Consider the following 57,671-nt stretch of genomic DNA (forward strand, 5'->3'; position numbering starts at 1 on the left):
GCCAGTCCGTTTTTAGAACGGCGAATCGGGGAAGTAGTATTCCGCCGCATTGTCCTTGGTGATCAGCGGTGCGTCGAGCTTCACGACGCCCCGGATCGGGGCCTGGCCGATGAGGTTGGCGACCGTCATGTAGATTGCGGTCTTGATCATCGACGGCGGATAGGGGGTCTCGACGGGCGTCATCGCGTCGCCGTCGATCACCTTCTTGATGATTTCCTTCATGCCGTTGCCGCCGAGCGCGTACTTGATCTCGGTACGGCTCGACTGCTTGATGGCCTCGAGGACGCCCAGCAGCATGTCGTCGTCATTGGCCCAGACCGCATCGATCTGCGGATACTTGGCCAGATAGTCCTGCATCAGCTTGAAGGCATCGTCGCTGTTCCAGTTCGCGTACTGGATGTCGAGGATCTTGAGGTCGGATCCGGCGATGCCATCCTTGAAGCCCTGGATGCGCTCGTCGTCGATGACGGTCGGAATGCCGCGCAGCACGACGAGATTGCCCTTGCCGCCCAACTTGTCGACCAGGAACTTGGCCGTGTTCTTGCCGACGGCGATGTTGTCGCCGGCCAGATAGAGATCCTGGATCGCCGGATCGTTCAGGCCGCGATCGACCACGGTGATGAAGGTGCCTCCCTCCTTCACCGCCTTGACCGGCATGGTGAGCTCTTCCGAGGTGTGCGGAAGGATCACGAGCGCGTCGAGCTTGCGCCCGGCCGACAGATCTTCCAGCGCGCTGACCTGCGCGGCGGCCGAGGGCGAGGTCTTGACGACGACTTCCACATTCGGGAAGGCGGCGTTGATTTCCTTGGCCGCGGCCTGGGCATGATAGACGATGCCGGACGTCCAGCCATGGTCGGCTGCGGGGATCGAGACGGCGACGACCTTCTTGTCCGCGGCGATGGCGTTGCCTGCCAGGAGAAGCGCGCCAAGGGTCGCGGCGGTTACTGCCCATTTCGTTTTTGTCATTGATTCCTCCCGTTAAGATGGACCGATCGAGAACGAGACCCGCGTGGTCCGGCGCGGGCTATTTCGAGAACCTCTGGATCAGCATGGCGATGATGATGATGACGCCCTGCACAGCGGCCACGAGGTATTCGGATACGAAGTCCGAGAGCACCATCAGGTTGGCGATCAGCTCGAGGATGACGGCGCCGGCGACGGTGCCCCAGATCCGTCCCTTGCCGCCGCGCAGCGCCGTGCCGCCGATCACGACCGCGGTAATCACCTGAAGTTCCCACAGCACGCCGGTGGTCGGCGTTGCCGCGCCGAGGCGTGGCACGTAGCAGATCGCGGCGATGGCGACGCAGGCGCCCTGGATCACATAGGCGATCGTCCGGGTGCGGATGATCGAGATGCCGGAATAGCGCGCCACATCCTCATTGGCACCGGCGGCGGCGCATTGGCGGCCATATTTCGTCTTGTAGAGGATGAAGGCGCCCAGCGCCGCCACGGCGAGCGAGATGAGGATCGGCAGCGGAATGCCGGCGACCGTGCCGAAATAGACCGGCCGGTAGGCTTCGCGCAGCGTGCGATCGATCGGGATCGTGCCGCCATCCGACATGTAGGTGATCAGGGCGCGGAAGATGCCCATCGTCCCCAGTGTCGCGATGAAGGGCTCGATCTTGCCGACGGTGACGATGACGCCGTTGACGAGGCCGCAGGCGATGCCCGCCAGGATGGCAATCGCCATGCCGGCCGGGATCGACCAGACGCCGACATTCGGCACCATCATGTTCATGCACATGATGGTGATGCCGGTGATGAAGGCGGCCATCGAGCCGACCGAGAGATCGAGTCCGCCCGAGGAGATCACGAAGGTCGCGCCGACGGCGATGATCGCGATGAAGGCGCTGCGCGTTATGACGTTGCTGAGATTGGTCGCGGACAGGAAGTCCGGATTGATCACAAAGCCGATGGCGAGCAGCACCAGCAGCGCCAGGAATGGGCCCGCCGCGGTCCAGTTGAAGTTGAAATCCCTGTCGCGCTCGAGCCTTCCGGGCTCTGTCGTTGCAACGCTCATACTCTTCCTCCCTCGGTCGCGTGGGCGACCCCCGCCTCGGCGGTGGCGAGCCATGCGATATTGCTTTCCGTCATCCGCTCGCCAGCGATCTCGCCATTGATCCGGCCCTGGCGCATGACCAGGATCCGGTCGCAAAGGCCGATCAGTTCCTGCATCTCGGATGAAATGACCACGCAGGCCTTGCCCTCGCTCACCAGCTTGCGGATGAAGGTGTAGATCTGCGCCTTGTTGGCGATGTCGATGCCGCGCGTGGGCTCGTCGATGATCACGACGCTGGGGTTGGTCAGCAGGATCTTGGCGAGCAGCAGCTTCTGCTGGTTGCCGCCCGAGAGCTGACCTGCATGCAGGCGGAGGCTGCGGACACGGATGTCGTACTGGTCGACGGCCTGGTCCAGCGCGACCGCCTCCTGGCGCTTGCGCAGCCACAGGCCTGGATTGAGGCGACGAAGCGCCGACAGGGTCAGGTTGGGTGCCAGCCGCTCCTGCAGCAGCAGGCCCTTGCCCTTCCGGTCCTCGGTCAGATAGCCGATGCCGGCGTCGATGGCCTCGCGCGGCGAGCGGATGGCGATTGGCTGGCCATGCAGCTCGACGCGGGCGTCGACCGGCCGCAGGCCGACGATGCCCTCGAACAATTCGGTTCGCCCGGCGCCGATCATGCCGGCAAATCCCAGGATCTCGCCTCGGTGCAGGGTGAACGAGACGTCGTTGGCGTAGCCAGGAACGGTCGCGTTGTTAACTCGTAGGATGGCCTCGCCGCGCGGGGCCTCGCTCTTGGGCGGGTAGAGCGCCGAAAGCTCGCGCCCGACCATCAGCTCGGCCATGTCCATCTGGCTCAGCGTATGGCCGGCATAGGTGCCGATCATCTTGCCGTCGCGCAGGACGGTGACCTTGTCGGCCAGGCGCTGCACCTCATCGAGCCGATGGCTGATATAGAGGACCCCCATATTGCGGTCCTTCAGGCGCAGCACGATCTCAAGCAATCGCTCGACCTCACTGCCCGTCAGGACCGCGGTCGGCTCGTCGAAGATCACCAGCTTGTGGTCGTCGAGCAGGGCGCGCCCGATCTGGATCAACTGCCGGTCCGCGAGCCCGACGTCGCGCACGAGCGTCCGGGGCGAGACGTGGCAGCCCAGCTCGTCCAGCTTTTCGCGGGCGATCCGATGCATGGTTCGGTCATCGACCAGCCCGTTGCGCGTGAGCTCGCGGCCCAGGAACAGGTTCTCGGCGACCGTCAGCCCTTCGGCCAGGAGAATCTCCTGGTGGACCAGAACGATGCCGGCTTCTTCCGCCTGATGCGGCGTGGCGAAGGCGACCGGTTTTCCCGACACGGCAATCGTGCCCGCGCTCGGCTGCACATAGCCGGAAATCAGGCGCATCAGCGTCGACTTCCCCGCGCCGTTCTCGCCGATGATGGCATGGATCTCGCCGGCATGAATGTCGATGCCGACATTCGACAGCACCGTGACGGGGCCGTACTGCTTGGAGAGGTTCGCCGTGCGCAGCAGGCAGGGTTCAGCCTGCTTAGCGTCGTGGCGGGGCGGCGTCTGTTGCATGTCCGGATCGCGTGCCATGGAGACGGGGTACGGTTCAGTCGAAGGCCGGCAGCAGCCGGTCCCGCGAGTGTTCGATATGCGCGCGCATCGCCTTGGCGGCCGCTTCCGGATCCGCGACCGCGAAGGCGTCCAGCAGCGCCTGGTGCTCGTCCAGCGCTTCTGCCGTAACGCGCCAATGGAACATCAGGCGGAAGATGTGAAAGTGGGTATGCTGGAAGCCCAGCATCTCGCGGATGAGCTGGTTGCCCGCGAACTCCATGATCCGGTCGTGGAAAATCGCGTCGAGCCGGGCGAAGGTCGAGTAATGGACGTGGTCGTCCTTGCCTTCGCGGCCCGCCATCACGCCTGCGGCCTCGCGAAGAATGGCGAGCTTCTCGGCGTCCATCGCTGACGCGGCCTTGGCCGCGGCGTCCGGCTCGAGCAGCAGCCGAAGCTCGTAAAGTTCGTCAAAGCGGCGGCGCGTGATCTGCGGAGCGGCCCTATACCCGACGAGATGGGTCTTCACGACGAGGCCTTCGCCTTCCAGCCGGCCCAGCGCTTCGCGGATCGGCGTCTGCGAGACGCTGAACTCCTTGACGAGGCTGTCGACCGTGATGCGTGAGCCCGGCGCGATCTTGAGGGACATCAGCTGGTTGAAGATCGCCTCATAGACGTCCTCGGCCAGGCTGTTGGCCCGGTGAATGACGGCACTGCCCTGGGTTGTGTCCGTGAAGCGGGTTGAAGTCATCTTCTTCCGTCTTTTGCCTATTGACAGGAGCCAGACCTAGCAGGCTATTTGGGCCAACGCAATACTATATCCTATAGGATCTGATATAGAGTGAGCTCGTGAACATCACCGAACAGGCAGCCATGGCGCTGGCCATGGACCTCCTCGATCAGAGAAAAGTGCCGGAAAGTCATGCGCTTATCCAATCGCGCGTGCTGGTGGAGGCCGAGCTGAAGGGGCACCCGTCGCATGGTCTGCAGCGGCTGCCACGTATCCTGAGCCGTCTCGAAAAAGGTTTGATCGACGGCAAAACCACCGGCGAGGCGCGCTGGCGCTCCGGCGCCGTGCTGGATGTCGACGGCAAGAAAGGGCTCGGCCCGGTTGTAGCCATGGCGGCGCTGGGTCGCCTGGAGGAGCGTATTGCCGAGACCGGGATCGCCTTGGCCGCGATCCGCAATAACAACCATCTCGGCATGCTGGCGCACTATGTCGAGCACATCGCGGCCCGCGGGCGCATCGGCATCGCCATGTCCTCGAGCGAGGCGCTGGTCCACCCCCATGGCGGCACGCGGGCGATGCTCGGCACCAACCCCATCGCGATCGCCATTCCCACGGCGGACCGCCCGATGGTGCTGGATCTCGCGACCAGCACCGTCTCGATGGGCAAGATCCACTACCACGCCGCCAATGGCTGGCCGATTCCGGCCGGCTGGGCGCGCGACGCCGAGGGACGTCCGACGACGGACGCCGCCCGCGCGACCCAAGGCGCGATCGCGCCGTTCGGCGGCGCCAAGGGCTATGGGCTCGGCATGGCCATCGAACTGCTCGTCGCCGCGCTCGCGGGATCGGCGCTCGCGCCCGATATCCAGGGCACGCTGGATGATCGCATCGCCTGCAACAAGGGCGACGTGCTGATCGCGATCGACACGCTTGCCGCGCCCGATTTGGCGCTCCGTCTCTCCGCCTATCTCGACGCCGTCCGGTCATCCGTGCCCGCCGATCCCGAGATCGCCGTCAGCATTCCGGGCGACGGCGCCTCGCGGCGGCGGCAAGCATCGCTGGCCGACGGCTTCCCGATCGAGGTCCCGCTCTGGGACGCGTTGAACAGCCTGAATCTCACCCCCTCCTCGGTTCTTTAAGGAAAACACCAGTGAGCCTGTTTGCAGCCCTGAGGCTTCCGCGCGAAATCCTGTTCGGCAAAGGCCAGCGCCACGCGCTTCCCGATGTGGCGGGCAAGCTCGGCAAGCGTGCGCTGATCTGCACGGATGAGCGATTTGCCGGAACGGAAATGTTCGCCCGGAGCGTCGAGGGATTGCGCGCCGCGTCGATCGAGGTGCTGGTCTATGATCAGATCCTGCCGGACGTCCCGCGCGACAGCGTCGCCGTTTGCGTCGAGGCGGCGCGGGCCTTCGCCCCCGACATGGTCATCGGCATTGGCGGCGGCAGCTGTCTCGACATGGCCAAATGCGCGGCGCTTCTCCTCACCCATGGCGGCGTGCTGCAGGACTATTATGGCGAGTTCCGGATTCCCGGGCCTGTCATGCCTGTCATCGCCGTGCCGACCACGGCTGGCACGGGATCCGAAGTCACGCCGGTTGCCGTGATTTCCGATCCGGAAAAGACGCTCAAGGTCGGTATTTCCAGCCCGTATCTGATCGCCGCCGCCGCGATCTGCGATCCAGAGCTGACCATGACCTGCCCGCGTGGCCTGACGGCCATCGCCGGGGCGGATGCGCTCACCCATGCCATCGAGGCATTCACGGCGGCGCGGCGCGGGAACGGAGCCGAGCTGGCGCAGCAGCATGTCTTCATTGGCAGGAGCGATCTCACCGATCACTTCGCGCTTCTGGCGATCAAGCTGCTGGGGCGCGGGCTCGAACGGGCCTGCACGGATGGCAGCGACGAGGATGCACGCGCCGACGTCATGATGGGCGCGCTGGCCGCGGGCTGTGCCTTCGGCACCGCCGGCACCGCCGCGGCCCACGCCGTGCAATATCCGGTCGGCGCGCTTACCCACACGCCGCATGGCCTCGGGGTCGCGACCATGCTGCCCTACGTGATGACCTATAACCGCGCCGTGGTGGCAGAGCAGATCGCCGAGGTTGGCGCCGCGCTGGGCGTTGATGGCGAAGGCCGGAGCGTCGAGGCGATGGCGGATGCCACGATCGCCGAGATCAGCCGCCTGTTCGCGGCGATCGGCATCACGCCGACGCTCGCCGCGCTTGGATTGCCCGCCGACAAGGTCGACTGGACCGCCGAGCAGGCCCTCGGCATCGGGCGTCTGGTCAAGAACAACCCGCGAAGCCTCGATCTCGACGCCATGCGCCGCCTGGTCCAGGCCGCTTATGACGGCGACCTCGCCGCCTCGGCTCAATGAACCCTTCAGGAGAAACTCCGATGAACGTTCGTCAGCAAATCGATCCGTCGACAACGCATGGACTGGATCTTTCCGAATTTTCGCGCGGTCTCTACATCAACGGCGCCTGGCATGCCTCCCGCAGCGGTCGCGTGATCGCCGTCACCGATCCGTCGACCGGCAAGATCATTGCGTCCGTGCCCGATGCCGCGCTGGAGGATGCCGCAGCCGCGGTTGCGGCGGCTTCCGCTGCTGCCGAGGGCTGGCGGGAGACCGCGCCGCGCAAGCGCTCGGAAATCCTGCGCCGCTGCTTTGATCTGATGGTCGAACGCTCGGAGATGCTGGCCAAGCTGATCTCGCTGGAGAACGGCAAGGCGCTGCGCGATGCGCGCGGCGAGGTCGCCTATGCGGCGGAGTTCTTCCGTTGGAACGCCGAGGAAGCGGTTCGCATCTCCGGCGAGTTCGGCAGGGCGCCGGCCGGCACCAACCGCATCATCGTCGACTACGAGCCGATCGGCGTCTGTGTCCTGATCACGCCGTGGAATTTCCCAGCAGCGATGGCGACCCGCAAGATCGCGCCGGCCCTGGCGGCCGGCTGCACGGTCATCCTGAAGCCCGCGAGCGAAACGCCGCTCACCGCCTATGCGCTGGCGGCGCTCTATGAAGAGGCCGGTGTTCCGCCCGGCGTCGTCAACGTCCTGACCACGTCCACCCCCGGCCCCCTGACGGCCTGGATGCTCGCCGATCCGACGGTGCGCAAGCTCTCCTTCACGGGCTCGACCGGTGTCGGCCGCGCGCTGCTGGCGGAAGCGGCCAAGAACGTCATCTCCTGTTCGATGGAACTGGGCGGCAACGCGCCCTTCGTCGTATTCGACGACGCAGATCTGCAGGCGGCGCTCGATGGCGCGATGGTCGCCAAGATGCGCAATGCCGGCGAAGCCTGCACGGCGGCCAACCGTCTCTATGTGCAGTCCGGCATCTATGACGCCTTCGCCGAGGGGCTGCGCGAGCGCATGGCCAATCTCAAGGTCGGCGCCGGCACGGACGATGCGACCGAGTGCGGCCCGATGATCACCCGCAAGGCCGTGCAGAAGATCGATCGCCTGGTGGAGGATGCGACCAGCCGCGGGGCGCGGGTGCTGTGCGGCGGCACCGTCGGCAAAGGGGAGGGCTTCTTCTATCCGCCGACCGTGCTGGCGGATGTCTCGCCCGAGGCGGAAATGGCGCATGAGGAGATCTTCGGTCCCGTGGCGCCGCTCTATCGCTTCGAGACGGAGAGCGAGGCGATCGCCCGCGCCAACGACACGGAATATGGTCTGGCGGCCTATATCTTCACGCGCGATGTGGCGCGCGGCTTGCGGGTAGCATCGCGAATCGAAGCCGGTATGATCGCGCTCAACCGAGGCCTCGTTTCCGATCCCGCCGCCCCGTTTGGTGGCGTCAAGCAAAGCGGGTTGGGTCGCGAGGGCGGTCAGCATCACGGCATAGCCGAATTCATGGAGGCGAAATACATCGCCACCAGTTTCTGAGGGGGCCATCATGGCGACTGCGCATTCCACGCTCGATCCGTACCGGATCCGCGACCATGTGGCTGATTTCGACGCCATCGTCGCGGACATTCGAGCGCGCAGCGCGCAGACGCGGTCGGCGGTGCCGATGCACGCCAACGTCGCCTATGGAGAGGATCCGACCGAGACGGTGGACCTGTTCTTCCCCGCCAACCCCAGCCCCTTGATGCCCGTCCATGTCTTTATCCATGGCGGATATTGGCGGATGTTCTCGAAGGAGGATTATTCCTGCGTCGCGCAAACCGTGACGCAGGCGGGCGCCATCGCCGTCATCGTCGACTACGCGCTGATGCCGTCCGTTCGGATGGCGACGATCGTCGATCAGGTTCGGCGCGCCAAGGCATGGGTGATTGCGAATATCGCCGACTATGGCGGGGATGCATCCCGGTTGACCGTCAGCGGTCATTCCGCCGGCGCGCATCTCTCGACGTTCCTGTTCGACGATCCCGAGACGTCGTCCGGCATGGGCGCGGCGCTGCTGCTGGGCGGTCTTTACGAGCTGCAGCCGCTGCAATCCTCATTCCTGCATGCGGAAATCGCCATCACGGACGACGAGGTCGCCCGCTTCTCGCCCATGCGCCATCGGCATGACGCGGGTACCCGCGTCGTGGTGGCCGTCGGCGAGTTGGAAACGCCGCCCTTCCACCAGCAGGCGCAAGCCTTTCGCGATGTCCTGGTGGGGCAGGGGCTCTCCGTGACGCTGCATTCGGTTCGGTCCCGAAACCACATGGACAGTGTCCGGGATCTCGCCAGTCCCGGCTCCGATGCAGGTGCCTTGTTGACTGCCTTGATCGAGGGATCGCGGGCGCCAGCGTAGTGCGATCCGCAAGATTAGGCCCGAGTCCAGCGTCGTTGTACGACCGCCGGACTCGGGCCTAATCTTTCGCCGCGTTTTCCGCGACGGGGCACTCTGCCTGCGAGAACGCTAGGACTCGGACCGGACCCACACGCTCACGCTGCCGCCATTGGTCGGGAAGGCGGCTCGGCCCTGATCGTCGAGCACGATCTGGTCGTCCCGGTGACCCAGGAAATCGTGGAAGGTAGCGCCGGCCTGATCGGGGCCTAGCTCGACCGATTTCTCGCCGCCCTCGCCATTGGACAGGACCACCACGCAGCCGGGCTCTTCTCCGGTGCCGTGCCGGATGAACCCGACGCAGTTCGCGTCGTCGAACAGGTCCGTCTGCGGTCCATTCGCGAAACGACTCCGCGCTTCGATCAGCTTGGGCAGGCATTCGATCGCCGGCATGTGGATCTCGTGATCGTTGCCGTCGCCACCCTTGTCGGTGTAGTGCGCGCCGAACAGGTCCGGGTAGAAGACGCAGGGGACACCCTGTTCCCGCAACAGGATCAAGGCATAGGCCAGCGGCTTGAACCAGGGCTCGACCGGAGCCTCCAGCGCTTGCAAGGGCTGGGTGTCGTGGTTGTCGACGAGCGTCACCGCATGTTCCGGCGACGCGGCCACCAGCGAGCCGTCGAAAATCGTGCGCATGTCGAAATCGGCACCCTGGGCGGATGCGTCATGAAAGCGGTGGTGCAGTCCGACATCGAACAGCATCAACTGCTTGTCGACCAGCTCCAGATAGTTCGAGAGCGTCTCCATGTCGGGATGCCAGTATTCGGCAACCACGAAGAGCTCGGGATCTACGGTGTCGCGCATATGGCCGACCCAATCACGGAAGAACCAGGCCGGGATGTGCTTGGCCGCATCCAGCCGGAACCCGTCGACCGGCACCTGCTCCGGCAGCCAGCGGCCCCAATATTTCAGTTCCTCATAGACGGCCGTGTTGCGGAACTCGACGTCGGCACCCATCAGGAAGTCGAAATTGCCGTTTTCGGCGTCGACCTCCTCGTTCCATTCGCCGTCGCCATATTCGTTGACCAGCCGGAAGATCCCGCTTTCATCCGGGTCCTTGATGACATCGACGCCGCTGAAGCACTTCACGTCCCAGATGAACTGCGAATATTGGCCGTTGCGACCCGGAAAGGTGAAGCGGGTGTAGGCCTTGGCCTCGAACGCCTCGTCTTCGATCTGGGTGCGGTCCTCGGGATTGACCCGGCGCACGCGCACGGCCTCTTCTTCGTCTGCACCCATCTTGTGATTGAAGACGACGTCATGAATGACGCGCAGGCCCTTGGCGCGCAGCGCGCCTGTCGCCTGTTCAAGGCCGGCGCGATCGCCATACTTGGTGGCGACGGTGCCTTTCTGGTCGAATTCGCCGAGATCGAACAGGTCGTAACTGTCATAGCCGACCGAATAGCCGCCGGTGGCGCCCTTATAGGCCGGCGGCAGCCAGACATCGGTGATGCCCATGCTCGCGAGCGCATCGGCCCGTTCCCCCACTTCACCCCAGAGACGCCCGCCATCGGGATAGTACCAGTGGAAGAACTGAAGCAGAGTCCGTGGGGCCATGTTTTCCTCGTGTCGCCGCGATGAGCGGGAGAAAACGGCTGGAAACAGAAACGGTTGCTGCGGCAAAACAGCAACCGTTCCGGTAGTTCTTGGCGGATAGAGCTTAGGCGCCGTCGACGCGATCCCAGAAGCGCAGCGCGCCGCAGGTCTGGATGAAGCGATCCGCGTCGCCCGCCTGGGCGAGCTGGACGAATCCTGCGTCGAGTTCTTTCGGCAGTCCTGCCTTGTCGAACAGGCCCGTCGCCGCGGCGGTGAAGCCGCAGAACTTGTAGTGCGCATAGGCATCGGCGACGAAGTCACGCGCCGGCGGCAGCTTCAGCAGGTCGGCGAGACCGGCCTCGCTGGCGAGGATGGCCACCGCGTCGAAGAGCACCGAGGGACCGCCATCGATCTTGCGATGGGCGGGTAGTTGCGTGCCGTCGCTTGCCTTGACGCCGCCGACTGTCGGCGCAATCCGCTCGAAAGTGCCGCCAGCTTTTTCGACCGCCTTCTCGAGGGCGGCCAGCAGAGTGGCGTCGACGCCGTCGGTGATCAGGATGCCCAGCTTGCGTCCCTTGAAATGGCTCGGCCCGTTCTTGAGAATGCTGAGCGCATCCGACGTGGGCAGATCCATCTTGGGCTGCGCCGCCGGGGTCGCGGCCTTCGGAAGGTTGGGCAGGCCGAGGCCGGCAGCCACCGTCTTGGCCAGGTCGCCATCGATGTTGAGAAGGTGCGAAACCACGCGTTCCCGGATGGCGGGCGTCTCGCAATTGCTTAGTTCGAAGACCAGCGCGTCGGAGATGTGCTTCTGCTCGATGGCCGTCTGGCTGCGATAGAACTGCCGGGCCTGGCTATAGTGATCGGCGAAGCTCTCGGCGCGCAACCGGACCTTCGGACCTTCGGGTTCCTGGGCAAGGGTCTGGAAGCCCTGCATGGGCGCCTCGCGCGGTCCGCCGATTTCCGGCCCCCAGGAATTGGGCTCGTAATTGGCCCGTCCCTTTGGATTGTGGAATGCCATGTGGCCGTCCTGCTGGAAATTATGGAACGGGCACTTCGGGGCATTGATGGGCAGATGCGTGAAATTCGGCCCGCCGAGACGCTTCAACTGCGTGTCGAGATAGGAGAAATTCCGCCCCTGCAGCAGGGGATCGTTCGAGAAGTCGATGCCCGGGACGATGTTCTGCGTCATGAAGGCGACCTGCTCGGTCTCGGCGAAGAAATTCTCCGGCATGCGATCGAGCACGAGGCGTCCGACCGGCGTCACGGGAAGAATATCCTCGGGGATCAGCTTGGTCGCATCGAGCACGTCGAAATCGAAACTGTCGGCAAAGTCCTGGTCAAAGGTCTGCAGGCCGAGTTCCCACTCGGGATAGTCACCGCTCTGGATTGCGTTCCAAAGATCGCGGCGGTGGAAATCCGGATCGGCGCCGTTGATCTTGACCGCCTCGTTCCAGACGACCGACTGCATGCCGAGCTTGGGCTTCCAGTGGAACTTGACGAAGGTCGACTTGCCCTCGGCATTGACGAGCCGGAACGTGTGGACGCCGAAGCCCTCCATGAAGCGGAACGAGCGCGGGATGGCCCGGTCGGACATGATCCACATGATCATGTGCATCGCTTCCGGCATCAGCGACACAAAATCCCAGAAATTGTCGTGCGCGCTCTGGGCCTGCGGGAAGTCGCGGTCCGGTTCCTGCTTCACGGAGTGAACCAGGTCGGGGAACTTGATCGCGTCCTGGATGAAGAAGACCGGGATGTTGTTGCCAACCAGGTCCCAGTTGCCTTCCTTGGTGTAGAACTTGACGGCGAAACCGCGCACGTCGCGCGCCAGATCGGCCGAGCCCTTGTTGCCGGCGACCGTCGAAAACCGCACGAAAACCGGGGTCTTCTCGCCGGCGCGCTGAAAGATGTCGGCGCGCGTCAGATCGGTAAGTGGTTGATAGGTCTCAAAAAAGCCATGCGCGCCGTAGCCTCTCGCATGGACGACGCGCTCGGGAATGCGCTCGTGATCGAAGTGGAAGATCTTCTCGCGGAAATGCCCATCTTCGATCAGCGCGGGGCCGCGCGCGCCTTGGCGAAGCGTGTTCTGATCGTCTGCGACCGGCATGCCCTGCTGCGTCGTGAGGGTCTTGTACCCTCCCTCGGTGGTCTGGTGCGTCTCGCCTCCGGCGCCCCGAGTAATGACTTCATCGCCCAATTTGGCGGGCGAGTTCACGCGACTTTTCGGGTCCATGAGGTTCCTCCCAGTTGTGGTGCTTGGATGGAATGCGCTGCGCGTGGTTCACGCGACGGCTGCGCATCAACGGGGGCAAGCCATGATCCGTTCCCCGAAATGCGCGGGAGATCGGCGGAATCGTGGTGCCGGCTATGCATTTCAGGAAGGAACGCTGGGCGTGCGCGGGATAGCCTGAACAAGCTTCCCGGTTGGGCAACCGTTCATCTTGGCGAGACGGCGGCGCATCTGGGGCCGCGTCCTGACAGTGCAGGTAGTCGCTCTCGAGCGACACCCCAAAATGGAGCGGGGCCCGAAGGCCCCGCACTTTCTTTAGATACGGTCGCTGTACGTGCCGACGCGATCCCTCGGGGGCATCGGCGCATCCGGGTCGAAGCTGGTCCAGCCGGCCGTCTCGTAATCGCTACGACGGCGCTCCAGGTCGACAGCGCGGGCGTCATGCAGCACGCCGCGAGCCAGTTCAGCCTTCTCGTCAGCAACGCGGGCGGTGACCAGCGTGCCGCCGCGGCGAACGCCTTCGGCATAAACATGCGCATCGCGCTCCGGCACGCCGGATTCCGTCAGGGCGCCGACGATACCGCCAGCTGCGCCACCGACGACCGCGCCAGCCGCAGCGCCGGCTGCGGTTGCGATCAGCCAGCCGGCCGCCACGACCGGGCCAACGCCCGGAATGGCTACGATGCCAAGGCCGGCGAGAAGGCCGCCGAGGCCGCCAAAGGCCGCGCCAATGCCCGCGCCGGCGCTGGCGTCAACGGCAACGTCCGAAGCATCGACGTCGCCGTCGACATTGGAAGCAACCACGCTGATATCATCGCGGGCAATGCCAAGAGCCTGAAGATCGCGAACGGCGGCAGTGGCATCTGCGTGCGTGTCAAACAGTCCAGAAACGGTCGTAGTCATGATATGTCCTTTCAACTCCGAAACTTACTTGCTGGTGACGTTGCCCTGGAAGTCGACGGCAACGTCCATCATGGCTCCGCCCTTCGATGCCTTGCCGCGCCAGATGCCCTCAGCGTCCTTAACCAGCGCCGAAACGTCGGTGTAGCCGGCGTCGGTGACGCGAGCACGGGCCTGGTCTTCGGTGAAGCTGTTCGCGCCGGCGACCGGAGCAGCCGGGTTCGTCTGCTCACCAGCGACGGCCGGGGTCTTGGCCTCTTCCGCAAAGGCGGGCGCGGCGGAGGCAGCGATCAGAAGGCCGGCGAATACGAGGTTCTTCATGGTGGATCTCCAGGTTTAGACAAAGCTCTCCCGGCCACGGCAAACCGTGTTGCAAACGGCCGGGAGAAGAATGAGTGAGGGGGGTTAGGCGCGAGCGGCCTTGCGGCCTTCCTCGGCGCTGGCATTGACGCCAGCTTCGGCGATCTGCGTGAGCAACGCGTCCGCCTTGTGCTCTTCCTGGAGCGTCTCATCGAGAAGCTTGGCGGCGTCTTTCATGCCAAGCTGCATCGCCCAGGTCTTGAGCATGCCGTAACGGGCAATTTCGTAATGCTCGATGGCCTGACCGCAGCCGATCAGAACGGCGTCAGCGGCGGCCGTTCCGCCGAAATCTTCCAGGTCTTCTTCCATCTCGGACGTGATGCCCACCATGGCATCGCAGGTCTTGCCGCGTGCCGGCTTACCGAGAATTTCGAAAACCTGCACCAGACGCTCGACATGTCCCTGGCTTTCCTCGCCATGGTCCGTGAAAGCCTTCTTCAGCTCAGGCGACTGTGCAGCCTTCGCCGACTTCTTGCACGCCTTTACAGACTGCTTCTCGGCAAAGTAGACATCCTTGAGCGTCTCGTAAAACGCATCCGACAAATTCTTCTCAGCGGCCATGATCTTCCTCCGGACTACTCGGAAACTTATTCCGAGTGCGTGATTGTGCGGTATCAACCATCTCGATCGCTTATCGTTCCCTGAAATCGGCGACGAAATCTCATCGAATCCGTTCGCTGGTCTGAGGGTCGGACGGAAACCATGCAGGCTCTCGCCTCACTCATAAGTGGTCGGGATTGTATGGGGCTCATCGAAACCGAGGGGGACAGGCGGGATCCATGGAGACCGCATTTGTGACGCTCTCTGGCGGAGAGGGCTTGTTCGACCCGTGGGAGGAGGCCTATCTGGAACTCATGTCGTCTCAGCCAAAAAAGAACGGGGCTCCAGAGCGGGTGCAAGAATGGGTGCTGCCGGCGGCGGTCACCCTGGGATCGTCGGTGCGCGCTCACGGCATCCTTCTGGAGATGCGGGCTAAACTGCCTTCCGCAGCGAAGAAGGCGCTCTCGGTCAAGGGCAGCATTCTCATCCTGACCATGCCCGAGACTTCCGCTGAAGCCTTTGCCGCCACGGCAGCGGTTGTTACCCGTGTGCTGGACGGGATCGAGGCATTGCCCGTGATCCCGCGCGAGATCGAGGACATCCTGACGATCTCCACGACCGAGCGGCATCGTTGGCTCAAGGACGGCCGCCTGCAAAGCGCCGGGACGCGCACGGTGAAACTTCGGGGACGCGCCAAGAAGATTACCTTTCACGTGTTCGATCCGCGTCATGTCGAGGACGTCATGGATCGCGACCTAGTGACCGTATGGCGCGAGGACGACGCGGCGAAGGCGTCGGAGAACCGAAAAAGGGCGGCGGGGAAGGCCGCCTTGACGCGTTCCGGCAAGGGCGCGCCGAAGGCCAAGCCCGTGCCGTCGTCGGCCGCTAGACGGAGCCGGGAGAAGCTTCCGGCGCCAAAGCTTCAGGGTTGGGAAGAGTTCGAGCGCGACGAACTTCTGCGCTGAAGGGTGCGAAATATTTCGGCTCTTAATGCAGTCAAATAAGCCGGCTTAAGATTTTCCCGTTTTCCGGGTCGGCCGAATCCCGATTTTCTCCTTAGCGCTCGAAACCAGCAGGACTTTCGCGTCCGCGGGTCCGGTCTTTATTTCTCAAGTTCCCTCCGAAAACGAACGCCTGCTTGGGTTGCCGTAGCGGCGTCAAGCGTTGCGTGCGCTGCAATAACCTTGGGAACGTAAACCAGAGCGTCGCCATTAGACCCCTTGCGAGGCAGCGACCCAGCCGGGATTTCACCCCTCGTCCGCCAAAATGGGGTGCTTGATTGTTTGTCGACAGCAATTCTCTCGGCGGTTCGATCGTCGTCATCAGCGACCTCGTGGAGCCGCATCCAAGCTTTCCGGCAGAGGCCCTCTTCGACCATCACGTCGCGGAGAGGACGTCAAAGCCCCCCGTTCAGGGGGGGTACCTGGAACGACTTCCTTTGGCGGCTGTGCAAGCCGGATTGGCCGACCATGCCGAGATCTGGCACCACCACCGTGGCACGGGAACGGCCGTCTTCCACGGCGATGACGGCATCATGCGGCGCGCCTTTCCCGTCAGCGATAGTGCCGCCCCGTTTCATTCCGAGACCATGATTGAATTCATCGAGCGACAGGGTGCCCCGCGCATTCTCTGCGTCTGGGGGCTTGGCGTTTCCGAGCCAATTCTCGAAGCCTGTGCCGACAGCATCAAGATTTACAATTCCATCGACGTGCCCGCCCTGCGCGTGCCGCCCGAGGTCAGCCGCCATTTCGACCTCGTGCTGACCGGCGCCGGGTGGCAGGGCGACGAGGTGCGGCAACGGCATCCCGATATGCCCACGCTCATCCTGCCGGTCGGTCCCGACTTCGCTTCGCCGGAGACCTTCTTTCCCATCCCCGATGTCCCGAAGATCTATGACGTCGTCTATGTGGCTGCCGCCCAGCCCTACAAGCGGCATGACGTCCTGCTCGACGCGCTGGCCCGTTCGCCCCGGCCGCTCAAGGCGCTCTGCGTCATGGGATATGGCGAGGATGGCGACCGGCTGCGCCAGGCTGCGGCCGAGCGAGGGCTGGACGTCGATTTCGTCGGCCCGCCGGGGGTGCCGCATGCCGAGGTCAACAGGCTGATCAATCAGGCCCGGGTCGGGGTCGTTTGCGGCGTCGATGACGGCGCGCCTGCGATCCTGACCGAATACATGCTGGCCGGTCTGCCAGTGGTCGCCAACGACGCCTTGCGCTGCGGGCTGCAGTACATCGAGCCCGAGACCGGGATCGCCGCGCCCGCCGACCGCTTCGAGGTCGCCATTCTCGAAGCGCTTGAGCGCACAGACTTCAACCCACGCCAGACCGTTCTCGATCGCTGGGCGTGGCCCCATTCCATTTCCAAGCTTGCCGCCCGGATCCGCTCGCTCGAAGCGATCCGTGCCGAGCGCCATCCCCTTTCCGAGCTTGCGTGAGGCCTCCATGAACCAGCAAATTCTCAAGAGCTTCGCCAACAGCAATATCCAGGCGCCGCTGATCTGCTTTTCGCATCTGCGCTGGGACTTCGTCCTGCAGCGGCCGCAGCATCTGATGAACCGGTTCGGCCGGAGCCGGCAGGTCTATTTCTTCGAGGAATACATCCCGACCGAGCATCACTCGCCCTATCTCGAAACCCATCCCTATGAAGGCACCAACATAGTGTCGATCCGACCGCGCCTGCCGCGCGACTGGGACGAGCCCCGGCGCGAGGCGGGACTGCGGCAGCTGCTGGACCTGATGCTGCGGCTCAATGGCATCATCAAACCGATCCTCTGGTTTTACAGCCCGTCCATGTTCAGCTTTGCCCGGCATGTGGACGCGTCGGCGGTTGTCTATGACTGCATGGACGAGCTTGCCAATTTCCGCTTTGCGCCGCCCCGGCTCAAGGAACTGGAAGCGGAGCTCATGGAGAATTCCGACCTGGTCCTGACGGGCGGCTCCAGCCTGTTTTCAACCCGGCGGAACCGGCACGACAACATCCATCTGTTTCCCTCGGGCGTCGAGATCGAGCACTTCGCCACGGCGCGCAGCGACGTCCAACCCGCCGCGGACATGGCGGCGCTTCCGGGCAAAAAGCTTGGCTTCTACGGCGTCATCGACGAGCGTATCGACTTGCCCTTGCTGGCAGAACTCGCCCGATCGCATCCGGAATGGTCGATCGTCATGGTCGGACCGCTCGCCAAGATCGGCCACCACGAACTGCCGAGCGCGCCCAACCTGCATTTCATGGGCCCGCGCGCCTATGGCGACCTGCCGGCCTGCCTCGCGGCCTGGGACGTGGCGCTGATGCCGTTCGCCATCAACGAGGCGACGCGGTTCATCAGCCCGACCAAGACGCCGGAATATCTGGCGGCCGGACTTCCGGTCGTCTCCACGCCGATCGTCGATGTCGTCGCCACCTATGGCGATAATCCGGAAGCCGTGCGCATCGCCGACACGCCTGCCGCCTTCATCGCGGCGTGCGAGGCCGCGCTGGCGGCAGATCCCGCGACGTTCCTGCCGGAAATCGACCCCAAGCTCGCGACCATGAGTTGGGACGGCACGTTCCGCCGCATATCGGCGCTGGTCGACCAGGCGATCAGCGCCAGGCTGATGCCGCCTCCCGCCCCGGCCGTACGCCGCTACGCGCAGGGTGGCGCGTATGACTACCTCATCGTCGGCGCAGGCTTTGCCGGCAGCGTCCTGGCCGAACGGCTGGCTGCGGACTCTGGCAAGCGGGTGTTGGTCTGCGATCGCCGCCCGCATGTCGGCGGCAACGCCTATGACCACCATGACGCCGCCGGCATCTTGGTCCACAAATACGGCCCGCACATCTTCCATACCAACAGCGACGACATCGTCGCGTACCTATCGCGCTTCACGGCGTGGCGGCCTTACCAGCATCGCGTGCTGGCCTCGGTCGGCGAGCGCCTGATGCCCATGCCGATCAACCGGACGACGCTTAACGCGCTCTATCAGCTGAACCTGCGCACCGACGCGGAAACCGAGGAATTCCTCCGCTCCCGGGCGGAGCCACAGGAAATGATCCGCAGCGCCCGCGACGTCGTCATCAATCAGGTTGGCAGCGAACTATACCGGACATTTTTCGAGGGCTATACCCGCAAGCAATGGGGCGTCGATCCGAGCGAGCTGGACAAGTCCGTCACCGCCCGCGTGCCGACGCGCTCCAATGCCGACGACCGGTATTTCCTCGATCAGTTCCAGGCCATGCCGCTTCATGGCTACACCGCGATGTTCGAGAACATGCTCGATCACGACAATATCGAGCTGGCTCTGGGCGTGGACTACCGGGATCTGCGCGCCGACGGACTGGCGAAACGGATCATCTATACCGGCCCGATCGACGAATATTTCGATCATCGCTTCGGCGCCTTGCCCTACCGCAGTCTGCGCTTCCAGCACGAAACCTTGGCGCAGCGGCGCTTCCAGCCTGTCGCCGTGGTCAACTATCCCGATCCCGAAATCCCCTATACCCGCATCACGGAATACAAGCATCTGACCGGCCAGACCCACCGGCAGACCAGCATAACCTACGAATTCCCGCAGGATGCAGGCGACCCCTACTATCCAATCCCCCGGCCGGAAAATGCCGCGCTCTACAAGCAATACGAGGCGCTCTCGCGGGAGCACCCGAACGTGACCTTTGTGGGCCGCCTTGGAACCTACCGTTACTACAACATGGATCAGGTCGTGGGCCAGGCATTGGCCACCTATCGCCGGATGGGGGCCGATCTTGCCCAGACCCAGGAGGTGCCGGTTTGAAGCCGAAAATCATTCTGGCGACGGATAGCCAAGAGCCCTCCGGGGTCGGCGAACACATGCTGACCCTCGGCGCTGCCCTGGCAACCGACCATGACGTCATCCTGGCCGCCCCGGACCATGTGGCCGGTCGCCTGTTGCTCCACCGGGGCGCCGCTCTCGGATTGGGCGTCAAGGCGCTCGATCTGCAGAATCCTCCCCAAGTCCGTACCTGGCTTGCCGGATTGGGTAACGCGCTCCTGCATGTGCATGCGGGGATCGGCTGGGAAGGGCACGACCTGGCGCGGTTCGGCAAGGCGGCCGGTCTTGCCGTGCTCCGGACCGAGCATCTTCCCTATCTCTTGACCGACCCCGTCCAGCAGGCTGCCTATCGCGCCATGCTGCTCAGCACCGACGGGCGCATCGCGGTGTCGGAGGCCGTGCATGCCTCCTTCCGGGACAAAGGCGGATCGCGGCTGACGATCATCCGCAACGGCGTCGCGCCTCGTCCCGCAAGCGGCGCGCGGGAGGACACGTGCCATGCGCTGGGGCTAGGCGACGGCGACAAGATGCTGCTGAGCGTGGCGCGCCTGTCCGAGCAAAAGGGCCATTCCCTGCTGGTCGAGGCCGCGCCTGCCGTACTTGAGCGGTTCCCGCATACAAGATTCGTTCTGGTCGGCACCGGGCCGGAGGAGGCGCGGCTCGCGGAGCAGATCCTTCAGTCCGGCCTGGAGGAAAACTTCCTCTTCCTCGGCCAGCGCGACGACGTTCCCGACCTGCTGGCGGCAGCCGACCTGTTTGTCCTGCCGTCGCTGTTCGAGGGGTTGCCGCTTGCCCTGCTGGAGGCGGTCTCGGCCGGGTTGCCCGCTGTGGTGACTACGGCCGGCGGTTCCGTCGAGGTTCTGGGCAGCGATCACCCGTTCCTGGCCGAAACCGGCAGCGCGCCGGGCCTCGCCGAGGCGATCGTCGCGGCGCTCGGCGATCCCGAACGGGCCAAGGCCTCCGCCGAGGCCGCATTCCGCCGCTTCACGGACCGCTTCTCGGCCGCGCGCATGGCGGCGGAGACGGCTGCTTTTTATCAATCGATCCTGCAAAGGCGGGGCGCATGAGGTTCCAGTCCATGACCAAGACCCGCATCGGCTTCATCGGCGTCGGCGGCATCGCACGCCGCCATCTGGGCGTCCTTGAGCAGTTCGACGACGTGGAGCTGGCAGGCTTCGCCGACACCGACTTTGACCGGGCGGTCGACGCGGCTTCCCGTTACGGCGCCCGCGCCTATGCCGATCATCAGGCGCTGCTGGAGGATCCGGAGCTCGATGCCGTCTACATCTGCATTCCGCCCTTCGCGCATGGCGAGGCGGAGCGGGCGGTGATTGCCCGCGGCCTGCCCTTCTTCGTCGAAAAGCCGCTATCGCTGGATCTCGAAGTCGCCGAGGAACTGGCCGCTGCGGTCGAGCAGGCCGGCCTCGTCACCGCCGTCGGCTATCATTGGCGCTATATCGACACGGTAGAGGAAGCGCGCCGCCGGCTCGCGGACAACCCGGCCCAGCTGATCTCCGGCTATTGGCTCGACCAGACGCCCCCGCCGCCCTGGTGGTGGCGAATGGACCGCTCCGGCGGCCAGATGGTCGAGCAGACGACGCATATCATCGACCTCGCGCGGTATCTGGTGGGGGATGTCGTCCAGGTCTTCGGTCTCGCCGGCCACAGGGATCGCGACGCCTATCCGGGCCTCGACGTGCCAACGGCCAGCACGGCGAGCCTGCGCTTCGCTTCCGGCGCGATCGGCAATCTCGCCTCCACCTGCCTGCTCGAATGGGGCCATCGGGTCGGCCTTCATCTGTTCGCGGAAGGATTGGCGCTGGAGCTTACGGACCATGACATCATGATCGACGTCGGCCAGGGGCGACCCGTCCTGCACGCCGGCAGCGACCCGGTCTGGAAGGAGGATCGGGACTTCATCGACGCGGTCCGTGGCGAGACCAATCGCATCCGCTGTCCCTATGGCGAGGCGCTCAAGACCCATCGCGTTGCCCTGGCCATCAGCCAGTCCGCCCGCGAGGGCAGGGCAATCGACATTCTTCCCGGCCGATAGGGGCACCATGTCCGAACGACAGATCCGCTCCCTCGGCATTGAACGCGAGGGCCAGGCCTACACTTTCCCCTATGGCGAGGGCGACCCGCCGGAGGGGCATGTCCGGCTGCAGACGCTCTACACCGGCTTCTCGGCCGGCACCGAGCTCACCTTCATGAAGCACACAAACCCCTATTTCCATTCCCGTTGGGATGGCGACCGGGGCGTGTTCATCGAGGGCGAACCGGGCCTGCAATATCCGGTGCCCTTCCTGGGCTACATGGAAGTGGCGCGCGTCATCGAAAGCCGCACGCCCGCTTTCCGGCGTGGCCAGGTGCTGGCCACCACCTTCGGCCACAAGACAGGCCACACGGCCGATCCCGCCCGCGACGTGCTGATCCCCTTGCCGCCGGAACTTGATCCGATCCTCGGCATCTTCGTGGCCCAGATGGGCCCGATCGCCGCCAACGGCATCCTGCACGCCGATGCCGAGCAGTTCGGCACCAACGTCAGCCGGCTCGGCCAATCCCTGACTGACAAGCCGGTGCTGGTGATCGGTGGCGGCTCGGTCGGTCTGATGACGGCGATGTTCGCGCGACTGGCGGGCGCCAGCGAGGTGGTGGTTGCCGATCCGTCCGCCTTCCGTCGCGAGCGGCTGATGGCGATGGGCTTTGTGGCCATGGACGAGGAGGAGGCCTGGAAGCATGCGCGCACCCACTGGCACAGCGGGGGCGAGCGCGGCGCCGATTTCGTGTTCCAGACGCGCGCCCACGCGGGCAGCCTTCACACCGCCCTGCGCGCCTTGCGGCCGCAGGGGACCGTTATCGATCTCGCCTTCTACCAAGGCGGCGCCGATGCGCTGAGGCTTGGCGAGGAGTTTCACCACAACGGCCTCACCATCCGCTGCGCGCAGATCAACCGCGTGCCGCGTGGGCTCGCCCATTTATGGGACCGCCGGCGCCTGGCCCTGGAAACGGTGGCGCTACTGCAGGCGGAGGCGCCGGCCATCCTGCGCGAGATCATCACCCATATCGTCCCGTTCGAGGATGGGCCGGCCTTTCTGGCGGAGCTGGTCGAGAACCGTCCCGATTTCATGCAGATCGTCTTTCAGGTGGCCGAGTGAGCAGCGAACCGACCCGCATCCTGTTTGTCTTCGCCTGGCTCGTCGTGGGCGGCGAAGAGACCGAAGCCCGCTTGCTGGCGCAAAATCTGGACCCGGCGCAATACCGCATCGACGTCGTGGCCTGCTTCCACAAGCCCGGCATGCCCGACCAGACCCACGAGCAATTGCGGGAGCTGGGGGTCGATGTCGATACGGTCCCCTATGCCTTGTCCTTCGAGGACACGGTGGCCTATCTCGCCCGCAAGGTCGCCGATTACGATCTGGTCGTCTCATGCCAGAACGTGGCCGACATCTATCCTGCCCTGGAGCGCGCTCATATGCGGCCGCCACTGATCGAGCATGGCGGACTGGTGTCGGAGGCGTTGGCGGGACCGAAGCATTTCACCAATCGCTATGTCGGCGTCTGCCGCTCCATCCGGGATGCGGCGGCAAGCCGGATGCCGGGCCGCGAGCATCACGCGATCGAAATCCCGTCCATGGTTGATCTCGAAGCATTTGAGGCCGGCGACCGCATGCGAATCCGCCTGGAACTCGGGCTGGAGGAGGCGGTGCCGTTGGTCGGTTGGATCGGTCGGCTGGATAGCAAGAAGCGCGTCGAGGATTTCATCGCGGCCGCCGCCATCGTCCATCGACAAAGGCCCGATGCGCAGTTCCTGATCGTCGGCGGGCCGGACGCCTTCATGCCGGAATATGCGGACCGTCTAAAGGCCCTGGCGGTCGAGTATCAGCTGGAGGGCGTCCTTCGCTTTCTGGGAGATCGCAAGGACGTGCCGGCGATCTGCGCCGCACTCGACATCTTCACGTGGCTGTCGCGTGGCGAGGGCATGCCACACGTGATCGCCGAAGCTGGCGCGGCTGGATTGGCGATCATCGCAACGCCGGACAATGGCGCGCAGCAGCAGATTGAAGACGAGGTGTCGGGCCTGTTCGTTTCGCATGAGGACCCATCCGCGGTGGCGTCCGCCATGCTGCGTCTGCTCGACTCGCCCGCGCTGCGCCAGCGGCTCGGTTCGGCCATGCGCCGATCGGTCGAAGCGCGATACAGCGTGCAGGCCGTGCTGCCGCAATGGCGCGCCCTGTTCGATGCCGTGATGGCCGAACGTTCGCCGGCGCCGCGGCCGAGCGTCTTCCAATCCTACTGGCAGGGCGGGTTCGAGTGTTCGACGCACCGCCTTCGGTCGGGCCGCCGGCTCGACATCCTCCAGTCTAGCCAGCACGACAGGCATGCAGAAGCCGATTACCGCCAACTGGCGGCGCGCGGCATCCGCACGGTGCGCGACGGGCTCCGCTGGCACCGCATCGAATCGACGCCGGGGAAATACGACTGGTCGAGCTTCGATCCCATGCTCGCCGCCGCCCAGCGGGCCGGCACCCAGGTGATCTGGGATCTTTTCCATTATGGATGGCCGGACGACATCGACATCTGGCGACCCGAATTCGTCCATCGCTTCGAACGTTTCGCACGCGCCGCGGCGCAGCGCGTCCGGGACTATTCCGACGCCATTCCCTTCTACTGCCCGGTCAACGAGATTTCCTTCTCGGCCTGGGCGGGCGGCGACGCCGGCTATCTCAACCCCTTTGGCCAGGGGCGGGGCCACGAACTGAAAGTCCAGCTGACGCGGGCGGCGATCGTGGCCATGCATGCGATCCGCGACGTCGATCCGCGCGCGCGCTTCGTACATGCCGACCCGGCCATCAACGTGGTGACCGATCCGGGCCGGCGACACGAATTCTGGGCGGCCGAGGGGCATCGGCAGGCCCAGTACCAGGCCTGGGACATGATTGCCGGCGCGAGCTGGCCGCAACTCGGCGGGTCGCCGGACCTGCTCGATATCGTCGGGGTCAACTACTACTTCAACAACCAGTGGATCCATGGCGGCCCGCCGATCGATATCGGCCATCCGCAATATCGCTCGCTCCATCGCCTGCTGATGGAGATCCATGGCCGCTATGGCCGGCCGATCCTGCTTGCCGAGACGGGCATCGAATTCGACCGGCGTCCTGCCTGGCTGGGCTATGTGGCCGCGGAGCTGGAACTTGCCCGTGCCAAGGGCGTCCCGATGGAAGGCCTCTGCCTCTATCCGGTTCTCAACCATTTCGGCTGGGACGACGACCGTCCCTGCCAGAACGGTTTGCTGGAACAGGAATGGACGAATGGGCAACGGGGCGTATTCGAACCCCTGGCGGACGAACTCGCCCGGGTGCAGACGCTGCATGCCACCCATCTCCAGCCTCGGGTCGTCCAGGCGGACGACGAGGTGAAGGTCGCGCAGAAGCATCTGGCAGACGCTTGAGCCGGCGGCTTCGGTCAGAGCGCCCACGGAGAACTCGCGTCGCTCCGTCCTGCGCCCTGCGCTGGTCAATGCGCTTGCGCTTCCGCGCCTTCCTTGGCTATCAGCGGCCATCACCCAAAGGACGGAAAAGCATGAACAGTCTGGTTGGAAAAGTCGCCTGGATCACCGGCGCCGGCAGCGGGATCGGGCAGGCGGTCGCAACCGCCCTGGCGGGCGCGGGCTGCACGGTCGTCCTGACTGGACGACGCCAGGAAGCGCTCGAGCAGACGGCAGCGACGATTGCCGCCAAGGGCGGCACCAGCGTGGCGCGGGCGGGCGACCTCACGGATCCCGAAACGCCGGGCGCGATCGTCGCCGAAATCGAGTCTCGCTTCGGTCGGCTCGACATTCTCGTCAACAATGCCGGCGGCAATATCGTCGAGCGCGCCTGGAAGGACCTGACGCCCGGCAGCATTGACGGCCTGATCCACAGCAACCTGTCGGCCGCCTTTTACTGCGCCGCCGCGGCGATGCATCCCATGCGCAAGGCCCAGCGGGGCCAACTGATCCACATCGCTTCCTGGGCGGGCAAATTCATCCATCCGGTCAGCGGCCCCGTCTATACGGCGGCCAAGCACGCCGTGATCGCGATGAGCCAGAGCATCAACATGGAAGAATATCGCAACGGCATCCGCTCGACGGCCATCCTGCCGGCCGAGGTGGCAACCCCGATCCTGGAAAAGCGGCCGACGCCGCCGACGGCCGAGGAGCGGGCCGCGATGCTGCAGCCGGCCGATCTCGCCGAACTCGCGCTCTTCATCGTGAGCCAGCCGGCTTCGGTCTGCCTCAATGAAGTCGTGGTCAGCCCCAGGCTGAACAAGTTCTACGAGCGATAGGGTTTCGCGCGGCTCCCAAAAGGCCAGTGTCCCGAGGCGGTGAAGTCGGGACACTGGCGCGTGCCGGTCAGGCCTTGGGTGCGGCTGCGCTGCGCTTCGGCGTATCCTCGCGCTGGCCCCATTCATGCCAGGAGCCGTCATAGAGCTTCCAGTCCGGGTTGCCCGCGCGCTCGATCATGAAGCCCAGGATCGCGGCGGTGACGCCGGAACCGCAAGTGGTGATCACAGGACCGCTGACATCGACCTTCGCATCGGCAAAGACCTTGGCGGCGGTCTGCGCGTCGACAAAGGCGAAGTTGTTGGTGGGATCGAAGAATTTGGCCCAGGGCGTATTGACCGCATTGGGCATGTGGCCGCTTGCCACGCCCGGATAGCCTGAGCCTTCCGTTCCTTCGAATTCTCGATACGCTCTTCTGGCTGGAGGGCAAGACAGCGCTGGTTACCGGCGCCGGTGGCGCCATCGGCCGCGTGCTCGCGCGACGCTGCTGCTGGCCTCTTGGGCCTCCTCCTACATCACCGGCCAGGCGATCGTTGTCGACGGTGGTGTCTTGTCGGGCGCGACCTGGGTCAAGCCCTAGCGCCATACGGCGGGGCGGTCCTCCGGTGGGGTCGCCCCGCGCTCACTGCGGCGAACTGACCGCCCCCTGCGGTTTGACAATATTGGTCATCTGGCCGAGACATCGGCTATGCAAACCGTTTCCTTTGCCCCACGCATGATCCGCAAAGGCAGCCTTCAAACAGGCTGACTGCCTGGTGCTGCTACCTGCGAGAGCAAGAGCGGCGCCAGGAAAGCAACCCTCCCAACATCCAAAATCCGTGTGTCCTGGCTGAGCGATTGGCTGCGCTTTTATGCGCGCCGCTCAAAGCCGGAGGCCACTTCCATTTGGGACATGCCCCATGACCTTCAAATATACGTTCACCTTCCCCATCAGCGGCCCGAACAAGTTGCCGCGGTTCAAAGCGTGGGCTGCTGAACACGCCGCGGAGATCCCGGTCAGCCTTCCGCCCCAGGTGCCGGCCAAGAACGAGACGCTGACGGTGCGCCTGAAATCCGTCGAGGACCGGCAGACCCTGACCACCAGGCTGGCAGGCGTCGCGCTCTAGCCAACAAGGCGATGGCGGGTTCGTCCCGCCATCGCCGGCGTCCGGGGGAGGTGCGGGGTCGCGCTTCCCGGCCCGTCACATTCGCTCGACAGCGGCTTGCCGAGCGGGATGTCGGTTTCCAGTTTAGTCGCATGCGCGGCGCTGGGGGTTCGTCAGGCTGCCGATCTCGCTTGTTTGGCCCGCCGGGTACTGCCTCGCTGAATGAAGTGAGAAACAGGCACTCGTCCGTGGAGTTCCACATGGCCGGCTCGCCCTTTCGTTTCATGGATCGTGCAGACGCGGGTCGCCAGTTGGCGACGAGGCTGGCGGCCATGTCGCTCCAAAATCCCGTTGTCTACGCCCTGCCGCGCGGGGGAGTCCCCGTCGCCCTGGAAATCGCCCGAGCTCTGCGCGCGCCGCTCGACCTGATCCTCGCCAAGAAGATATCGGCGCCGATGGCGCCCGAACTGGCGCTGGGCGCGGTGGTGGAGGGGGAGCCGCCACAGATCGTCATCAACGAGAGCGTCAAGCGTGCCTCGAACGTGGACGATGCCTATATCTCGCAGGCCCGCGAACGAGCGATCCTGGAACTCGTGCGGCGCCGCGCCCGCTATCTCGGCGACCATTCGCGGATAGACCCGGAAGGACATACCGCGATTGTCGTCGATGACGGCATTGCGACGGGCGCGACGGCGCGAGCGGCCCTGATTGCTCTCAAGAACCGGGGCGCGATCCAGTCGATCTTGGCCGTTCCAGTGGCCCCCAGGGAAACGCTGGCCGAGATGGCCGAGGATGCCGACACGATCGTGTGCCTGCATCCGGCTAGCCACTTCCAGGGCGTCGGCTTCTTCTACGACGATTTCCATCAGCTCTCGGACGAGGAGACGATCGGCCTGCTGCGCCAGGCCTGGTCGGAGGGGCTGGAGGCGCCGTTGGGGCAGGGGGTTCCAACCGAGCGCCGCGAGGTGGTGATACCGCCGGTGCATCTGACGGGAGATCTTTGCGTGCCGGTCAATCCACGCGGCATCGTCCTGTTTGCGCATGGCAGCGGCTCGAGCCGAATGAGCCCGCGCAACAGGGCTGTTGCCGAGACGCTGAACGGCGCGGGCTTCGCGACCCTGCTTCTGGATCTGCTGACCTCGGCCGAAGCCCAGGACCGGCGGAACGTCTTCAATATTCCCCTGCTTGCCGAGCGATTGATCGAGGCGACACTCTGGATCGGCTCCGAGCCCGACATTGCCGATCTCCCGCTTGGCCTGTTCGGAGCCAGCACAGGGGCCGGCGCGGCGCTGCTCGCAGCAGCCGAACTCGGCGACCGGATCAGCGCGATCGTATCCCGGGGCGGCCGCCCGGATCTGGCAGGCCCGCGAATGTCGGAGGTGACCGCGCCGACGCTTCTCGTCGTTGGTGGTGCCGATCAGCAGGTACTGGATCTGAACCGCCAGGCCCTGGCCAGGCTGACATGCGAAAAGCTCCTTCGCATCGTTCCCAACGCTACTCACCTGTTCGAGGAGCCGGGCGCGCTGGAGGCGGTCACCGGCATGGCGAGCGCCTGGTTCCAGCACTATCTGCTGCCGCTGCCAGGCCCACGCCCGTCACCCGATCTGGAACAAGCGCCCCGGCGGCCCTTGGTCGAATTGCTTCGTGCCGCCGCCGAACCCTTGCCGCCCCTGGATGACCCGCTCTTTGCCGCCGCGTTTGATCGATTTGGCCGGGCGCGGATTGTCCTGCTGGGGGAATCGTCGCACGGAACCTCGGAATTCTACCGCGTCCGCGCGGCGATCACGCGTCGGCTGATCGAGCGTCACAACTTTAAGTTTGTCGCGGTCGAAGCCGATTGGCCCGACGCCGCCGCCATCGACCGTTACGTTCGCCATTACTCGCATCGTCCCACGGGCGCATCGCCCTTCACCCGATTTCCGAGCTGGATGTGGCGCAATCGGGATGTCGATGATTTCGTCGGATTCCTGCGCCAGCACAATCGGGCGCTGCCGGCGGAGGACCGCGTGGCCTTTTACGGCCTCGATCTCTACAGCATGACCGCGTCGATCGCGTCCGTGCTCGCCTATCTGGATCGTGTCGACCCCGAAGCCGCGAAGATCGCCCGAGCCCGATATTCCTGCCTGTCGCCCTGGTCGCGCGAGCCCTCCGCCTATGGCCGAGCCTCCCTGTCGGAAGGCTATGCGCTCTGCGAGGCCCCCGTGACGCGGATCCTGATCGACCTGCTTCAGAAGGAGCTCCGCTATTCGCAGCAGGATGGGCAGAGCTTCTTTGACGCCATGCAGAACGCGAGGCTTGTGGCCAATGCGGAGCGCTACTACCGCGCGATGTATTACGGCGCCCGCGAATCCTGGAATTTGCGCGATCGCTATATGTTCGAGACGCTCCAGAGCATCCTGACCCGGGCGGGGCCGCACAGCAGGGTCGTTGTCTGGGCCCACAATTCGCACATCGGCGACGCCCGCTACACGGACATGGGCACCGAGCGAGGCGAAGTGAATATCGGTCAACTCTGTCGCGAGCAGTACGGGAAGGATGCGGCGCTGATCGGCTTCGGCACCCATTCCGGCACGGTTTCCGCCGCGAGCGAATGGGATGCCCCCATGGAAGTGAAACGAGTCCTCCCCTCGCGGCCGGACAGTTTCGAGGCCATCTGCCATGAAACAGGATACGAACGCTTCCTGATAGATCTGCAGCAGGGCGATCAGGCAGCCCTAAGGGAAGGACTGAGCCAACCGGTCCTGGAACGATATATTGGCGTGATCTACCGGCCGGATACCGAACGTTGGAGCCATTACAGCTATGCCCGCCCCGCCGACCAGTATGATGCTTTCGTCTGGCTGGACGAAACCCACGCCGTGACGCCATTACCGGGCCAAGTGACGTCGGGAGAAGGCGAAACCTATCCGTTTGGATTGTGAGTTTGCAGTTTTAGAGCTCGATTCCGATAGCTCGGACCAATATTTCGTCGTCCGAATTGAATAGCGCAGTAGATGAAGCGCCGCGATATGCCCGGTCAGTCGCGGAAACGAAAAAACCGCTGCAACGTCAACTCGAAGCCGTTTCTTGTAATACGAAACACCTTGGCAGATTTACTTGAGTGGCGCTAAATTTCGTCCTTGCCAAGCTGGCCCGTTTAGACCTCCTTAACCTTATGGGGATCCGCGATTCGCGGGTAGGGGACAGGGTTCAAATATGCCAGTGTTGGATAGTTCGGCGCAGGGTCTCGGCCGCTGCGGTGAGGCTGTGCGTGCGCGCTTTTCCATGCAAGCCTTCCGCCTTCTGCTGATGGTGGGTGGCGCCAGCGCAGCCCTTTTCGCAGGCAGCGGGCCCGCCGAAGCCGAGGGCCGCACCTTCGTGTGGAATGGCAACGAAAATCAGACCTCCTTTGCAAAGTCGGGCAATTGGGACCGGATCTGGGAGGAAGGTGGCCAGCCCGTTCTCGACGGCAATGGAAATCCGATCTACGAGCAGATCCCGGTTGTCGACGCCGAAAACGAACCGGTTTTCGAACTGGTTCCTGTGACGGACGAAGAGGGAAACCCCATCTTCGATGATGGGAATCCACGCTTCGAACAAGCGATGGACGAAGAGGGAGAGCCCATTTTTGACTCAGATGGAGTGCCGGTTCTGAGAAGAGAGCAAGTATATAACCCGGGCGCTCCCCTCCTCGTCGAGCCGCATTGGATGGAGGGGCCGCCGGACGGCCTGGACACCATGGTCGTTACCACCGGAACGCCCAACATCAGTTCCCAAGGCCTACACGTCCTCGACGTCAATCTAAGCGGTGGCGAGTTCATCTTTCGTAACAGCAAGTTCAACATCTCCACCTTCTACATAGACGGCACCCTGGATATTAGCGGCTCGGGCGCGGTGGAGATTGGTGAAGGCGCATTTGGAAAGAGCATTCTCACCGCCGCCAAGGTCAACATGTCGAGCGGCTCGGTGGGAGGCTGGCTCGATCCGGTTACCGGTACGCTGGGAGCCGGCCTGCTCGTCGTCACCGAGTCGATGGAGCAGTCGGGTGGCAAGGTGTCGGATATCGAAATCCAGACGCCGAGCTATGCTCTGTCGGGCGGCACGCTTTCGGCCAAGGTTGATTTCGAGACCGAGTTTACCCTGTCCGGCGACGGAACGGTGGAGGCGGCTGCCGTGCTCACGGGCGGCGAGGGTTCCACCATGTCCCAGTCCGGCGGCAGCATGGACGGCACCGTATCCGGCCTTGCCGGCTATACCCATTCGGGTGGCTCGATCGGCGGTGAAGTGACCACCGCGAGCTACGCCTTGACGGATTCGGCCGCGACCTCGGCGGGCGGTGTCATCACCGCTTCGGAACGCTTCGATCTCGCCCCGACGAGCGGAACGGCGATCGTCGAGGGCCGGCTTACGGGCGCTGGCGATCTCATCAAGTCCGGCGACTCCACCGTCGTGCTCGCCAATGGACAGAATGATTTCAGCGGAACCGTCGCGGTCAACGCCGGCACGCTCGAAGTGCTCGACGATGCGCTGCCCGACTATAGCGCCATCGCCGTCGCGGACGGCGCGACGCTGGTGATGAACACCAGCAACGACACCGTCTTCATGGGAACGATCGAAGGCGCGGCCGGCGAACTGGTCAAGGAGGGCGCGGCAACGCTGACCCTCGGCGGTGATGTTACGCTCGGCGGCCTCAATCTCAATGCGGGCCGGGTCGAGGTCGGAACCGGCACGTCCACCAATACGGTGTCGTTCGACTACGCCGTCGTCGACGAGGGAACCACGCTGCATGTCGCCACCGGCGCGACGCTCACGATCCGCATCCCCAACAACCTGGTCAATAACGGCACCTTCATTAACGATGGCACCGTCCATGACGACCTCGCCAATACCGGGCCCTTCGTCAACAACGGCACCTACAACGCCAAGGTGCTGAGCAACACCGATTCGATCGACAACAATGCCGACGGCGTCTGGACCGGCGATATCCTGAGCAACGCCAATCGCATCAGCAACAATGTCGGTGCAAGCTGGTCGGGTAACGTCCAGGCCAATAGCGGCACCTTGTACAACCATGGCGAATGGTCCGGCGATGTTGTCAAGAATTCCGGCTCGATCAACAATTTCGGCGGCATCTGGACGGGTGACATCCGGACCAATAACGGCCAGATCGCCAACAACGAGAGCGGTAGCTGGGTCGGCGATGTGCTTGGCAACAACAACGCCATCTTCAACATGGCGGGTAGCGAGTGGAACGGCGACGTTGTCGGAAGTGGCAGCAGCAGTAATACAAATGCCCAGATCATCAATCGCGGCGAATGGAACGGGACTGTCAAAGGCAATTCCGGCCTGCTGTTCAATGACGGAGGGGTTTGGGAAGGCGATGTCTCGGCCAATGCCGGCAGCGTCCTGAATCTGGACGGAACGTGGAAGGGCGACGTTCTGACCAATAAGGGCGTCATCGGCAACCGGGACGGCGCTACCTGGACCGGCAACGTCGCCGGCAATACCGGTTCCATCGACAACGATTCCGGCAGCACCTGGACCGGAAGCGTCTCCAATCAGGGCGGGGTCACCAACTACGCCACCGCAACCTGGAACGGCGATGTCGTCGCCAATAGCGGCTCGCTCTCCAACCAGGGCCAATGGGCCGGCGACGTGCTGAGCAGCGAGAGCCAGGTCGCCAACGAGCTTGGCGGCACCTGGACCGGCGACATCCGTGGCAACAACAACGCCATCTTCAACATGGCCGGCAGCGCCTGGAACGGCAATGTCGTCGCCAATGAGGGTGGCAGCAACCAGCATACCCAGATCGTCAATCGCGGCGTCTGGACGGGCGATGTGCAGACCAATGCCAGGGCCATCTACAATGAAGAGGGTGGCATCTGGAACGGCAATGTCCTCGCCAACGCGGGCATTATCGGAACCGACAGCATCTGGAACGGCAACTTCACCAGTGCCGGACGGGTCTACGCGGAAGGCGAGATCCATGGATTCTTCAACAATAGCGGGCGGTTGAACGTCGTCGGTTCGCTTTCCGGCATTACCAGCCTCACCAATACCGGCACGCTCAGCCTGCAAGGCAACGGCGCTTCCCAGATATTGACCGTCGGCGCTGCCAATTTCGGCGACGGTTCGTATTTCGACATTGATGTCGATGCGACAGGCGCCAATGACAAGCTGATCGCGGGCACGGCGTCCGTGGACGGCACGGTCCGCGTATCGGCCGGCACGATGGCCGGTCCGTATGACCCGCTTACGGTCTACACGATCGTGTCCGCCACTTCGGTCACCGGAACGTTCGACGACGTCACGACCGACCTCGCCTTCCTGACCCCGATCCTTCGCTATGACGACACGACGGTGCAACTGGGCCTCGACCGCAACGATGTCCGCTTCGCGCAAGCGGGCCGCACGGCCAACCAGCGCGCCGCCGCGGGCGGGGTCGAATCGCTCGGCATTGGCAATGAAGTCCACGACGCCATGCTGTGGCTGACCCAGGAGCAGGCGGCCAAGGCTTTCGACAGCGTGTCGGGCGAGGCTTATGCCTCCTTCGAGAGCGTCTCGATCCAATCCGCCGCCGTGCTCGCCGACCTGCTGACCGCCCGGCTCGATCGCACCTTCGACGCGCTCGACGAGGACCGGCCGATCCTGGTCAGCGCCTATGCCGAGGCTCCTTCCATGCCTTCCGCCCTCGCTTCCGGCGCGGCGCGCCAGGGCGGCGGCTGGATCGCGGCCTATGGCGCAACGGCCAATCTGCCCGGCGACGGCAATGCGGCCGCCGTCGATTCGACGATGGGCGGCGTTGCCGGCGGCTTCGACGGGTCCGTCGGCGACTGGCGGATGGGCGCGATGCTGCATGTCGGGCGCACCAGCGCCGAGGTTGACGATCGCAGCACCTCGGGCGACAGCACCGATTACGGTGCGGGTCTTTATGGCGGAAGGCAGTGGGGCGCCACCCGCCTGTCGCTCGGCGCGGCCTATACGCGGCATGATTGGGACACCAGCCGCAACGTCGGCTTCCCCGGCTTCTCCGACAGCCTGTCGGCCGATTATTCGACCGGAACGGCGCAGGCCTTCGGCAAGCTCTCGCATGCCTTTGATCTTGGCGTCGCGTCGCTGGTGCCCTATGCGAGCCTCGCCTATGTCAACCAGTCTGCCGATGCCTTCCGGGAGACCGGCGGAGCGGCTGCGCTGGAAAGCAAGGCGGATGCGATCGACGCCACCTTCACCACGCTGGGCCTCGGCGGTCGCCGCGAGTTCCTCCTCGGCGACAGGCTGATGACCGCCAAGGCGGCCGTGGGCTGGAGGCATGCCTATTCTGACACGGCTGGCGTCACCCAGGCGCTGGCCGGCGGCGACAGCTTCTTCCTCGTCGGTGCGTCGGTTCCCCGCGACATGGCGGTGCTGAATGCCGGGTTGAACCTCAACTTCACCCCCGACACGACGATCGGTCTGGCCTATGACGGCCAGGTCGGCAGCGACGGCGCCCAGACCCACGCGCTCAAGGGCGCCTGGGCGACGCAGTTCTGATCACCGCGCCGGACAGGGCGGGTGGTCTTGGTCGACTGATCCTGGCTGCGCGAAGCGTTCCGCGCAGCCAGGATCGGCACGAGCGGTTCCGCGTATTCCGACGCAAAGGATAGCGATCTCCAGCGACCCGGCTTGGCTGCGCTGTCCGCCTGAGGTGGGGCGAGGCCGGATGGCTGCATGGAACCTCAGTCGCCAACCCTTTAAAAAAGACGGGGGCCGAAGCCCCCGTCTCGTTGCTGGTGCGGAGATCAGTTGCCCGTCGGCATCGGAATGTCGATGCCGTCCTTGGCGAGCTGATCCCTGACCCACTGGAACTGCTGATATTTGGATATCTCGATCGGTCCTGAATAGCTGGCGCTCTGCAGCTTGCGTGGCGGGTACTTCACGTAGGTCTGCATCAGATCCTTGATGGCCGCGCTGATCGTGACCATCGTCCAGGTGCGCTCGGTATAGTTATTCATGAAGATGTCGTAGCGCTCCTGCGGGTCCTGCCAGAGGTCGAAGACCTGGGGCACGGTGGCGACATATTTCTCGGCGCCCTTCCAGCCGAGATTGCTGTCGACGGCGAGCCCGCCGGTCTGGGCGCCATCATCGCCGCGCAAGTTGAACACAGCCTTGTAATTGCCGACGCGAGCCGCTCCCGGCGTCAGCTCGTTCTCGGTGAAATAGAACCATTCCGTGCGCTCCGATTTTCCGGTGCCCTTCAGGATCGGGGTCATGTCGTAGCTATCGAAGATGATCGGCTGGTCCTCGCGATCCTTGTCCGGCAGCGGCACGCCGGCGGCGGCGGCGAAGGTGGCCATCAGGTCGAGTCCGCCGACGATGTCGTGGCTCTTGCTGCGCGGCTTGATCTGGCCAGGCCACACGGCAATCGCCGGAACGCGATTGCCGCCTTCGCGAACCGTGCCCTTGGTGCCGCGGAACGGCGTATAGCCGGCGTCGGGATAGACATCCTGCCAGGCGCCATTGTCGGTCGTGTAGAAAACCAGCGTATTCTTGTCCATGCCGGTCTCGTGGAGCTTGTCCATGATGCGGCCGATGCGCGTATCCAGCTCAACGACGCTGTCGGCATATTTCGATTTCGACATCGACTTATGCTCGAACTCCGGCGCCGGCATGTTCGGCTGGTGCACCTTCATGAAGTTGACGCTGATGAAAAATGGCGTGTCCGGCTTGGTCGCCGCGTCGTCGAGGAAACCAAGCGCGGCCTTTTCGACATAGCTGTCGAAGAAGGGAATGCCGACCACGCCTTCCTTGCCGTCGATCGTCGGGGTGTCGACATACTGGCCGTTGATTTTGAACTCCTCGACAACCGGTCCTCCGGCATTACCCGACAGGGCGCCCTTGGTCACCCGCTGGAACATGGCCCGCAGCTTGGGGTCCATGTCGGGGAACCAGGTCGGATCGCCATAGGTGTAGGCATTGAGGTGATAGAGGCCGCAATACTTCATCACGTCGAAGCCCTGGGCGTTCGGCAGGGCATAGTCCGCTTCGCCGAGATGCCACTTGCCGGTGAAGTAGGTGCCGTATCCGCCCCGCTTCAGTACCGAGGCCAGGGTCCACTCGGCCGCCGGCAGTCCGCCGCCCTCGCCCTGGAAGGCGACCGTCGTCATGCCGCTGCGGTTCGGGATGCGCCCCGTCATCATCGCGGCGCGTCCGGGCGTGCAACTGGGCTGGGCATAGAAGGAGTAGAAGGTCATGCCGCTATCGGCGAGCTTGTCGATATTGGGTGTCGGCATGCCGCGGCCTTCGCCGCCGCCATAGGGTCCGAGATCTCCATAACCGGTGTCGTCGGAAACGATCATGAGGATATTCGGTTTGCTGGTCTGGGCGGATGCTTCCCAAGAGGTAAGTGCTGTCACCGCTAATAGGGCGACGCCTATTTTTGACAGTTTCATTCCTATTCTCCCTGATGCAGCAAGAATCCTCCGGGTAATCCGGAAAATCTATTTTATGGGATGCGAAATGGGGAGTGTTATTTTCAACATTACGTAGATGTTCTCCCGTCGACGACAGTAGCGCGGCCTTGGCCAGTCGCCAAGGTGGCGGGCGATGAACAAATCGCGGGCGACGTCGTTGCATCCCGTTCCTGGCGGGGGTCATGGCGCGATCCGCGATAGAGCGGCGGCGGGCCTGAGCTACCAGCCTGCCGCCTCGGCAGGATCGGATGCGATGCGGGTTCCGTCCTATCGGGGCTTGACCTTCCAAAGTATCAAGGACTCCGGTGCCGTGCTCTGGCACGATCTGATGGCCGGCCATTCGGTTGAGGCGCTCGTCGATCTGGCCGGGGAAAATGCCGAGCTGGCTGCCGGGATCGCGCGCTTCGCCGACGAAGTGGTGAACTGCGGCCTGATGCGCCCGACCACCGAGGCGCCGGTTCCCAGCGGCCCCGCCGCGACTGCCGCACAAGCCGCGACCATGACGGCTCCGGCGCTGGAGTCGTTCGGCGACATGCAGGATCTGCTGCTGCTCGATCCTGTGCATGAGGTCGACGAGGAGATGGGCTGGCCGAAGGCGCAGGACTAGCTACGGAGCCTCAGCAGACCTTGGGAGTGTGCGTCGTTGATATCGAGTCAGCGAGCCATTCCCGATGGAGCTTCCAGTACCCGTCCCTCCATTGACCGCGCGGACCTCACCGGAGCGCATTATCGCGGTGACAAAAATCTAGCCGAATGTGAACTGCGGTTGGCAGACACCCAGATTTCAACGCGCCCTAGTCGGATTCCAGGCCCATTTCATAGAGAGCCGCGCTGGGCGTTGCGAGCGGCGAGGAAAGGGTGAGCTTCAAGGCGCTGCCGTAAAACAGCGGCGGGGCCATGGCCTGAGCCAGTTCCACGACCCGTGCCTGCAACTCCCCCACCTTCTCCGGATGGTGGATCGACACGTCCTGGGTCTCGCCGGGATCGGCATCGAGGTCAAACAACTCGATCTTGGGCGGAAGCACTGCCTGCCAGAGCAGCTTCCATTGCCCGTGCCGAACCGCACCCTGCGTCGGCTCGATATTGTAGACCAGCTCGGTGCGGACCGTGCTTCCGGAGGTAAGCGTCGGCCAGACGTCCTGGCCGTCCAGTGTCTTGGAGGCGGACAGGTCGGCGCCAGCCAGTTTCGCGAGCGTCGGCAGCATATCGACGACGTGCAGGGCCGCGTCGACTTCGGCCGGCGGGATCTGGCCTGGCCAGTTCGCCAGCCCCACGACCCGCGTGCCGCCCTCGTACAACGTGCCCTTGCCTTCGCGGTAGGGTGCGTTGCTGGCGGGAAGATCGCCCGACACGGCGCTCTCGCCGGCAAACATCTTCGAACGGGTTCCGCCATTATCGGAATGGAACACGATCAGCGTCTTCTCCCGCATGCCATGCGTTTCGAGCGCTTTCACGACGTCGCCGATCTGCTCGTCCATCGCGGTGATCATCGCGGCGTAGGCGCGGCGCGATGGATCCTCGATCGAGGCATACATATCGAGAAAGCGGTCCGGCGCCTGGAAGGGCGTGTGCGGCGCGGTGAAAGCCAGATAGAGGAAGAGCGGCTGGCTGGGATCATGCCCCGCGATCCGCCGCACGGCTTCGGCGCCGAACAGCTCCGTATCGTAGCCTTCTTCCTCGACCAGCTTGTTGTCGCGGTACCAGTCGGTCACCCCATGCGCTTCATGCTTGAAGTGATCGATCTCGCCCACGAGCGGCCCGTAGAAGCTGTCGAAGCCGCGCTGCCGCGGCCAGTACTTTTGATCCGCATGGCCAAGATGCCACTTGCCGACCAGGGCGGTGGTGTAGCCCGCCTGACGTAGCGCCTGCGGCAGCAGAAACTCGTCCGTCGCGAGGCCGTAGCTGCCGCCCGAGGGGATCACACCGGTCTGCAGGCCGTAGCGTAGGGGATAGCGGCCCGTCATCAGAGCGGCGCGGGTCGGGGTGCACATGCACTGCGTGTAGAGTTGATGCAGCTTCGCCCCCCCGGCGGCGAGCTTGTCGAGATTGGGCGTGCGGATGTCCGAGCCGTGGAAGCCGACATCCGCGAAGCCGAGGTCGTCGGCCAGGATGTAGAGGATGTGGGGGCGCGTCGCCCCGGCTGCGCGGGCCTGGCCGGCGAGCAGCGACAGCCCTGCCATCGCGGCGAGGAAAGCGCCGCCGCCGGCCATCACATCCCGGCGGCTGGGGGACGAGGCGTTGGCGGGCTGCACGCGTTGGGCTGACTTCTGCATCGGCGTTCACCTTCGGGACGAGAGGGTGCGAAAAGGGCGTGGCCAATTGCCGTAGAGAATAGGCTGGCTGTGCTCAATTGCCATTTCGCGCCAAGGCGGCGCGCCGATAGGCGAGCGGGGTGATGCCCTCCCAGCGCCGGAAGGCGCGGACGAAATGGGCGGGATCGCTGTAGCCGAGCGACCTGGAAATCGTGCCGACAGGCAGCGCCGGGTCGCCCAGTTGAGCGCGGGCAAGGCTGCGCCGCCAATCATCCACCAAGGCTTCAAACGATGTGCCGGAGGCGAGCAGCCGTCGCTGAAGGCTGCGCGGGGCAATACCGAGGCTGCGGGACGCGTCCACCAGCGACAGCGTTCCCGCCAGTGCGGCGCTGGAAAAGATGCGCTCCAGCGCTATCGCCAGCGTCGCGTCCTGGTTCCAGTCCGGGCTGTCGATGATGGCCTCGCCAGTCTCCTCGGCCAGCCGCGGACCTGCCAAGAAGGGATTGGGCCGGTCGAGCCACCCGGCATCGAAGCTCACCGAAATGCCGACACCACTGCCGAAGGAGACGCCGGCTCCGAGCTTTTCCTCATACAGTCGGCTCGAGGCTCTCGGTCGATGAGGAAGCGTGATTTGCGCGTCGCTCCCTTCCGCGCCTGCGATGGCGCGGAGCGCAGCCAGCACGAAGGCGGCAATGCCCTCATTCAGTACGCCGGCATGCGCGGCATCGCTGTTGGCCAGCGCATGTCGCCAATGAGCGCGTCCATCGCTTTCGTCGAGCCCCATACGCACGCCCCCCTGCAGGGTCGGCATGTGGCGGGCGTGCAAGATCAGGCACTCGCGCAATGTCCGCCCCCCGAACAGCGCCCGCCCGGACAGCCCAAGCCTTGCCGGGTCAGCCGATGCCGCAAGGTCGAGCCCGATCGTCGCCTCGCCCGACCGGCGCGACAGCTCGTTCAAGAGCGAGCACACTTGGCTTCGGGTCGCGACAAGGCCTGTGTGCGAAAGTGCATCCCGGGCCAGGCCGGCCCTTGCAAGAAGGTCATCGAGCGGCAGCCCCCTGCGCTCCGCCATAGCGGGTAGCATGTGGACCAGCGACAGGCTGACCGAGTTTCGATCCCACATTCACGACGACCCCATCGACTCCGCGCAAGCCTGCGGCGGCAACAGGAGCATAGTACATGCGATGCCGCTACGTCAGGAGGGTCGTGGTTGGGCCTTGGTCGGGGAAGCCGCGAGCATCTCGCGGATCTTGAGCGCCAGCTGCTCTAGATTGAAGGGCTTCGTGATCATGTCCATGCCGTCTGCAAGGAAGGCGTCCTTGTTGACCGCGTTGGCGGCGTAGCCCGTGATGAACAGCACCTTGAGGCCGGGAAGGATGTCACGCGCAACGTCCGCCAGCTGCCGGCCGTTCATGCCGGGCAGGCCGACATCGGAAATCATCAGGTCGATGGCGCCATTCTGGCGGAGCTTGGCGATCGCCATGTCGGCATTGATCGCCTCGACCGCGCTATAGCCGAGATCCTGCAGCACCTCGACCACCAGCAAACGGACGGACGGATCGTCCTCGACGACCAGAACGCGTTCGCCGGCACCGGCCGGAACCAGCGCGCCGTCTGGAATGTCCGGGGTGCTGTCGGCGAGGCTCCGGGGCAGGTAGAGCGTGATCGCCGTGCCTTGCCCCAGCTTGCTTTCGATCTCGACGCCACCGCCGGATTGCTGGGCGAATCCGTAGACCATCGACAGGCCAAGACCCGTTCCCTGTCCGATCGGCTTGGTCGTGAAGAAGGGCTCGAACACCTTTTCGAGAATCTCAGCGGACATGCCGGTCCCGGTATCGCGCACCGTGATCGCAACGAAGTCCTGCGTCTCCTGACCTCGGCGGGAAAGGCTGGGAACGTCGCCCGGCGCCAGGGTGACGTTGCGGGTATCGACGCTCAACTGTCCGCCATCGGGCATGGCGTCCCGGGCATTGATGGCGAGATTCAGCAGGGCGTTTTCCAGCTGGTTCAAATCGGTGGTGGCAGCCCAGCAATCCGGCGCCGGACGGATCAGCAGTTCGATCTGCTCGCTGAGGCTTCGGTCGAACAGGTCGCGCATGTCGGTGATGAGCTGCCGGACATCGACGGGCTTCTGGTCAAGCGGCTGGCGGCGCGAGAAGGCGAGCAGCCGATGGGTCAGCCCGGCGGCGCGTTGCGCCGAACCGGTGGCGGCGTCCATGAACCGGTCGAGACCCTCGAGCCTCCCCGAAGCCAGGCGACGCTTGATGATATCGAGCGCGCCCATGATGCCGGTGAGCATGTTGTTGAAGTCATGGGCGATGCCGCCGGTCAATTGGCCGACAGCCTCCATCTTCTGGCTCTGGCGGAGCTGAGCTTCGGCCTCCCGCAGCGCGCTTTCCTGTTCCTTCTCCACGGTGATGTGCCGTCCGTAGAGATAGATCGTTTCATTCTCCCGCGAAGCTGCCCAGGAAACCCAGCGCGGCGTGCCGTCCGCATGCGTCACCCGACTTTCGAAGGACGCGCTGCCCCGGCCGAGCGTCTCGGCGATACTGCTTTCGACGAGGACCGCGTCCTCGGGCGCGGAAAGCTGCGAAATGAGCTTGCCGACGATGTTGGAATTCTCGGTGCCGAGGATCGCCGACCAGGCCGGGTTGGCGTCGAGAAGCCGGCCGCGCCGGTCGGCAACCGCGAGCATGTCGCGGGAGTTCCGCCAGATGCGGTCGCGGTCGCGGGTCCGTTCGCGTACGCTCTCCGACAGGCCCTCGTTGAGGCGCTTCAGCCGGGCTTCGTTCTGTTTCGACGTGGTGATGTCGTAGATGACGCCGATATAGCGCAGGCCCGGGCCGGAGAGATCACGGACATATTCGCCGCGGCGCGCGAGCCAGCGGTCTTCGCCGGTATCGGCGCGCGTGATGCGGAACTCGATATTGGCGCTCAGCTTCGGCTGATCGTAATGGATCAGCTCGATGATCGGCAGGTCGTCGGGGTGGACGAGCCGGTTGACCGTGGTGACAGGCAGGATCGGCGTCGGGTGCAGGCCGAGAAGCCGGCAGAACTGCTCGGAGACCGTCACGGTGCCGAAGCCCTGGGCGTGCTCGAACGTGCCGATCTCGCCTGCCGACTGCGCGATGCGGAGCTGTTCCTGGATGCGCCGCTGCTCGGTAATGTCGACGAGGTCGCCGATGAACATCAGCGGTTCGTCATCTTCGGAAAGAATGGCCCGGCCATTGGCGTGGACCCAGCGCATGGTGCCGTCTGCCTTGAGCAGGCGATAGTCCTTCGAGAAGACTTCGGCGCCCGCGAGGATGCCGGCGACCGCCAGGCGGATGCGCTTGTAGTCGTCGGGTGCGATGTTGGCGAAGAAGCGGCTGGTGGGAACGCCTTCGGCGAGTTCGACCGGATCCTGCGATGTCAGGGCGGCAAAGCGCGCGTCGCCGGTCAGGCGGTTCGCGCGGATGTCCCATTGCCATCCGCCGGTCGCCCCCGCGGCATCGAGCATGAGGTTCAGGCGATGCTTCGCGTCGCGGATTTCGCAATTCAGCCGCAGCAGTTCGGCGGAAAGCTCGTCGCGCAAGCCGCCCGTATCGCCGGTGTCCTCACGATCGAAGGCCGGGTCGTTTGCCATCAATCGGCATCTTTCGTCACGCGCTCGATGAAGTCGGCAATGAGCAGTTTCAACGAAGCCATGGAGGGCAGGTCCATCAGCATCGCGATATAGCCGCGGATGTCGCGGTCCTGGATCGAGAAATTGATGTAGAGGAACAGGACCAGCGCCTCCTTGGGTCCGCCGTCCGTTGTCGAGAAAAGCTCGTCACCGCTGCCGCGCACGATCTGCGGCAGGGACATCTTCAGCGACTGCTTCAGCATGTTGGCCATGGTGCCAAGGCAATTGTTGAGTATGACGTTGCCCGTCTCGGACAGAGCCTCGCTTTCCATCTCCAGCACCTGCTGGGCGCTGACATCGTCGCCCATGACGGCGCTGGCCAATTCCAGGCTCTTGGTCTCCGGAAAGATGAGCAAGGCGCGCCCGGAAAAGGCGCCCTCGAACTCCTGCTTGATGGCGACGAGTTTCTCGCTCTCGCGCTGGCCGATCAGGGAGGCAGCGGCGGCATGCGTGACGATCTCGACGGCGGGAACGGACAGCAGAACCTGGCGCCCAACCATCTTGCGCAGGCTCGAGGCTGCGCGGCTGACGCCGATGTTGACGACCTCGGTCAGGGCATCGCGCTCGAGTTCGTCCAGGCTGATATCCGTATCGCTCATCAACGCGCCTGCTTGAGGCGCAGGGCTGCCCCTGCGAGAAATCCGGACATGCCGTCTTCCGTCACCGGCTTGCTGACGAACGTCGCATTGACGTCGCGGGCACGCGAGATGACCTCGTCCTGAATATTGGCCGTGATGATGGCGATCGGCATGTCGGCGTGCGACTTGCGCAATTCGGCCGCCAGTTCGAGCCCGTCGCGTCCCGGCATGTTGAAATCCAGCACCGCGACGTCGATCTGCCTCTCTCCAACCAGTTCCAGCGCCTCATCAGCGTTACTTGCTTCGACGCGGGTCCAGTCAGGCTGGAGCGCTGCGATGGTCTTGCCGGCGACGATGCGTGCGAGCTTGCTGTCATCGACGACGAGGATGGTAACCGTCATTCTCAGGTTCCAGATTGCAGGTGTGATGATGTTCGATTGTTCCTCTTTTTAAGGAACACCGTCGGGTATGTCTTCATGGTGCCGGATCATTTCGTCGGATCTGAGGGAGAATGAACTGAGCCGAAAACGGATCCGGCGCCTCGCCCTCGACATCGGGGCGTAAGGCCAGCAGCACCTGCCAGAGGGATGTATGGACCCGCTCGGCGGCGAGCACAACGCGGCTTTCCGGCGCGGCATGAAGCGCTGCCAGCAGCGTCTCCGCCTCCTCGACGCCGCATCGACCAGTCAGCCGGATCTCCATTCCTTCCACGGCAACCGTCATGATAGCAGCGCCTCCAGGTTCAGCACGATGACGATCCGGCCGTCGCCGACCACGGCCGTGCCCAGAATGCTGTTGGCATGCTTCAGCAGGCCAGAGGGCGGTCGAAGCAAGGTCTCGAAGCGTTCCCCGATACTGTCGACTACGAGGCCGACCACGGTGGCTCCCAGTTCCAGCACCAGCATCAGCTCGTTCGGCCGGGGCGGGGTGGGGGTGCCCAGGATGTCGCCGAGCCGCAGCACGGGAAGGGTGCGGTTGCGGAGCACATAGGCCTCGCCGGCGCGGACCTTCACGAGCGCGTCGGACGGTATGCGGAGCGTTTCCGCGACCGCTTCCAGCGGAATGCCATAGGCTTCGCCGGAGCTGGAGACCACCAGGATGCGGCTCATGGAGAAGCCGGTGGGAAGGGACAGCGTGATCGTCGTTCCCGCTCCGACCGTGCTGGCGATGGCGACCTTGCCGCCCAGGCGCCGCACCGCCGTCCGTACCGCATCCATGCCGACGCCCCGCCCGGAAAGGTCCGTGACGCTTTCCGAAGTCGAAAAGCCGGGGGCGAACAGCAGGTCCAGGATGGCGGTTCCGTCCAGGCTCTCGGCAGCCTCGCGCGGGATCAGGCCACGCGCCAGCGCCGTGGCGCGGATCTGCTCGGGCTCGATTCCGCGACCATCGTCGGCGACCTGCAGTTCGATGCGGTGGCCGACCTGCCGGGCCGTGACCGAGATCCGGCCCTTGGCGGGTTTGCCGGCGATCCGCCTCTGCTCCTCCGTCTCGATGCCGTGGTCGACCGCGTTTCGAAGCATGTGCAGCAGCGGCTCGTACAGGCCATCGACGATGCTCTTGTCGGCCTCGATCTCGCTGCCGGAGACGTCGAGTTGCAGCGGCTTGCCGGTCTGTCCGGAAATCTCGCGCGCGAGGCGCGGCAGGCGGCGCAGCGTATCGCCGAGCGGAACCATGCGAACGTCGGTCGTGGCGCGCTGCAGCCGGTTGATCAGGCGGGTGAGGTCCTGTTGGGCGGTCGCGATATTGCGGGAAAGCGGCAGCCCTCCGGCGAGCGCCTGCGCCTCGGCGACGAGGGCGGACATGCCGTTCTTGGCGGCGAGCACTTCGCCAACGAGCGTCACGATGTCATCGATCCGCGCAAGATCGACGCGGATCGTTCGTGCGCTCGGCTCGACAGGTTCCGGCGGGGGCGCCGGCTGCGCGGCCAGTCGCGCCTGGACGATGGCGATCTGGTCGGGAATGAGACGGAACACCGCTTCGATATCCGCCCGCTTCGCCGTCGAGATCGCCTCGAAGATCAGATTGCTGCGGAAAGGGTTCATCTCCGTCGGCGCTGGCCATTCGTCGCGCGTCAGGATCCGCGCGAAGACGATCTGCGGCACGGCGGCCAGCAGCGTCACCGGATCATCGCCGTTGAAGAAGCACTGCGGCGTCGGCGCGTAACGAAAGGCTACCGCATCCGCGCCTTGGCCCGTCGGATGGGCCTCGAAAAGGCTCGCGGCCCAGGGCGGAACCGGCCCGGAGGTAAGCGAAGGCGGGACCGCGGAAGCGGAGGCGGATGCCTTGGACCCGAGGGCGCGAACCAGTTCCGCGCTTTCCTCCTGAGCCTTGGCGCCGAGCGAGCCGGTCTGCTCCAGATCCCGGACGCAGCGGTCGACCCATTCGACGACCGCGAACATCGGATCGATCCGGCTGGGATCGAGTTCGGCGTCTTCCTTCTTCGCAAGCCCCAGCACATCCTCGGCGGCGTGCAGCGCGCTCTGCATCGGGGCGAGATCGAAGAGGCCGACCGATCCCTTGAGAGTGTGAATGGCGCGGAAGGCGCTGTCCAGCCTGGCGCGGTCGCCCGGCTCGCGCTCCAGCGCGAGCAGATCCTCCGCCGCCTGCTGCGTGAGTTCCGCCGCCTCGATGACGAACTGGGCCAGGAGATCGTCCACTCAGTTTCCCCGCGCGCGACGGTAGACGACAGCGTCCTCGAACCGGGCAACCTCGAACCGCTGGGAGATCCGGTTCATGGATTCGGTATGCCCCAGGCAGAGATATCCTCCCGGCAGCAGCGCATCATAGAGATGGTCGACGGTCCGCCGGCGCGATTCATCGTCGAAATAGATCAGCACGTTGCGGCAGAAGATGATGTCGAACGCGCCTTCGGACGCCATGGACTGGGCGTCGATCAGGTTGGCGGGGCGGAAGCTGACGGATTCGCGCAGGTCCTGGATGATCCGCCATCGGTCCCCGCCGGCGCGCTCGAAATAGCGTTGCCGGAGATCGTCCGACAGGCGGGAAACGGAACGCTTGCCGTATTCGCCGAGGCTCGCATCCTTCAGCACGACGCTGTCGATATCCGAACCGACGATCTCGACATTGTAGGCATCGACGAGGTGCCAGTTCTCCAGCAGCCAGATCGCGATCGAATAGGGTTCTTCGCCCGTGGAGCAGGGAACGGACCAGATACGGATGCGGTCGCCCGGCATCTTGTCACGGATGCGGTCCGGCAGCAGCGAGGCGCTCAGGCAGCGAAGCTGGTGTTCCTCGCGGTAGAAATAGGTTTCGTTGACCGTGAAGCGGTTGATCAGGTGCTCCGCCTCATTGGGGTCGCTGAGGAGAAGATTGAAATAGGATCCGAAGGACACGGCGCCCGTCGCGGCAACGCGGTCCGCAGCGCGTCGGTCGATGTAGTATCGCTTTGTCTCGCCGAAGAGCATCCCGGTGCGCCGGTACAGGAAATCGCAAAGCCGCAGCAGATCGGCTGTCGAAAGGTATCGCGAATCTTCGCCTGTGGTCATCGCGCCAGCTCCATCAGGCGCTCGCCAATACGCGGCAGTTCGACGACATCGACCGCGCCATCCAGCTTCACGAGCTCTCCGGGCATTCCCCATACGACGGCGCTCTGCTTGGCCTCGGCAATCGTATGGCCGCCGCGCGATCGCAATTCGGCCATCGTCGCCGCCCCGTCATTGCCCATGCCGGTCATGAGCAGTCCGACGAGCCGGCTGGCGGTCACATGCTCCATGGCGCTGCGCACCATGCGGTCGACGCTGGGATGCCACCGGTGCTCCGGATCGGCGGGCATGGCGATGGCGGTGAGCACCTTGTTGCGGCGGGTCAGGACGACATCCGCATCGCCCCGGCCAATATAGACATGCCCGGCTTCCAGGGGCGTCGGCTTCGTCACCTCGACGACCGAAACCGCGCAAAGCTTGTCGAGCCGGCGCGCCAGCGGGCCGGTGAACGAGACCGGCATGTGCTGGGCTACGACGACCGGCCACGGGAAATCGCCCGGCAGGCCGGACAGCACGGCATCGAGCGCCGGCGGGCCCCCGGTCGAACAGCCGATCAGCACCACGCAGTCGTCCGAAAGCTGGAAATCCGCCTTCGATGCGACGGGGCGGGCTGACTGCGAGGACCGCGCCGCGTGACTCTCGGCCCGAAACCGGACGCGTTCGGCCAGGCGTCGGCTTCGCGGCACCCTGGCGGCTGCCGCGGCGCGGACGCGCTCGACGATCAGCGGCGCCAGTTCGTCGGCATGCAGCGAGATCGTGCCCTGCGGCTTCGGAATGAAGTCGATCGCGCCCATTTCAAGCGCCCGCAGCGTCTCGTCCGCGCCATCCTCGGTCAGGGCGGAGACCATCACGACGGGGCAGGGGTGTTCGACCATGATGCGATCGAGACAGGCGAGGCCGTCCATCCTGGGCATCGTGATATCGAGGGTGACGACGTGGGGGGCGAAATCGCGGATCATGTCCAGCGCCTCCGCGCCATCGCGCGCCGAGGCGATCTCGAAGTCGGGTTCAGCCTCGAAGATCCGGCCCAGGAAGCGGCGCATCAAGGCGGAATCGTCGACAATCAGGAGGCGGATCACGACGGTTGTGCCGTGTCGGCTGTCGGCTGGAAGCGCTTGAGAAGGTCCCGCTCGGCCCTGTCCAGCAGTTCCTTCGGATCGACGAGGAGGATCATCGCGCCGTCGTCGCCCCGAGTGGTGACCCGGTCGAAGATCTGGCCGCCATTTCCCGGCAAGCTGGGCGCCGGCCTGATGGCGGAGGTTGGCACCATCAGGATCTCCGAGACGGAATCGACGATGAAGCCGGCCTGCAGCTTGTCGATCGTCACCACGATGACGCGCGGCCGCTTCGCCCCGAGGCCCCCCGCCGCCTGGAAGCGCATGCGCTGGTCGATCACCGGAACCGCCTTGCCCCGGATGTTGATCACGCCGGCGATGAAGTCCGGCGCGTTGGGAACGCGGGAAATCGCGTTGGGCAGTTGGACGATCTCGTCGACCGACTCGATCGGCAGGCCGAAGACGTCGTCGCCGACAGCGAAGACGAGGAAGCGCTGGTCCGGGTCGGCGGCGCGATGGTCCGGCATGTCGGTCTCCCTGACGCCCTGGCCCGCCAACGCCGCGCGGACCTCGCGGTTTCGAAACAGGCGCGCCGGCGTCAGGATCGAGATCAGCGGCCGACGGCCGTCACCCCGAGCGATCGCGTCAATCTCCGCATCGCCGGTTCCGCGCTGGAGGATCGCCGGAACGGGATCGATGGAGGTCTCGGGAACCCGAACGACGCCAGTCAGCAGCCCGGAAACCAGTCCGATACGCTCATCTCCGAAATGGACCACAACGACGTGCCGCGTCTCACCGAGAGCCTCGGCAAGGCCGAGCAGCGCCGCGAGCGAAACCAGCGGGACGACATCCTCCCGAAGGACGATCATGCCGACGGACGTCGCCGCCCCCTTCGGCAGTCCGGTGACCTCGGCCGGCAGCTTCAGGACCTCGGCAACATTTTCCAGCGGCAGGGCGAAGTGCTGTCCGGACAGGCGGAATGACAGCAGCGCACGCGTGTCCCCGTCAGCCTCGGTCTCCCTGTGCGGGTCCGCGGGCTGGCTGGCCGCACGATGGGGCAGCGGGGCAGCTTCGAAGAATTGGGCAGCCAGCAGTTCGGCGACATCGAGCGACTGCGCCGCAGAAGCCTTGCCGGATGTCAGCTGGCGGACGTCATCGATAAGAAGCGCGACCGCGCCGTGCTCGTCATAAACGACAACCCTGGTTTCCCGGGATGGCGCCGGCGCGCCGCCCTTGGTCGAAGGCACCAACCCGCTCAGGCGGATGACGGGGATGGCCAACCCATGAAAATTCATCAGGCCCGCCAGGGCCGGCAAGCTGTTTGGAACGCGCGTAATCGCAGGCCGACGCCCGACCTCGAGCACCTTTTCCGCTGGAAGCAGATAGTCGCGGCCATCGATGACGACGGTCAGCTTGCGTCCGGCCTCGCTGGCTATGCGAGCCTTTGCCCCCGCCATTAGCTGGCCGCCAGCTGCAACTCGTCGGCGAGCGACGCAATTTCCTCGATCGCGGCGGCAAGGTCCTCGGCCGCGCGCGACTGCTCCTTGGCAGCCGTGCTGGCCGTGATCGCCGCCGCGCTTGCTTCCTGGGCCGCGGTCGCGATCTGCAGGGTCCCGGACTGCACTTCCCGCACCGCGGCGAGGGCAAGCTGGGCCTGGCCAAGCATCTCGTCGCTGCCTTTGGCGATCGCGGCGATATCGCGCTCGACGCTCTTCATGCGCTCGATCACCGCCGCATTCTTGCTTCGCTCGTTTCCGGCGACTTCCAGGACCATCTCGAGATCATGGCGCATGGTGGCGATCTGCAGTTGCATCAGCCGCACGACGTCCTTGACGCCCTCGATATAGTCGCTGCCTTCCTGGGCGAGCTTGCGAATGTCGCTGGAGACCTGCGCGAAACCCCGGCCGGCTTCGCCGGACCTGGCGGCCTCGATCGACCCCGACACTGAAAGCATGCTCGTCTGGACCGATACCAGGACGATCCGGTCGATGCTTTTCTCGATGTTTCGCGAGACGTCCGCCAGCGAGTTCAGCACGTCGAGTGAAATCTGCGTCCCGTCCAAGGTCGCCGCGAAGTTCCCGCTGATCTCTTCCAGCGCGGTCTGCGTCTTGGCCGAGAGCGACGCGATCGAACGGGCCCGCTCGATGGCGAGGCGCGTTGCTTTTTCCGACTGGTCGAGCGTCTTCTCGACGGACTGCAGCGCCGCATTCGATTGCTGCGTCGCTGCCGCCTGGGCCTGGGCGCCTCGGCCGATCTGGTCGATCGCGATCAGGATTTCCGCGGCGGCGCCGGCGAGTTCCTGAACTGTGGCCGACAGTTCCTCGGCCGCGGCGCTGAGCTGCTCCCGCCCGCTGGCCGCGGAGCCCTGTCCGTGCAGGTCCTCGGCCAGGACGGCCAGGGACTGGGCGGCCTCCTGGCTCTGGTCCAAGGCCTGGCTCTGCTGCTGGACCGATCGCTGGGCCTGCGCCACGGCCGCGGACTGTTGCTCGGCGGCGCTGGCCACGAGTTCCGAACCGCGGCCGGCCTCGCGAACGGCGACGTCCGCCTCGATTGCGGAGGCGAGGATCTTCTGGCTGCTGTCGGAAAGCGCCCCGAGATCATCGCGCATGGCGGAAAGATGGTCGGTGATGGAACGGGCCGTCACCGTCTGGCGCTGGGCGGTGCTCGCCGCGCCGCGGATCTGCTCGGCGAGCGTCTGTACCTCTCGCTGGATGCTGGTGGACTGCCCCTCAATGTCGCGGGCTGTCCGCTCCGCCACTTCGGCCAGGGCGCGGACCTCGTCGGCAACCACGGCGAATCCCTTGCCGACATCGCCGGCGCGGGCGGCTTCGATCGCCGCATTCAGGGCGAGCAGGTTCGTGCGGTCCGAAATGTCCGCCACCATCTGCGTCGTTGCGCCGATGCCGGCCGCCTGCTTCTCCAGCCGCACCGCGATATCCACCGAAGCGAGCTGGCGCGTGGAGGCCGTGACGAGGGAGGTGATGGCGTCCTCGATCTGGGCCGCACTTTCCAGCGCGGCGGCATGCAGGGCATCCGTCTTGCGCCGCGAGGTCTCTGCGGAATCGCGAACCCGGGAGAACGTCGCCCCCAGCATCTCGACGGCGCCCTGGGACTCCTGGGCCGCTCCGGCCGCTTCCTCGGCACCCGCCGAGATCTGCTCCAGCGACTGGCGCAGCTGTTGAGCCGCCGCCGCGGCCTCGGTCATCCCGCTCGCCAATTCCTCGGTCGCGGCGCCGATCCGCTCGGCCACCTTCTGCTGGCGGACCCGGGCCCGGTCCTGGGATCGACGCGCTGCGGCGCCCTTGGTCTCGGGGGCGGCCACTGCCGCCGACGGGGCCGGCGCGTCGGCGCGCTTCGCGATCTCGGACGTCTTCACCAGCACCATGTCATTTTCCTAAACGGCCCCTTGCACGCGGCCAGTTTCAACCCGTTCCGGCGAAGTGTAGCCGGGCGCATCCAGTCCACCAAGCCGGCGTCTAGGCGCCTTTTCTCAGTGAAAAACGATTGCCCAGCGTCGCGTCGATCCCCTCCACGAGCTCGGCAAAATCAAAGGGTTTGGCGAGAATCCGGTGGCCGCGATACTGCGCCGGCAGAGCCTGGCTGCCGAAGCCCGACGCGAAGAGAAAGGGAATGTCGCGCTGCAAGAGAGCTTCCGCGACCGGGAAGGAGGACTGCGCGCCAAGGCTGACGTCGAGTATGGCGAAGTCGACATCCTCGGTGGCGGCAAGAACGAGTGCCTTCTCCAGAGTCGCCGCGCTAGCAACGAGATCACAGCCCGCGTCGAGAAGATACTCTTCCAGAAGCATGAGAATGATCGGTTCGTCCTCAATGACGAGGACTCTTGGCCTTACACCCGACACGAAATACCCCGGCCCCCAACTATCCTCGCGGCGCTTCAACCGGCTCGAAAGCGTTTGGTTCCACGACGAGCGCGATTTTTCTTTGAGCGACCCCGTTTGAGCGGAGAAGGCGCCGCAACCGACCCCCTGCTCGGGCATCCGGTTGAGGGCAGGCGCGATGCTGCAGCCTCATTCGCCTGTCGCAGCCAAGCGCAATGGCGGCAAGCCGGGGTCTATTCCCTTTTCGGCTCGAAGGTCAATTATTACCCGGGTAATAATTGACCTCACCATTTTACCCGGATATAACCACGCCGATCAAATTCTTCAGCAAGAGCCGGGCGGAATGGGACGATGCGCTTCGTGAAAGCCAACGGGATCGATGTGGCCTATGACAGTTTCGGCAACGACGGGGATCTGCCGATCCTGCTGATTGCCGGGCTGGGTACTCAGAGGATCCGATGGACGGCGCCGTTCTGCCAAGCGCTGGCAGGGCGAGGCTATCGCGCAATCCGGTTCGACAATCGCGACGCTGGAGGCTCGACCCATTTTCCGCAGTACGCGAAACCGGATTTCGCCGCGCTGGCGGCTGCACTTAGGTCGGGACAGCGACCCGACGTTCCCTATACCCTTTATGACATGGCCGCAGACGCCATCGGTTTGCTCGATGAGCTCGCCATCGACCGCGCGCACGTGGTGGGGCGATCGATGGGCGGCATGATCGCGCAGATCATGGCGAGCGAGCATCCGGAGCGGATACTGTCCTTGACGTCGATCATGTCGACCACGGGCAATCCAGCACTTCCACAAGCTGAGCCCGACGTCATGGCGATGATGATGCGGCCCGCGCCAGATCCCGCCCTGGACGAGGCTGGGTTTCTCGCTCACAGCCTTGCCTTCGCGCGCCGCATTGCCGGCAAGCACCCTTTCGACGAGGAGGCTCATGATCTTCTCGTCCTGGAAGAGGTTCGCCGTGCCTACGATCCCGGCGGCAGCGGACGGCAAATTGCCGCGATGGCCGTGGCCGGTGACCGGCGTTCCCGTCTGGCGACCGTCACGGCACCGACGCTCGTCATTCATGGAACCGACGATCCCCTCATCTCGCCGGCAGGCGGCCTGGACACGGCCGCCTCGATCCCGAACGCGGATCTCCTGTTGATCGACGGCATGGGGCATGATTTGCCGCCCGCGCTCTATGGACAGGTTATCGAGGCGATTGACCGCACTGTCCGACGGGCATCTGAGAACTAGAGCGGGAAACCCTCTCGCAGTTGCCGCTAGTTACCCCGGCCCGGCGTGCCGTTCAGGATCGTGCCGCCGGCGTCGCCATGGCCCTAGGGCCCGGAGACAAAACATTGGGATGAAGGGCTTCTGCGCAAGGTGTGATAGGGTGACCCCGTCGAGCCAGCCCATCTGGCGGCTTGGCGTCGTTGCCGAGTAATGACTTGCTTCGCAAGTCTCCGGCCCTCGAGGGCCACCTATGTCCCCCAGCGCGCATTTTGAAGCGGCAAGCACTCTTGCGGTCGTGGTGTCATCCAACGAACCGCTTCTTTTCCTGACCGACGACTTGACCATCATCGCTGGGAGCACGTCGTTTTGCCGGACATTCGGGATCGATCCCGCGTCAATTCCCGGCAGACAGCTGGGCCAGTTAGGCAGCGGCGAATGGGCTATGCCCAAGCTTGACCTGTTGCTGAAGGCCACTGCCTCGGGAAGCGTTCAGGTAGAAGCCTACGAAATCGACCTGGTGCGGCCCAATCAGAAAACCCGGCAGTTGGTCGTCAACGCGCGCACGCTCGATGACGGGGACGTCGACCATATCCGTCTCCTTCTCGCCGTCACCGACGTGACCGATGCCCGGGCCGAAGCGCGACTGAAAGATGATCTGGTTCGCGACAAGGCGATGCTGCTTCAGGAAGTTCAGCATCGGGTCGCCAACAGCCTTCAGATCATTGCGAGCGTGCTCATGCAGAACGCCCGTCGGGTCTTGTCAGAAGAGGCGCGTGGCCACCTTCAGAACGCCCATCATCGCGTTATGTCTATCGCTGCCCTGCAGCCAATTGTCCATGTCCGGCGCCAGTGACGTTGAGGTCCGCAACTATTTCAATCAGCTTTGCCAAAGCCTCGGCGCATCCATGATTGCCGACCCGGATCGCCTTTCGATCCAGGTTACGGTCGATGACAGTCGCGTCACGGCTGATGTGTCCGTGAGCCTGGGGCTTATCGTGACCGAACTCGTCATCAACGCCCTCAAGCACGCATTTCCTGACGAGCGAGTTGGAACGATTAGGGTCGACTATCAGAGTTCTGGACAGGACTGGACGCTTTCCGTCGTCGACGACGGCATCGGCATGCCCTCAGGTGACGACGCACCCAAAGCGGGATTGGGCAGTGGCATCGTCGAGGCCTTGGCGAAAAACATGCTTGGGGAAATCCAGGTCACCAATGCCGACCCTGGCACGAAGGTCTCCATCAGCCATGTGGAAAGCGCCGGCATCAAAGCCGACCTTCCCGCCGCCGCCTAGCAAGCATTTTGTGCAAGGTCTTGGGCTCCCCATCTACAATCACTCGAGTGAGCAATGAATAACGGCAAAGCTGTCGTGCTCGTGGTCGAAGACAGCGCGATCATTCGATTGGGCGCGGTCGATCTCGTGCTCGCTGCGGGCTACGTGGCCCTTCAGGCGTCCAATGCGGACGAGGCAATTGCTATCCTCGGATCCCGGCAGGATATCGATCTGGTGTTCACCGACGTGCAGATGCCCGGCACCATGGACGGGATCAAGCTTTCCCACTACATCCGAAAGCGCTGGCCTCCCGTAAGGCTGATTGTCGCCTCCGGCGCCGCCATTCTCGAGGAGAGCAGCTTGCCAGGGGGCAGCCGGTTTTTCTCCAAGCCATACGATGATCACTCCATCACTCTCGCAATGGCTCTACTGCTGTCGGGCGAGATACCGGATGGCTCGACGGCCTAGCCGCTCACCCGACGGATCCCAGATAAGGGAAACCGCACTGCCGGGCCGCTCGTTCTGCGCCGCGCAGGCGCTCGGCATGCGGCGGATACAGGCAGCCTCGTTGCCGGCAAAGCCGCCGACCTGATCGCGGTCGCAAATGCGCGCGTGAGCGTCACTGGCCTGAACGAGCCTATGCTGGTGATGAAGCAGGGCCAATTAGTCACGGGGACGTGACCCTCGATCAGCCGTCGAGTTCTCTGCCACACTAGCGCCTGATGCCTGCTAAGTGCCAAGCGCCGCCTGGGCATTATTCGGTGTCTCTGGCCACCGTACGTCCGCAATAATTCCAAACGTCCGACGCCGCGGGCGAGGTCCATTCCCATGGCCCCCGGCACCCGCTTAGGGCACATGTCTCGCGCCGCGATAGGCGAAACCAGAGTGGCACTTGGTATCGCCTTGTTGGTCTTGCGGAGTGACAATTTCGAATAATTGCTTAGTCACCGATCAAAAGAACGAAACAGGTCACGTATTGGCCAGTTGACTCCTGATATGATACGCGCAATTATTCTTATATCGAGCAAATGCTCGACCGAATAAAAAGAGCGCAAAGCGCCGGCGGAAACGACCAAACGGAGGAATCCCATGAAACTTTTCAGAGGGTTGGCAGCGGCAGCGCTGCTGGCGTCGATGACGCTTGCGACCGGACCGGCCCACGCCCAGGCGCTTGCCGGCAAGAAAATCGGTCTCGCGGCTCGTGAAATTACCAACGACTACAACCGTGACATCAACGCAGGCGCGACAGCAGTGCTGCAGGCGGCCGGCGCGGAAGTCGTGGTCACGGATGGCGGAACCGACCCCCGCAAGCACAATGAGAATATCGAAAGCCTGATCAACTCGGGAGTCGCCGGAATCATCGTCCAACTGGGTGATCCACAGCAGCTTGCGCCCGTGGTGGCCAAGGCGACCGCCGCCGGCATTCCGGTGATCACGACGTCGATCGGCTCGAAGACAGAAGGCGCCATCGCTGACGTTGGCGGCGACGAAAGCCTGATGGCTGCCATGTTGGCGCGGACGCTTCTGTCCAGCATCGACTATCGGGGCAATATTGTCGGCTTCTGGGTGCCGGGCGCGCCGCTGCTCGAAACACGCAAGCGCGTCTTCGACGCCGTCGTGGCGGATTACCCGAATGTAAAGGTGCAGTGGGTTCCAACCGAACACAGCGCCGCTAAAGTACAGACGCAGATGGAAGATCTGCTGACGGCAAATCCTGAAAAAGGAAGCATTGCCGGTGTCTGGGGCGCCTATGATCTTCTGGTATCGGGCGCGGTCGAAGCCGTCCGCCGCTCCGGCCGCGACGAGATCAAGATTGCCTCGATCGACGGCGACAAGGTCGGCTTCCAGATGCTGCTCGACGAGGGCAGCCCGTTTGTGGCGACCGTGGTTCAGGACGTGCCGGCGATCGGACGTCTCGCTGCGGAATCCCTCGTTGCCGCCGTCGGCGGCAAGAAGGAGTTTCCGAGCGCGATCTTCACGGAAGTCTATGTCGCCACGCACGCCAATGGCGTAGCCGCGGCGGAGAAGCGCTGGGGACCCTCCTTCTGGGAAAACGGAATTGCCAAGGCCGACGTGGAAGGTCGCTGGCCACAGGACGGTGAACTCATCGTCGTACGGCCGGTTCTCCCCTGACGACACCTGGCTGGAGCGGCGCCTCCACTCCAGCCCTTCCTGGCCTGAGGGTTGAATTCATGTCGATTACAAGTCCCGCAGCGGTCTCCGCCGCGCCCGTCCGCACGGCTGTCGAGTGCCGCTCCATTCGCAAGTCGTTTCCAGGCGTGCTGGCACTCGACGACGTGTCCCTGTCAATCCGGCAGGTCGAAATCCATGCCCTGCTTGGGCAGAACGGCGCGGGCAAGTCGACGCTGGTGAAGATACTGACGGGCGTATACCAGCCGGACGAAGGACGGATCTTCATCGATGGCAAGGAGGTCCGCCTCCGCGATGTACGCGAGGCCGAGGCCAACGGAATCGCCATCGTCCATCAGGATCAGCCGCTCATCGCTCAGTTCGATGTGACGAGCAACGCGTTACTTGGCAACGAACTCGTTCGAATGGGCGGCCTGCTGGACCGCAAGGCCATGCGAACACGCGTCCAGGAGGCGCTCGATCGCGTCCAGGCTGATTTCTCCCCGGACACACTCGTCCGCGACCTTTCCGTTGCGCAGCGCGCACAGGTTTCGATCGCCGCAGCGCTCTTGCGCAAGCCCACCGCCCTCATCCTGGACGAGCCGACCGCCTCGCTGAGCGACAAGGAAGCGGAGCGCCTGTTCGGCATCATCCGAGCCCTCCGGTCGCAGGGCGTCACGATCATCTACATCTCCCACTATCTCGACGAGGTCCTGAATCTCGTCGACCGGATTTCGGTCCTGCGGGATGGGAAACTGGTGGCGACGGCCTCCGTCAGCGAGGTCGCCCGCAGCGACCTTGTCCGGATGATCGTCGGACGCGACGTCTCGCAACTCTATCCGAAAGAAAAAGTGGCAATCGGCGCGCCCTTGCTTGAGGTGCGCGGCCTAACACTCGGCTCGACGCTGCACGGCATCGATCTTACCGTTCGGCGGGGCGAAATTCTGGGTATTGCAGGTCTTGTTGGCGCGGGACGCTCCGAACTGGCGCTAACTCTCGTGGGCGCCCTTACCCGCGATGGCGGAACGGTCACCATCGACGGCAAACCGTCCAACCCGGCGGATCCACGGATCGCCAAGGAACACGGCCTCGCGCTGATACCGGAAGATAGACGCCACGAAGGGCTGATCGCCGATTTGGCGGTACGCGAGAACCTTACGCTTCCGAATATTTCACGCTGGGCCAGGTTCGGCCTGATCAACTTGCGCGAAGAGGCCGCCGCCGCGCGCGAACTGGTCACCCGCCTCGATATCCAACCCCCGTCGATAAAGCCCCAAATCCGAAATCTCTCCGGCGGAAATCAGCAGAAAGTGGTCGTTGGCCGATGGCTGACAGGCGAATCGCGGGTGTTCCTTTTCGATGAGCCGACAACGGGTGTCGATGTCGGCTCAAAAATCGAGATCTACCGGCAGATGGTGGAACTGGCGCGATCCGGCGCCGCCGTGATCTTCATCTCCTCGGATTTCGAGGAGATTTCGGCGATGTGTGATCGGACCGTGGTGATGCGCAAGGGCCGCATCAGCAAGGTCATCGTGGACCAGCAGGAGGCGACACCGGAGGCCCTGCTGTTCTGGGCGTCTGGCAGCGCGGAATCGGAAAAGGCGGAAAGAGCCGAGGCAGCAAGCGCGGACACCGAGAAGGCATCGAGCCGATCGGTCGCCAAGAGGGCCCTGTCCCGTTGGGGAACCGTGATCGGAATGTTGCTGGTGATCGGCGTGATCGCAGCCTTCGCGCCACAATTCATCGCACCCGGAAACATCTTCGACGTTTTGAAGCAGGGAAGCGTCCTGGCGTTCATCGCGCTTGGATTGACGGTGGTGCTGATCGCGGGCGGCTTTGACATGTCGTCGGGCGCCGCCAGCCAGTTTGCCGCCAACATTGCCGCCGGCACCTTGCTTGCCGGGTTTGGATCCA

The 57,671-nt window shown here is 64.5% G+C and carries 42 protein-coding genes and 2 pseudogenes (1 of these 44 cut by a window edge); 20 read left to right on the forward strand and 24 right to left on the reverse strand.

What is annotated here, in order from left to right:
• Nucleotides 1–12: 12 nt before the first annotated feature.
• The 4 genes from ABIE08_RS19765 to ABIE08_RS19780 are packed head-to-tail and all read right to left on the reverse strand — an operon-like array spanning nucleotide 13 to nucleotide 4,300.
• Nucleotides 13–966 (reverse strand): substrate-binding domain-containing protein, encoded by a 954-nt coding sequence (locus ABIE08_RS19765; protein ID WP_354553549.1) that lies wholly within the window; start codon nucleotides 964–966, stop codon nucleotides 13–15.
• Nucleotides 967–1,024: 58 nt separating this feature from the next.
• Nucleotides 1,025–2,020 (reverse strand): ABC transporter permease, encoded by a 996-nt coding sequence (locus tag ABIE08_RS19770; protein ID WP_354553550.1) that lies wholly within the window; start codon nucleotides 2,018–2,020, stop codon nucleotides 1,025–1,027.
• On the reverse strand, nucleotides 2,017–3,573 hold the full coding sequence (locus ABIE08_RS19775) for a sugar ABC transporter ATP-binding protein (protein WP_354553551.1): 1,557 nt from the start codon (nucleotides 3,571–3,573) through the stop codon (nucleotides 2,017–2,019). Before ABIE08_RS19775 ends, ABIE08_RS19770 begins: the two co-directional genes overlap by 4 nt.
• A 34-nt stretch (nucleotides 3,574–3,607) precedes the next feature.
• A complete protein-coding gene (locus ABIE08_RS19780) occupies nucleotides 3,608–4,300 on the reverse strand; it encodes a GntR family transcriptional regulator (protein WP_354553552.1) in 693 nt (230 codons plus the stop codon).
• A gap of 98 nt (nucleotides 4,301–4,398) precedes the next feature.
• Between ABIE08_RS19780 and ABIE08_RS19785 the strand changes: the two genes are divergently transcribed.
• Genes ABIE08_RS19785 through ABIE08_RS19800 form a run of 4 tightly spaced genes read left to right on the forward strand, consistent with a single transcriptional unit; the run spans nucleotide 4,399 to nucleotide 9,020 of the window.
• Entirely contained in the window at nucleotides 4,399–5,418 is a 1,020-nt protein-coding gene (locus ABIE08_RS19785; RefSeq protein WP_354553553.1) for an Ldh family oxidoreductase, read from the forward strand.
• Between the two features lie 11 nt (nucleotides 5,419–5,429).
• Nucleotides 5,430–6,656, forward strand: a complete 1,227-nt coding sequence (locus ABIE08_RS19790; RefSeq protein WP_354553554.1) for an iron-containing alcohol dehydrogenase — start codon at nucleotides 5,430–5,432, stop codon at nucleotides 6,654–6,656.
• A 20-nt stretch (nucleotides 6,657–6,676) separates the two neighbouring features.
• Nucleotides 6,677–8,164: an NAD-dependent succinate-semialdehyde dehydrogenase gene (locus ABIE08_RS19795; protein ID WP_354553555.1), complete on the forward strand. Its 1,488-nt coding sequence runs from the start codon at nucleotides 6,677–6,679 to the stop codon at nucleotides 8,162–8,164.
• Nucleotides 8,165–8,174: 10 nt separating this feature from the next.
• Complete coding sequence (locus tag ABIE08_RS19800) at nucleotides 8,175–9,020, forward strand: alpha/beta hydrolase (RefSeq protein WP_354553556.1); 846 nt, start codon at nucleotides 8,175–8,177, stop codon at nucleotides 9,018–9,020.
• 108 nt (nucleotides 9,021–9,128) lie between these two features.
• On the opposite strand, the gene amyA is transcribed toward ABIE08_RS19800, so the two are convergent.
• The 5 genes from amyA to ABIE08_RS19825 all read right to left on the reverse strand — a co-directional run bounded on the left by amyA (nucleotide 9,129) and on the right by ABIE08_RS19825 (nucleotide 14,643).
• Nucleotides 9,129–10,679, reverse strand: coding sequence for an alpha-amylase (gene amyA / locus ABIE08_RS19805; protein WP_436409579.1), 1,551 nt, complete (start codon nucleotides 10,677–10,679; stop codon nucleotides 9,129–9,131).
• A gap of 37 nt (nucleotides 10,680–10,716) precedes the next feature.
• Entirely contained in the window at nucleotides 10,717–12,825 is a 2,109-nt protein-coding gene (locus ABIE08_RS19810; RefSeq protein ID WP_354553558.1) for a catalase, read from the reverse strand.
• 312 nt (nucleotides 12,826–13,137) lie between these two features.
• The gene (locus tag ABIE08_RS19815) at nucleotides 13,138–13,725 is read right to left on the reverse strand and encodes a general stress protein (protein WP_354553559.1); all 588 of its coding nucleotides are present in this window, start codon (nucleotides 13,723–13,725) and stop codon (nucleotides 13,138–13,140) included.
• Between the two features lie 24 nt (nucleotides 13,726–13,749).
• Nucleotides 13,750–14,043, reverse strand: a complete 294-nt coding sequence (locus ABIE08_RS19820) for a PepSY domain-containing protein (RefSeq protein WP_266345015.1) — start codon at nucleotides 14,041–14,043, stop codon at nucleotides 13,750–13,752.
• Between the two features lie 84 nt (nucleotides 14,044–14,127).
• Nucleotides 14,128–14,643 (reverse strand): ferritin-like domain-containing protein, encoded by a 516-nt coding sequence (locus ABIE08_RS19825; RefSeq protein WP_354553560.1) that lies wholly within the window; start codon nucleotides 14,641–14,643, stop codon nucleotides 14,128–14,130.
• Between the two features lie 293 nt (nucleotides 14,644–14,936).
• Between ABIE08_RS19825 and ABIE08_RS19830 the strand changes: the two genes are divergently transcribed.
• From ABIE08_RS19830 to ABIE08_RS19855, 6 genes and pseudogenes are all read left to right on the forward strand, one after another.
• Nucleotides 14,937–15,587 (forward strand): hypothetical protein, encoded by a 651-nt coding sequence (locus ABIE08_RS19830; RefSeq protein ID WP_354553622.1) that lies wholly within the window; start codon nucleotides 14,937–14,939, stop codon nucleotides 15,585–15,587.
• A 482-nt stretch (nucleotides 15,588–16,069) separates the two neighbouring features.
• On the forward strand, nucleotides 16,070–17,056 hold the full coding sequence (locus tag ABIE08_RS19835) for a glycosyltransferase (protein WP_354553623.1): 987 nt from the start codon (nucleotides 16,070–16,072) through the stop codon (nucleotides 17,054–17,056).
• Nucleotides 17,057–17,171: 115 nt separating this feature from the next.
• Nucleotides 17,172–19,382, forward strand: a complete 2,211-nt coding sequence (gene glf / locus ABIE08_RS19840; RefSeq protein ID WP_354553624.1) for a UDP-galactopyranose mutase — start codon at nucleotides 17,172–17,174, stop codon at nucleotides 19,380–19,382.
• A gap of 56 nt (nucleotides 19,383–19,438) precedes the next feature.
• Nucleotides 19,439–22,555, forward strand: a pseudogene (locus ABIE08_RS19845) (glycosyltransferase).
• On the forward strand, nucleotides 22,552–24,849 hold the full coding sequence (locus ABIE08_RS19850; protein ID WP_354553561.1) for a glycosyltransferase: 2,298 nt from the start codon (nucleotides 22,552–22,554) through the stop codon (nucleotides 24,847–24,849). Before ABIE08_RS19845 ends, ABIE08_RS19850 begins: the two are co-directional and overlap by 4 nt.
• Before the next feature lie 131 nt (nucleotides 24,850–24,980).
• Complete coding sequence (locus tag ABIE08_RS19855; RefSeq protein ID WP_354553562.1) at nucleotides 24,981–25,724, forward strand: SDR family oxidoreductase; 744 nt, start codon at nucleotides 24,981–24,983, stop codon at nucleotides 25,722–25,724.
• Between the two features lie 67 nt (nucleotides 25,725–25,791).
• On the opposite strand, the gene ABIE08_RS19860 is transcribed toward ABIE08_RS19855, so the two are convergent.
• Entirely contained in the window at nucleotides 25,792–26,088 is a 297-nt protein-coding gene (locus tag ABIE08_RS19860; protein WP_354553563.1) for a sulfurtransferase, read from the reverse strand.
• A gap of 49 nt (nucleotides 26,089–26,137) precedes the next feature.
• Between ABIE08_RS19860 and ABIE08_RS23615 the strand changes: the two genes are divergently transcribed.
• The 3 genes from ABIE08_RS23615 to ABIE08_RS19870 all read left to right on the forward strand — a co-directional run bounded on the left by ABIE08_RS23615 (nucleotide 26,138) and on the right by ABIE08_RS19870 (nucleotide 29,728).
• Nucleotides 26,138–26,302: an SDR family oxidoreductase gene (locus tag ABIE08_RS23615; RefSeq protein ID WP_436409587.1), complete on the forward strand. Its 165-nt coding sequence runs from the start codon at nucleotides 26,138–26,140 to the stop codon at nucleotides 26,300–26,302.
• 319 nt (nucleotides 26,303–26,621) lie between these two features.
• Nucleotides 26,622–26,828, forward strand: a complete 207-nt coding sequence (locus ABIE08_RS19865) for a hypothetical protein (RefSeq protein ID WP_354553564.1) — start codon at nucleotides 26,622–26,624, stop codon at nucleotides 26,826–26,828.
• A gap of 239 nt (nucleotides 26,829–27,067) precedes the next feature.
• Nucleotides 27,068–29,728, forward strand: coding sequence for an erythromycin esterase family protein (locus tag ABIE08_RS19870; RefSeq protein WP_354553565.1), 2,661 nt, complete (start codon nucleotides 27,068–27,070; stop codon nucleotides 29,726–29,728).
• Nucleotides 29,729–29,996: 268 nt separating this feature from the next.
• On the opposite strand, the gene ABIE08_RS19875 is transcribed toward ABIE08_RS19870, so the two are convergent.
• Complete coding sequence (locus ABIE08_RS19875) at nucleotides 29,997–30,386, reverse strand: hypothetical protein (RefSeq protein ID WP_354553566.1); 390 nt, start codon at nucleotides 30,384–30,386, stop codon at nucleotides 29,997–29,999.
• A gap of 138 nt (nucleotides 30,387–30,524) precedes the next feature.
• Between ABIE08_RS19875 and ABIE08_RS19880 the strand changes: the two genes are divergently transcribed.
• Entirely contained in the window at nucleotides 30,525–34,316 is a 3,792-nt protein-coding gene (locus tag ABIE08_RS19880; protein ID WP_354553567.1) for an autotransporter domain-containing protein, read from the forward strand.
• 248 nt (nucleotides 34,317–34,564) lie between these two features.
• On the opposite strand, the gene ABIE08_RS19885 is transcribed toward ABIE08_RS19880, so the two are convergent.
• Nucleotides 34,565–36,253 (reverse strand): arylsulfatase, encoded by a 1,689-nt coding sequence (locus ABIE08_RS19885; RefSeq protein ID WP_436409588.1) that lies wholly within the window; start codon nucleotides 36,251–36,253, stop codon nucleotides 34,565–34,567.
• Nucleotides 36,254–36,368: 115 nt separating this feature from the next.
• On the opposite strand from ABIE08_RS19885, the gene ABIE08_RS19890 reads away from it, so the two are divergent.
• On the forward strand, nucleotides 36,369–36,842 hold the full coding sequence (locus tag ABIE08_RS19890) for a hypothetical protein (protein ID WP_354553569.1): 474 nt from the start codon (nucleotides 36,369–36,371) through the stop codon (nucleotides 36,840–36,842).
• A 187-nt stretch (nucleotides 36,843–37,029) separates the two neighbouring features.
• Here ABIE08_RS19890 and ABIE08_RS19895 read toward each other — a convergent pair whose 3' ends face one another.
• The 12 genes from ABIE08_RS19895 to ABIE08_RS19950 all read right to left on the reverse strand — a co-directional run bounded on the left by ABIE08_RS19895 (nucleotide 37,030) and on the right by ABIE08_RS19950 (nucleotide 51,285).
• Entirely contained in the window at nucleotides 37,030–38,445 is a 1,416-nt protein-coding gene (locus ABIE08_RS19895; protein WP_354553570.1) for an arylsulfatase B, read from the reverse strand.
• Nucleotides 38,446–38,581: 136 nt separating this feature from the next.
• Nucleotides 38,582–39,610: a helix-turn-helix transcriptional regulator gene (locus ABIE08_RS19900; RefSeq protein WP_354553571.1), complete on the reverse strand. Its 1,029-nt coding sequence runs from the start codon at nucleotides 39,608–39,610 to the stop codon at nucleotides 38,582–38,584.
• A 72-nt stretch (nucleotides 39,611–39,682) separates the two neighbouring features.
• On the reverse strand, nucleotides 39,683–42,112 hold the full coding sequence (locus tag ABIE08_RS19905) for a PAS domain-containing protein (RefSeq protein WP_354553572.1): 2,430 nt from the start codon (nucleotides 42,110–42,112) through the stop codon (nucleotides 39,683–39,685).
• Nucleotides 42,112–42,750, reverse strand: coding sequence for a chemotaxis protein CheX (locus ABIE08_RS19910; protein ID WP_354553573.1), 639 nt, complete (start codon nucleotides 42,748–42,750; stop codon nucleotides 42,112–42,114). The genes ABIE08_RS19905 and ABIE08_RS19910 overlap by 1 nt, the downstream gene beginning before the upstream one ends.
• Complete coding sequence (locus tag ABIE08_RS19915; protein ID WP_354553574.1) at nucleotides 42,750–43,130, reverse strand: response regulator transcription factor; 381 nt, start codon at nucleotides 43,128–43,130, stop codon at nucleotides 42,750–42,752. Before ABIE08_RS19915 ends, ABIE08_RS19910 begins: the two co-directional genes overlap by 1 nt.
• Before the next feature lie 73 nt (nucleotides 43,131–43,203).
• Entirely contained in the window at nucleotides 43,204–43,452 is a 249-nt protein-coding gene (locus ABIE08_RS19920; RefSeq protein WP_354553575.1) for a hypothetical protein, read from the reverse strand.
• Nucleotides 43,449–45,386: a chemotaxis protein CheA gene (locus ABIE08_RS19925; protein ID WP_354553576.1), complete on the reverse strand. Its 1,938-nt coding sequence runs from the start codon at nucleotides 45,384–45,386 to the stop codon at nucleotides 43,449–43,451. The genes ABIE08_RS19920 and ABIE08_RS19925 overlap by 4 nt, the downstream gene beginning before the upstream one ends.
• On the reverse strand, nucleotides 45,387–46,235 hold the full coding sequence (locus tag ABIE08_RS19930) for a CheR family methyltransferase (protein ID WP_354553577.1): 849 nt from the start codon (nucleotides 46,233–46,235) through the stop codon (nucleotides 45,387–45,389). It abuts the gene before it with no gap.
• Complete coding sequence (gene cheB, locus ABIE08_RS19935; RefSeq protein WP_354553578.1) at nucleotides 46,232–47,311, reverse strand: chemotaxis-specific protein-glutamate methyltransferase CheB; 1,080 nt, start codon at nucleotides 47,309–47,311, stop codon at nucleotides 46,232–46,234. Before cheB ends, ABIE08_RS19930 begins: the two co-directional genes overlap by 4 nt.
• The gene (locus ABIE08_RS19940) at nucleotides 47,308–48,744 is read right to left on the reverse strand and encodes a chemotaxis protein CheW (RefSeq protein ID WP_354553579.1); all 1,437 of its coding nucleotides are present in this window, start codon (nucleotides 48,742–48,744) and stop codon (nucleotides 47,308–47,310) included. The genes cheB and ABIE08_RS19940 overlap by 4 nt, the downstream gene beginning before the upstream one ends.
• Nucleotides 48,744–50,672 carry a methyl-accepting chemotaxis protein gene (locus tag ABIE08_RS19945; RefSeq protein ID WP_354553580.1) on the reverse strand — a complete coding sequence of 643 codons (1,929 nt, stop codon included), beginning with the start codon at nucleotides 50,670–50,672 and terminating at the stop codon, nucleotides 48,744–48,746. Before ABIE08_RS19945 ends, ABIE08_RS19940 begins: the two co-directional genes overlap by 1 nt.
• Before the next feature lie 91 nt (nucleotides 50,673–50,763).
• The gene (locus tag ABIE08_RS19950) at nucleotides 50,764–51,285 is read right to left on the reverse strand and encodes a response regulator (protein WP_354553581.1); all 522 of its coding nucleotides are present in this window, start codon (nucleotides 51,283–51,285) and stop codon (nucleotides 50,764–50,766) included.
• A 192-nt stretch (nucleotides 51,286–51,477) separates the two neighbouring features.
• Here ABIE08_RS19950 and ABIE08_RS19955 point away from each other — a divergent pair, with 192 nt between their 5' ends.
• From ABIE08_RS19955 to ABIE08_RS19975, 5 genes and pseudogenes are all read left to right on the forward strand, one after another.
• Nucleotides 51,478–52,374: an alpha/beta fold hydrolase gene (locus ABIE08_RS19955; protein ID WP_354553582.1), complete on the forward strand. Its 897-nt coding sequence runs from the start codon at nucleotides 51,478–51,480 to the stop codon at nucleotides 52,372–52,374.
• Between the two features lie 229 nt (nucleotides 52,375–52,603).
• Nucleotides 52,604–53,648: pseudogene (locus ABIE08_RS19960) on the forward strand (sensor histidine kinase).
• Nucleotides 53,649–53,702: 54 nt separating this feature from the next.
• Nucleotides 53,703–54,095 carry a response regulator gene (locus tag ABIE08_RS19965; protein ID WP_354553583.1) on the forward strand — a complete coding sequence of 131 codons (393 nt, stop codon included), beginning with the start codon at nucleotides 53,703–53,705 and terminating at the stop codon, nucleotides 54,093–54,095.
• A 621-nt stretch (nucleotides 54,096–54,716) separates the two neighbouring features.
• Nucleotides 54,717–55,760, forward strand: a complete 1,044-nt coding sequence (locus ABIE08_RS19970; RefSeq protein WP_354553584.1) for a sugar ABC transporter substrate-binding protein — start codon at nucleotides 54,717–54,719, stop codon at nucleotides 55,758–55,760.
• Between the two features lie 59 nt (nucleotides 55,761–55,819).
• Nucleotides 55,820–57,671, forward strand: partial view of an ATP-binding cassette domain-containing protein gene (locus tag ABIE08_RS19975; RefSeq protein ID WP_354553585.1) — the 5' portion only. Its footprint extends 695 nt past the window's final position; only the first 1,852 of its 2,547 coding nucleotides appear in the window; it begins with the start codon at nucleotides 55,820–55,822; the stop codon falls past the right edge of the window.

Source organism: Kaistia defluvii, from assembly GCF_040548815.1.
GTDB lineage: Bacteria > Pseudomonadota > Alphaproteobacteria > Rhizobiales > Kaistiaceae > Kaistia > Kaistia defluvii_A.

Bases quoted from the DNA above. Each gene is read 5' to 3' on its own strand.
- ABIE08_RS19765 (WP_354553549.1), bottom strand. From the start codon at position 966: ATGACAAAAACGAAATGGGCAGTAACCGCCGCGACCCTTGGCGCGCTT.
- ABIE08_RS19770 (WP_354553550.1), bottom strand. From the start codon at position 2,020: ATGAGCGTTGCAACGACAGAGCCCGGAAGGCTCGAGCGCGACAGGGAT.
- ABIE08_RS19775 (WP_354553551.1), bottom strand. From the start codon at position 3,573: ATGCAACAGACGCCGCCCCGCCACGACGCTAAGCAGGCTGAACCCTGC.
- ABIE08_RS19780 (WP_354553552.1), bottom strand. From the start codon at position 4,300: ATGACTTCAACCCGCTTCACGGACACAACCCAGGGCAGTGCCGTCATT.
- ABIE08_RS19795 (WP_354553555.1), top strand. From the start codon at position 6,677: ATGAACGTTCGTCAGCAAATCGATCCGTCGACAACGCATGGACTGGAT.
- ABIE08_RS19800 (WP_354553556.1), top strand. From the start codon at position 8,175: ATGGCGACTGCGCATTCCACGCTCGATCCGTACCGGATCCGCGACCAT.
- ABIE08_RS19810 (WP_354553558.1), bottom strand. From the start codon at position 12,825: ATGGACCCGAAAAGTCGCGTGAACTCGCCCGCCAAATTGGGCGATGAA.
- ABIE08_RS19815 (WP_354553559.1), bottom strand. From the start codon at position 13,725: ATGACTACGACCGTTTCTGGACTGTTTGACACGCACGCAGATGCCACT.
- ABIE08_RS19820 (WP_266345015.1), bottom strand. From the start codon at position 14,043: ATGAAGAACCTCGTATTCGCCGGCCTTCTGATCGCTGCCTCCGCCGCG.
- ABIE08_RS19825 (WP_354553560.1), bottom strand. From the start codon at position 14,643: ATGGCCGCTGAGAAGAATTTGTCGGATGCGTTTTACGAGACGCTCAAG.
- ABIE08_RS19830 (WP_354553622.1), top strand. From the start codon at position 14,937: ATGTCGTCTCAGCCAAAAAAGAACGGGGCTCCAGAGCGGGTGCAAGAA.
- glf (WP_354553624.1), top strand. From the start codon at position 17,172: ATGAACCGGTTCGGCCGGAGCCGGCAGGTCTATTTCTTCGAGGAATAC.
- ABIE08_RS19855 (WP_354553562.1), top strand. From the start codon at position 24,981: ATGAACAGTCTGGTTGGAAAAGTCGCCTGGATCACCGGCGCCGGCAGC.
- ABIE08_RS19865 (WP_354553564.1), top strand. From the start codon at position 26,622: ATGACCTTCAAATATACGTTCACCTTCCCCATCAGCGGCCCGAACAAG.
- ABIE08_RS19870 (WP_354553565.1), top strand. From the start codon at position 27,068: ATGGCCGGCTCGCCCTTTCGTTTCATGGATCGTGCAGACGCGGGTCGC.
- ABIE08_RS19880 (WP_354553567.1), top strand. From the start codon at position 30,525: ATGGTCGTTACCACCGGAACGCCCAACATCAGTTCCCAAGGCCTACAC.
- ABIE08_RS19890 (WP_354553569.1), top strand. From the start codon at position 36,369: ATGAACAAATCGCGGGCGACGTCGTTGCATCCCGTTCCTGGCGGGGGT.
- ABIE08_RS19895 (WP_354553570.1), bottom strand. From the start codon at position 38,445: ATGGCCGGCGGCGGCGCTTTCCTCGCCGCGATGGCAGGGCTGTCGCTG.
- ABIE08_RS19900 (WP_354553571.1), bottom strand. From the start codon at position 39,610: ATGTGGGATCGAAACTCGGTCAGCCTGTCGCTGGTCCACATGCTACCC.
- ABIE08_RS19905 (WP_354553572.1), bottom strand. From the start codon at position 42,112: ATGGCAAACGACCCGGCCTTCGATCGTGAGGACACCGGCGATACGGGC.
- ABIE08_RS19910 (WP_354553573.1), bottom strand. From the start codon at position 42,750: ATGAGCGATACGGATATCAGCCTGGACGAACTCGAGCGCGATGCCCTG.
- ABIE08_RS19915 (WP_354553574.1), bottom strand. From the start codon at position 43,130: ATGACGGTTACCATCCTCGTCGTCGATGACAGCAAGCTCGCACGCATC.
- ABIE08_RS19920 (WP_354553575.1), bottom strand. From the start codon at position 43,452: ATGACGGTTGCCGTGGAAGGAATGGAGATCCGGCTGACTGGTCGATGC.
- ABIE08_RS19930 (WP_354553577.1), bottom strand. From the start codon at position 46,235: ATGACCACAGGCGAAGATTCGCGATACCTTTCGACAGCCGATCTGCTG.
- ABIE08_RS19940 (WP_354553579.1), bottom strand. From the start codon at position 48,744: ATGGCGGGGGCAAAGGCTCGCATAGCCAGCGAGGCCGGACGCAAGCTG.
- ABIE08_RS19945 (WP_354553580.1), bottom strand. From the start codon at position 50,672: ATGGTGCTGGTGAAGACGTCCGAGATCGCGAAGCGCGCCGACGCGCCG.
- ABIE08_RS19950 (WP_354553581.1), bottom strand. From the start codon at position 51,285: ATGCCCGAGCAGGGGGTCGGTTGCGGCGCCTTCTCCGCTCAAACGGGG.
- ABIE08_RS19955 (WP_354553582.1), top strand. From the start codon at position 51,478: ATGCGCTTCGTGAAAGCCAACGGGATCGATGTGGCCTATGACAGTTTC.
- ABIE08_RS19965 (WP_354553583.1), top strand. From the start codon at position 53,703: ATGAATAACGGCAAAGCTGTCGTGCTCGTGGTCGAAGACAGCGCGATC.
- ABIE08_RS19970 (WP_354553584.1), top strand. From the start codon at position 54,717: ATGAAACTTTTCAGAGGGTTGGCAGCGGCAGCGCTGCTGGCGTCGATG.